This is a genomic window from Arcicella rosea, from assembly GCF_040543805.1.
GTDB classification, from domain to species: domain Bacteria; phylum Bacteroidota; class Bacteroidia; order Cytophagales; family Spirosomataceae; genus Arcicella; species Arcicella rosea.
Map to the genome: position 1 here is coordinate 173,014 of NZ_JBEUMS010000012.1, position 45,432 is coordinate 218,445.

Genomic DNA, 45,432 nt, shown 5'->3' on the forward strand with positions numbered 1-45,432 from the left:
CTTGGGGCATTAGAATTATTTAAAACAGGAGAATTGGAAGAAGAAGATAAACAGATGATGCTTGATAGAATTTTAGAGCAAATGACTGTTACTTCTGCCATGTTAGAAAACCTATTGGCTTGGGCAAATAGTCAGCGAGAAGGTTTGAAAACGCAATCAATAGATTTGTCTTTAACAGGAATTATCAATGAAATACTTGGTGTTTTTGTGATGGTGGCGAGTGAAAAAAACATTCAATTGAGTCATCATTTTGAAGAACCTCTATCAATTAAAGGCGACCCCGATCAAATTCGAATACTCTTCCAAAATTTAGTGGCTAATGCCATTAAATTTACCAAACCCAAAGGCAAAATTGTGATTAGTTATTCTGTGAATGAAAGTACTATTAAGGTTTCTATCAAAGATGATGGTGTTGGGATGACAGAAGATAAATTGAAATTGATTTTTCAAGAATCTGGGAAAAGTATTTCGACTTATGGGACTAAAAAAGAAAAAGGCATTGGCATTGGCTTAATGCTTGTGAAAAAATTTGTAGAACTAAACAATGCCACCATTGCTGTGAAAAGTAAAGAAAAAGAAGGAACAGAATTTGTGGTAGAGTTTAGTAGAATTTAATGCTCATCACACAACTTTATACAATTTCATTATTTCAGTTAAAATCATTTCAATAGTTTCTAAAGGTAAATCTTTGTTTGGGTCAAAAAGCATAATTTTCATTCTTGAACGCTTTTCTATGATTAGGTCCGGATGGTCAATGCTTTTACCTTCTACAATCCCGATGTAAGGTTTTTGGTATTTTTTATGAATCCATAAATAGCAAAACATTTTCCCTTTATAGCAGAAAAATGGCATTCCGTACTTCAAAACATGCGTAATGTCTTTGTCTTGCGAAAGAATAATTTCGCTCAAAGCCATCAAACAACTTCTAGTAGGCTCTTCTTGTTTCAAATAAAAATTATCGACTTCTTTCATGGGTTTGGTTTAGGGGAGGATATGCTTTTTCATTGAAGTGTAAAGTTTACTTCGCCGTAGTTTGTGTCTTCACAAACTACTAATCTTTCGCCATTGTTCGTGTCTCCACGAACAATTTTTTCGCTACTAATCTAGTTAATCTTGCCAATGGCTCAATATTCCAAATTCGTCAATTCCATGTTCATAAAATTTAGCAGAGGAATATCTATAGTTTTCAGGTAAATCGGCTAAATTCCATTTTTCAACGATTGGGTTATTATGGATATAATCAATCTTTTGTTGCCAAACGGCTGGAGAATATAAAGCAATTGGAAGACTATTCCTTTGCCAAAAATGATATTTACGATTGGCTGATTCTACTTCAAAATAAGATAAGACATTCGGATGATTCAATGATAAATCTTCTAAAAACCTGTGTCCAGTATATTTCATAAAACTAGCATTTGGCATCTCTTTTCCATTTTTAGCTAACATTGTCCAAATCAGATGGATATGATTTGGCATAATAACAAATGCAAATACCTTAATTTTTTGTTTGGCTACTAAATATTGTAAGCTACTGATAATTATGTCCTTATACTTGTCAGGCTTTAATAATTTTTGCCAATTTAAAATGGTGGCGGTGTAAAAATATGGAACGCCTATTTGCATACTTGAATATTGCATAGCTGATTGGGTTTTGTAGATTTTCGTTTATTATATATGCTTGCCTGTTTGTCGTTGGGTTGTTCGTGGAGACACGAACAACGGCGATGGGGCAACTATTGTTTTTTATTCTCTAGCCGTAGTTTGTGTCTTCACAAACTACTAATCTTTCAACGAACAATATTTTAATTATTAAAAACAAATCTAAATTCCCCTACAACCTACCACTTTCCCACAAAATCCCCAAGACAAACCCTAATTCATTTTACGAAAATTATTATTCGGTATTTTATCTCATGATAAATTGTAGCAGTAACTCTTGCAGTTACCGTTTTGGAATGTAGTAATAACAAGTAACAAACATTTTCACCCTTGAAAAATTATTTAATAAGGTAGAAAAACATATTTTCATCCTTGAAAAATTATTTAGTAGGGTAGAAAAACATATTTTCACCCTTGAAAAACTATTTAGTAAGGTAGAAAAATATATTTTCACCCTTGAAAAATTATTTAGTAGGGTAGAAATAAATATTTTCACCCTTGAAAAATTATTTAGTAGGGTAGAAAAATATATTTTCACCCTTGAAAAATTTATTTTTAAGGTAGAAACAAACATTTTCACCCTTGAAAAACTATTTAATAAGGTAGAAATAAACATTTTCACCCTTGAAAAATACTTTTGTTTGTTTACAAAGATCCCCTTGAAGCTTAATAAAGTCATATTCATATCCTGAAAACAAAAAAAGCCCCTCTGCTTGTGTGCAAAGAGGCTCTGGATATTAAGTGGTTAGGTATTATTCTTCTTCAATGATTTTAAAATCCCAAGCTCCTAAAGCTATCGTTTGGTTATTTTGAATTTTTGTGCTTGAAATCAACTCTTTTCCACTTTTGTGTGGATAAGTAAGGCTTTTACTATCAGCAGAATAATTGAAATAATAATGGATTTTCTTCCCTGCTGTGTTTGTGCCCTCTTTGGTGATTAAAGGGAAAGCTAAATTTTGATTTACTCCCCAAAGTTTTGCTTTCTTTAAGGCATCTTTCAAGATGTTTTCCGTTGTTTTAGCATTTGTCATACAAGCAATGTAAGTCGCTAAACCTTTGCCATATTCGTTTTCTGTCACCGCAGCGTATTTCCCCCAAGATGGATGTTCGTAATATGCCAATACTTTGGCAGTTGTAGGCGTAACTAACTCCATCCAAGTATTGATTTTGTTATTTTCAGTACCTACTTGAAAAGGGTCGCCTTTCAAAGCAACATTATTCGGAACTGTAAACTGATTATATGAAATTCCACAAGCTTCGTTGATAATTCCGGGCTGAATGGTATTTCTTACCGTTACGTTTTCGTTAGAAAAACCGCTTTTAAAAGTATAAATTACATGACCACCATTTTTCGTAAAAGTATTTAATCGGTTTAATAATTCATCAGAAGCCGCATAAAGGGCAGGTACTACTATAAGCTTGTACTTTTCAAAATTAGTAGAACTTGGGTCGATAAAATCAGTACCAATATTCATGCGATAAAGGGCATCATACATCGGACGAAGAATATCATTATAACGTTCTCTTGCTCCCCAACCAAAACTAAAAGCATTAAAGGCAGTTTGTGCTTCATTACTGAAAAGAATAGCTACCTCATTTTGTTTTTTAAGGTTAATTAACTGTGAACTCAATCTATCAAAATCTTTACCGATAGTCTTTGCTTCGTTATAAGGAGCATTTGGTTGGAAATCATGGCTCAATAAACCTTTCCAATAGGTTTCTGCTGAGTTGTGGATAGAATGCCAATGCCAATATTCCAACATATTTGCCCCAGATGCTATATGACTGAATGCTTGCAAACGCAATTGATTAGGGTAGGGAGTCCATTGTGGAAAACCCTGTGCTTCTGTTTCGATAACCAAGTAGTTTTTACCATTCTTCATCGAGCGACCTAAATCTCCACCTAAAGAAATTTCGATGCCTGTCAGGAAATCTTGTGTTGGGTGATAAATATCAACACCTGCATAGTCCATTGATTTGGCGGCATCAAAATGATTTACATCCGTTTGGATTCCGTAAGAAAAACCACGCCAATCAAAATCGAAGTTTTGAGTAACAAATTGGCTTGGTTTGCTATATTCTTTCACTAAAGCTACTTGCCAAGCTAAATAATCAGTCACTAATTGTCTTTGAAACTTAGAAAATTCAGAACTTAAGCTCGCATTGATAGTGCCAACCATTGATGGAAAATCATCCCAATTATTAATTCTATTACTCCAATAATCTAAACCAAAAGCTTTGTTAATGGCATCTACGGTTTTAAACTTTGCTTTCATATATTGTACAAAAGCCTTCTGTACATTATCGCCTGCGGTATTATAATGTTTTGTTTCGTTATCTACTTGATAGCCAATGATAGCGGGATGGTCTTTTACGTGTTCCATAATTTTACGAATGACTCTCTCAGCATGAAATCTGAAATGTTCATTGGTAATATCCATGTTCTGACGCACGCCATAACGATTTTGACCTTGTGCCGTAACAGCCAAAACATCAGGATATTTTTTCACCAACCAAGTTGGTACTGCATAAGTAGGCGTTCCGATAATAACATGGATTCCTCCTTTGTGCATGGCATTCAACACACGGTCGATATGCGAAAAATCATAGATATTATCTTGTGGTTCAACCGTACTCCATGTAGATTCTGCAATTCTGACCACATTAATGCCTGCCTCTTTCATCATGGCAACGTCTTTCTCTAAACGGTCATAAGGCATATATTCATCGTAATAAGCTACTCCAAAAAGTAATTTATTATCGGCTGTTTGTGCGGAAAGAAACAGTACATTCGCTAAAATCAGGCTTGTCGTCAATAGATATTTCGCCAAGATTTTGGTAAATAATCTGGAATTTTTCATAGTCGGAGCTTAATAGAGATGTTTTAAGGTTGATTGTTTTTGATTGAAATTTAACTTCCATTTCAAAAATAATATAAAAATGTATCAGAATGATACAATAAGGGTAGATTCTTTTTAGGAAGACAAAAAAATACCTCATTGTCATTTTCATAACAATGAGGTATCAGCTATTAACTTTTATAATCCGATTTACTTTTTCAGGAATTTATTCAGTTTACATTTTTTTACTCCTTTCAATCCTTCTACTACCGTGATGGCATTTACTTTTGCACCTTCGTAATTGGTATGTGTATGGTCGATTGGGAAGTAGTTTTTCTTTAAAGTTGCTTCGTCCGATTGCTCATATTTTACCGAAACTAATTCGTTTAAATCAACAAAGAAAGCTCCAGTAGTTTGTGCGGTTTCAGCGGCCCATTTACCATAAGTATCTCTTGGAATTTTTCCTCCTTTCCAAACATTGCGTGGTACTGGCGAGAAAACGATGGCGGTAGCACCTTTTTCTTTGGTTTCGTTGATGTATTTACGCATGTACCAACCATAAGTGTGAACGGTTTCATGTTTTTTTGTCATCATGTTATCAATTTCTTGAGTTTCTTCACCCGTTCCTTTGATACTTCCTCTGGCACGAGTACTGTCGTTCAAAGCACCGCCATCATTATGTCCGAATTGAATCATTACATAATCTCCCTTTTTAAGATTAGCCATGATTTTATCCCAACGACCTTCCGTTAAGAAAGTACGGCTACTTCTTCCACCGATTGCATGGTTTTCGATATGCACTTTGGTCGTGTCAAAATAATCTTGGATTACACTTCCCCAACCCCATTGTCCATCAGAACCTTTACCAGAGCCATTTCTCACGGTTGAATCACCAATGATATACAACGTAGGTTTCTGTTTTTTAAAGAAGGTAAAAGAAAGAAAAATAATACTTGATAAAATTAGAATGTGTTTCATACTTTGTTATCTGTTATCCGTTAATTGTTATCCGTATCCATTTTTAGAATAATAATTGAAACATTAAGTTTTTCAAACTTCAAAATTTTTCCTAAAAATGCTATACTTAGTTTACTTCATTTTCAAAACTTCAGCACCAGCTAATAAGAAACAGCCTAAACCGAAATCTTCAAAATCTGGTTGTTTATCAACGCTCAATGGTTGACCATCTTTTGGTTCTTTGCCTGTTCCTTGCACATAACCCAAGAAACCATTTGGTTGAACACAGTCTTTCAACATCGCATTGGTAGCTTTTGAAATAATGGGTAAGTATTGTTTTTTGTTTAATAAACCATGATTTACTCCCCAAGCCATACCATAAGTAAATAAGGCTGTTCCTGTTAATTCTTTGCCGCCAAACTCTGTTTCATCCATTAAACTTACGTTCCAAAAACCATCCTGACGTTGTAATGGAGGCAAAGCTTTCATCATTTCAAGATATGTTTTTTCATATTCTTCACGATGAGGAGCGTTTTTCGGCATAATTTCTAATACTTTCACCAAAGCAGCGACAACCCAACCATCTCCACGTGACCAGTAACAGTTTTTGCCAGCGGGTGTTTTATAAGGCGGATCAAAATCTTTATCTCTCCACCAAAGTCCTTCTGCTGGATTATACAAACCTTTGTCGCCATGGATGGTTTTTGTGTGCATGTACATCTCATACATTTTTTCGTAATAACGGTCATCTTTGTACATCACCCCCAAACGAGCGAACACAGGCATTGCCATTTGCAAGGCATCTACCCACGACCAATCGTCTTTCTTAGTGCTATTCACCATGCTATCAATTGATGCTTTGATGTCACGAATTCTTTCTGGTTTTGGGTCAATCAAATACAAATCCAAATAAGTTTGTCCACAGCATTGGTCATCGGCATTACGAGTTTTGATGCCATTGCGCAAACCCCATTTATGCGCTTCGCCCCAAGCAACGGCATAATCGTAATAACGTTTTTGTTTATCAACGCTATAAAGAGCCATTAATCCTTCATAATAAACGCCACGTGTCCAAATATTACTTGGACGAGTTTTATCTGGACGAACGATGGGTGCAGAAACATCAGCCCATTTTGTCATGAAATAATCATTTGCAGCTGTTAATCCTTTTAAAAGCTCTTTCTTTTTCGGAAGTCCCTGAGCGTGAATTTGTACAATACTTACCAAAGCGATAAGCCATACCATTGTGATGTTTTTTTTCATTTTTAAATTTAATTGTGAATGAGTGAATTAGTGATTTAGTGATTGTTTTGTGAATTAGTAAAAGCTTAATGAACGATAAAATATCGAATTGTTGCCATTCTCAATCCACAACTTACTAACTACTTCACTATTATATTAGCTTTGGGTGGAGTTTTCATGCCTGTTCCTAAAAAGTAACTTGTATGCGGAGGTTGGTTGTAACCAACATTTTGCCAAGCGATACTTAGTCTGTACTGAGGGTCGTGCATTAATGTTGGCAAACGATGTTCAGTTGGAATTGTTGTTGAAAAAATTCGTAATTCCTTTTTATCATTTGTTTTGAAAATTACTTCTTCACGCCAATCGCCAAATAAATCTGCGCTGAGTGCTGGAGTTGATTTTGTGCCATTATTGGAAGAACAATTCTCAGCGGTGAACAATCTTCCAACTTTATACTTGTCGATATGATTTCCATCTAATAATTCACGACTTAAATCGCCATCCCACCAGATTACAAAATTGGTTGAACTAGGATTATCCCCAATTCTATCACCTTTAGCATTAAACAATCCTCCTGAACCCGACCACCACATTTCTGCTCCTTCATTGCTTGGGTCAATATCTTCTGCTACTCCACGACCAGCATCTTGTCCTTCATTTTTTCTCCAGATAATTTCTCCCGTTTTGGCATCGTACAAAGCAGCTCCTGGCCCTTCGGTTTTTTCTTCAATTTCATGAACACCAAATACTTCTAATCCCGGACGAGAAGGGTCTAAATCAGAAACATGCAAAGCATCACCATGACGCAAACCCGTTGTAAATAATCCTTTTCCATTATCATCAACCACCATCGAACCATACACAATTTCATCTTTGCCATCAGCATCCACATCGGCAACGGTTAAATTATGATAACCTTGTCCAGAAAATGGATTCTCTCCATCTTTTGAATCAAAGACCCAACGAGAAGACAATTTACCTCCACACCAATCCCAAGCGGCTAAAACAGTTCTACCATAATAACCTCTACACATAATTACACTAGGTAATTTTCCATCTAAATAAGCCACACAAGCTAAAAAACGGTCGCTACGATTTCCAGATCTATCATTTCCTCCATTTCCACCTTTTCCGCCCCAGCCACCAAGGTCACCTCTTGCAGGAATATAATCGGTAGTTGCTAAAGCTGCACCCGTCAAGCCATCAAAAATGGTAAAGAATTCTGGACCATCTAAAATTTTTCCATCAGCATTTCTATAATCAGCTTTGGCATCACCAATTACTTTGCCTTTGCCGTCGGTCGTACCATCAGCGGTTTTGCAAGCAAATTCTGCTTTGCCATCGCCATCAAGGTCATAAACCATGAATTGTGTATAATGCGCTCCTTCCCGGATATTTTTGCCCAAATTGATTCTCCACAATAAAGTGCCGTCTAGTTTATAAGCCTCAAAAATTGGTTCATCTGTAATACCTTTTTGAGAATTATCTTTTCCGATACCAGTTTGATGAACAATGATTTCATAAACGCCATCACCATCTAAATCACCTACAGAAACATCATTTGGTGTATATTTTTCTGGTGTTTGTAAAGGAATAGAAAGATAATTTCTTGCGGGTGAATTAGCAGCTAAGGTAAAAGATTCACTTGCCTTGCCTTCTATTTTTCCTGAAACCGTTTTTACGAAATAAGTATTTACTTGTGTCGTATCTACTTTTTCATCCACAAAGTTGGTTCCTTTTGTTAGGGCTTCTTTGTTCAATTTTACAGGATTAGCTTTACCAGTGGTTCTGTATAAATTAAATTTTGTATCGACTGGTTCTGTACCTAATAAACGCCAACTGACAAATACTTTTCCTCCGCCTTGGTTGATAGCGATAATACCTCTGTTGAGGTTTTCCATTAATCTTTGTGCTGAAACCTGAAACGATAACACACACAACATAATGATACTTTTATAAATACTTGATTTCATTTTAGTCTGAGTTAGCATCTTAGTTTCCGTCTGGTTTAACAACATTCACAAGTGGACTGTGTGGAAAATTAAAGCTCGCTTCATCGTCTGGATTGGCTGGATCGAAACTTGGCAAACTATCCAGTAAATCATTAGCGATACCTAATTTTGCTTGTTTAATGCCTTCTACAATACATTTTGCCAATTCATAAGCACCGTAATTACTAAAATGTGTATCGTCGTGAATGGCTTTTGTTTGTTCAGGAAAAGTATTGGCATCATAATGAACAAAAGCTTTCATTGATTTTTGCGGTCCCATTGTTTCAAAAAGTACTTTGCTCATAGCATTCAAATCTATCAAAGCAACGTTTTCTTCTTTGGCTACTTGTCGCATTGCTTCTGGAAATTCTCCTAAAGAATTGTTGATTTTACCTTCAGCATTGAAGTGTCTTCTAAGCATCGACGTCACCAAAACGGGAATTGCACCTTTTTCTTTTGTTTGCTGAATATAAGATTTCAAATATTCTTTGTAAGTCGTGTTGGCTTCAATCCCAGTTCCAGCTTTTTGGTCGTTGTGAGCAAACTCAATAAAGAAATAATCGCCCGCTTTGATGAGACTCATTACTTTATCCAAACGTTTTGCTCCAGCAAAGCTTTTAATGGTTTCGCCTGACTCTGCATAATTGGCAAAAACCACGTTTTTTGCTTTGAAGAATCTAGGAATCATTTGCCCCCAAGCTGCAAAAGGTTCTATGGCTTGATCAACTACGGTAGAATTTCCTGCTAAAAAAACAGTAACCGTTTTATCGCTTGCTTTGGTGATTTCCAATCCGCAAATTTTTGGACTAGCATCATTAAATTCAAAAGTTAGTTGATTATCCCAATGCAAGTAAGCCAATTCTCTAGGTTTTAATTTTACTTTTTCGGTAGCGTTAATATTGGGCGTTCTTACGTTAACGGTAAATTCTTTCGTGACAATTTCTCCATCAGCAGTAATTACTTTTTCTAACATCAATCTGCGGTTTTCAACTTTCACCGTGGTGGTTGAAGTACCTTTTGTATCACCCAAAAGCAATTTTACATCGTAATTTCCTTCAGGAATATCTACCGTAAAAAAGAAAGGTTGAGTACTTGTACAGAAATCTGAGGTTAAAGCATTTTTACCTTTCCTTGTTTCTGAAACGATTTGAGCATTCGGTAAAAAACCAAAGCCTTTTTCTTTGCTGTAAACGGATGTTGGCAAAACTTGTGTATATCCTTTAGCAACTTTTCCCGACCCAAAGTCAAATTTAAAGTCTGTTGTAGCTTGAGAAAAGGATTTGAATGAACACAGTGAGATAACAGTACCAAATAATGATGCTTTGAGATGATTCATTTTGAGAGTTATAAAATTTGAATTATATATAAAATCCAATAAAAAAAGAATTATTTGTATTAAAATAAGTCTATCTTATCTTTTATAATTTATAATACAAATAAAGTGTAAGACCTGCCCGAAACTCTCCTGTGCTCTCACGGAGTAAATTTTCGTAGAATTTAGGAAAATAGCTACAAATTCTAAATCTAAAATCAGGCATTTCTCTTCTTACTTCTTCCAAACAAAAAGAGTAAAATGTTTACTTTTCCATTAATCTGTATAGCACAAGCTACAGGTTTAAAAGATTAATTTCACCTTTGTAAAAAACAATAAACTATGAAACTTAAAACTAAACTTATGTTAATGCTGTCGTTTTCAGCAATGTTTGCTTGTAAAAGCAAAGAAGAAAGCCTTCCGATTATCGGTACTTGGCAATTGGTTTCTGCAGAAACGATTGAAAAGGACACTTCGTTTTCGACTTTTAATTCAAAAGTGAAAATGATTAAGATTATCAATCCAACACATTTTGCTTTTATGAGCCATGATATTAGTGCTCAGAAAGATTCAACAAGTACAGCACCATTTATAGCAGGTGGTGGAGAATACACTTTAGTGGACAGTGTTTATACTGAAAATTTGGAGTACTTTGTTGACAAAAACTGGGAGAATAATAAATTTACTTTTACTGTAAAAATCCAAAATGATACTTTGATTCAAAAAGGAGTAGAGAAAGTAGAGAAACTAGGAGTGGATAGAGTTATTATAGAAAAATACATTAGAATTAAAGAATAACTTTCTTTGTCATCAATTGTTTTTTGGGTTCAATCAATAATTGATGACAAGTACTTTTACTCGGTAGATTTAAAATAAATCTTAAAAGTAGTTCCTATATTTTCTTCGCTTTCTACTTCAACGCTTCCTCCCATTGTTTCTATTTGATATTTGGTGATAAACAAGCCTATACCTTGTGCATCTGGATTTCCGTGAAAAGTTTTATACATTCCAAATAGCTTATCGCCGTGTTTTTTCAAATCAATTCCTCGACCATTATCTTTAATGATTAACATTATTTTGTCTTCTTGACAACAGCAAGATAATTCTATAATAGGTGGTCTCCCTTCAAAACCGTACTTAATAGCGTTCGTCAAAAAGTTCAATAAAATACTTTCGATATAAGCAGGGTTTACAAATAAAGTAACATCTTTTTCTATAATATTGATTATTGTGGAATGACTTGATGCTATCTGCATTCTTAAAGTATCGACTGTTTGTTCGACATAATCATGTAGATTGATTTGTTCGGACTTAATATTGACTTGGTTTTGCGCTTTTACGATTTCATTCAAATGATTTACGGTAGAACCAAAGCCTTTAGCTATACTTTGTAGATAATTAATCAATTCGTTTCTTTCTGACTCTGTTTCTGCCAATGTAAGTAAATCAAGCACAGAAGAAAGATTCCCAGAATATGACTTGAGATTATGCGATATAATGTTGGCAAAATTTAATAATCGCTTGTTTTGCTGATTAATGGTTTCGTTGGTCAACATCAATTCTTTTTCCAATTTCTTGATGGGCGAAACATCAGCTACATGAACAAAAAAACCTTTTACTTCTCCATCATCAGCAATGTCTGGATAATAACTTGCTAATGAATGTCGTATTTTACCCGAAGAATGTGGAATTTCACGCTCAAAAGTTTGTACATTCCCTTTTAATACTTCTGTAATATAGGGAAGGTTCTTTTCAAACAAAGAACCTAATAGCTCTGGTAAAGCCATTTTATTTACCATGTCCTCGTGTTTTTGTCCAAACCATTCTAAGTAAGAAACATTGGCAAAACGGCAAATTAAATTTTTATCCCAGTAGGCTAACATTGCTGAAATATGATCAGCAACGGTATTTGCTAAATGCTTAGAATAATCTTGTGTTAACATAGATTTGTGTTTTTGTAATCTTTGTTTCTTTTAAAGTATCTTATCATATAAAGGCTATTGGTTTAGTATAAAGCATTGTCGTTTTTATGATGTAAATATATGATGATTATTTTGTCTTAAACGAAGAATATAAATTTATCATAGTTAGCTAGAATAGTAAGAAACAACCAAGAGTAAAGTCATATTTTTTTATAACTTTCATCATTTTAATGAAAACTAAAACGCAACTTTTACTATCGATTATGATAGAATCTCGTACAAAATTTACCAATCAACTAGTAAAAAATGACAATCTTTGTTAAATATGGAAACTCATAAATTAAAACCTTTTCTACTAAATGAATTGAACCTTGCGAAAAAATTACTTTATGAACCATGTGGATTCAAATGTTCTGAACCTGTTTCAGAACTTGAAAGTGCTGAATATGGCGCTTGTGATTTTAAGTTAGATGATTTAAATATCAAGTATCGAATCGCTAAAATTACACCCACAAAAACAGGACAATTTGTTACTTTATGGAAAAGAAATAAGCAGGGAATTATTGAACCTTTTAGATTGGATGACGAGATAGATTTTTTTATCATCAGTACCAGAAAAGGCAATCATTTTGGACAATTTATCTTTCCGAAAGCTGTACTTTATGAAAAAGGAGTAATTTCTGATGAAAGAAAAGAAGGGAAAAGAGCCATCAGAGTATATCCACCTTGGGATGATGCCAATAGCAAGCAAGCTCAAAAAACTCAGCAATGGCAATTGATGTATTTTTTAGAGATTCCAGAAGATGGAGCCGTGGATTTACCTCGAGCGAAAGTTTATTTTGGAAAGTAAAATATTCAGAATTAGTTGGCTGTACATAGGAACCAACTAATTCTATTTTCTAATCATCTAAGTTCTTGAATTCTCCAAATTGATTTAGCATCTTTTGCCAAGTCCCGTTGTCTCGCTGAAATTTTCTCCTCACTCCATGATTCATAATTTTCAGACAGAGAGTTTGTAATTCTGCTATTACTCTTGTTGAAGAAATCGGCTTTATCGGAATACCTTAGTACATCAGCACCTTTGTTCAACTTCTTTTCTAATAATGTTAAATTACCAATTCTAAATACAGAACGATTTATAGATTCTTGACTCATTCCCCACGATTCATCAGCACTTTCAGGCAAAATATGTTCTATTGTATATAAATCGCTTTCAGGACTTATTTCATTTTGATATTTATACCCTTCTATTTTAGATAAAATATATTTTACAATTTTATGATTACGACTTGTATTTTTAAACTCTTTAGTGGAGAAATCATTTTCAAAATTTATATCTGAAATGTATATTGATTGGAAATCTTGTACTGAAAATTGCTTATTGACATTTATTTTTAGTGCAATTGAGTTATAAACTTCCTCCTGAGCATTTGGATTTAATCCACCAATAATATTGTACCTGAATGATATAATTGAACAAGTTTTTACTAATTTTTTGAAAGCATTCGTATCAAGATTTTTATAGCCAGCCATCAACAATGAATTTGTTTGTCTAATCTGGAATAACTTCAATTCTCTCAAAGACTCTCTGATTTCAATATTTGTATTCCAAGTTACGTCATCTGGATTCTGAATTGCAATATAAATATCAGCAGTATCACGTAGGTTTCTAACCAAAGCAAATACTTTCTCTTTAGTTGAAATATTTATTTTTATTGATTTGAAAAGATTCTTCTTTCCTACAGTTTTATTTTCACTATTCCAATAGTATCTAAGGTAGTCTTCAAACTTTTGTTCGCCTAATTTCCCTACAATACTATTCCAAATATTTTCTAATTCTTCTATTTCAGAAATATGGGGATTTGTTTCATCTACAACGGAAAAAAGGTAGTTTTTTAATAAATCAGAAGAGGAAAGTTGTACACCTCTGGCATTTAACGTTTCAAATACTTTAAACGCATTTATCTGGTCAGTTACCTCAATAACAGTGAAGAATAACTTATCTACAATGTTGTCTATAAATGCAGCTAACTCTTCGCCTGTTTTAAAATCCTTTTTAATTTTATCATAATACCACATTAAACACTCTCTCATGTGCTTTTCAGAGGAATTTGTATTTCTCAGGGGTAAATCCCTTAAAAGAACTAAATGTTGCTTATAATAATCTTCACTGTTTCTATTTAATTTAAGCTTGTTATTTGATATAAGTGTTACAGGGTCAACGTAACCGATATAACTATTTTGAAGATTTTCTTTACGTCTATGATTTTTCTCTGCATCAACTCCACTTTCAACTAAGTCTTTCAAACATTTTAAAGTTGCTAATATTAAAATACTCAATGTTGTCAATCGCTGTTGCCCATCTATAATGAGAAAGTTTTTATTATTTGAAGTCTGAAGTACCAGATAGCCCATATAGTGTTCACTTTCTTCATTCATTAAAAGTGATTTTATATCTTGCCATAAATCGTCCCATTGTTCCGACTCCCAAGTATAATCTCTCTGAAATTTTGGAATTTCATACCTTAAACCATTGCCCATTAATTGACGATAAGTTTTACTGGAAGTATCTTGAATTCCTTTCATGATTATTAATATTTAATACTTTGCACTCTTTTTGCTTGTAATCTTTAAAGTAGCAATTTATAAAGGTAATTTCGTTAAAATCAATTACTGAGAGAGAAATTGATAAGAAAAGTTTACAGTAAATAGTATTTATTTCCTAAAATCCCAAAGTACAACTTCCCAAAGTTCTGGATGAGTTGTATCGAAATATTCGTGGATGATTTCAAAACCTACTCTTTTATGTGCCGCCAAAGAACGTGTATTTCTTTTAGCAATTTCGGTAATACAAAGGTCAAATTTATCTGATAATTCAGTTTTGTGTTTGGCGTAAAGTCCATCAAAAAGTCCTTGTCCACGATAGCCTTCTGCAACGCAAATTTGTCCCATCGCATAATAGCGATAATCTTTCACTAATTTCCCTTCGTACTCCAATTCATCCAGCATCGTAAACATCGCTGTAAGTACTGGCACATCGTTTCTGAAACTTTCGGGCATTACTAAAGCATAACCAACTACTTTATCTCCATCTTTGGCAATAATTTGTGGATAAGCCGCATTCATGCGAGAAAGTAAATCAAAATTATGAACCACCGTAACGAAGCCTTGATCGTTGGCTACTTCTTCTGAAATATTTCTAGGTAAGTTTTTTTGTTGTAAATCTAATAATTGCCAGATTTCGTCGTCTGTACTAACCGTTGTGAAAATTACGCTCATTGTAAGGAATATTTAATTTAATCGTCTTGTCATTAATGCTTTTATTACTTCATAAAATTGTCGTGGAGCTAATACTCGCCAATTCACAACGTCTAAAGTTCCACCGAAATTGAGGTAATAATCTAACCTAAATTTTGTCCATTCTTGTTGAACGAAATCTCTAAAATTACAGGCTGCTATCCAGCCGTCTTCTACTTCTTCAAACCATTCAGCATAATAATCATCTTCGTGACTTCCGTGGAAATTCAACACATTTTCGCCCACCAAAATAAACTGATTGACTCCTTGGTTGACGAGATGGTCGATAACATTTCGCTTAAACCACATAATATCGTTGTGCAAAGTATCATTCCATTCGCCAAACATTTCAATAATCACAAATCGTTGTTCGTAATCACAAAAAAGTATTTTACAGTACAACGTCTCCGACTCAAATTCATCCCAAAATGGATGAATGAAGTATCCATAAATATCATGTTCGTAATAAGAAGTATTATAGAGACGCTCATAAAAAGGCGAACGTGGGTCTTTTGAAGCCACATACAAATTCTCCCAATTATAAAATGGTTCTATGTCTTGCATAATTGTGAATTAGTGAGCGGTCCGCCGCTGCGGTTGTGATTTAGTGATTGATTTTTAAATTGTGAGTTAGTGAGTTGTGAATTAGTGATTGATTTGAACTGAAATCCGACATCTCAAAGTTGTCATTCATAATTCATAATTCATAATTCATAATTCAAAACTCATAATTAGTTCAATAGCTTTTCGTCATATCATCTGGAATCACAAAAATGAAATCCGCTGAGTTTTTAGCTTTTTCGCTTGGCTTTTCAATATCGCTGGCTTCGATGGTGTTAATCGTTACAATTTTCAACGCTGGATTTTTTCTTTTTAAATGCCAAACGATGCCTTCAAAGTTATTTGAGTGATAGCTTCCATTATAATGTAAAAAACACTGTTCTTGTTGCCAATTCTTCAAAATAAAATTTGCCATCGTAGCATCTTTAATAATTTGGGCTTTGGTAATATTCTCCGCAGAAATACTTGTTCCACCACTTCCGTGCATTCCGCCCATTTTCATCATTTCGGAGTATGCTGGTAAAGTTAGGTCGACTTCAATCGGTAGTGGAGCAATATTCTTTTTTGCATCATCTGATAATTGATTCAGTGCCTCCAAACCTCCTTTCGAAACCATACTTGCATAGCGACGAGGGATATTAGTTGCCACAAAATTCAATTTATTTTTTAAGGCAAAATCCAATAAAGGTTTATAATCTGTTTGATAATTTTGCCATACTTTTGCTTCGGTTTCAAATTGTTTGGCGGTGATGAAACCCTTTAAGTACTCATTCACAACGGTTTGATTATCGGCTTCGAACATTTCTGCACCCAATACCAATTTCTCTTTTTTCTCTTTAAATAAATCCTTAGTAACCTGTAATTCAAGCCAATGATTTAAAGAATTATCATGTAATTCACCAAAGAAAATAATATCAGCTTCTGCCAATTCTTTCAGCATTTTTTGATAAGAAGTTTCTTTTAAATGCTTGTTGTACAACAAATAAGCTGGCTTGTCGGATGACAATGAACAAGTAAAAAGTAGTACAATAAGAGCAAATAAGTAGGTTTTCATAATGGTTTTTGTTGGATGAATTTATTGTTAGTGAATTTTAAATCTGACAGCCGAAACCTGATTATTGAAAGCATAATCGTATCGAAATTACAATAAAACCCTTTTAATTGTTGATTAACTATGAAAAACACAAGAAGAGATTTTCTAAAAACTTTTGCGGCTACTTCGCTTACAGTTCCTATGCTTTCATCTTTACAAACGAATGCGGCTTTTGCTCCCGAGAAAAAACTGGGTATAGCTTTGGTTGGTTTGGGCTATTATGCTACTTATCAGTTAGCGCCAGCTTTAGAGAAAACTGCTAATTGCCACTTGGTGGGAATCGTTACTGGAACACCATCTAAAGCTGAAACTTGGAAGAAAAAGTACAATCTTCCAGACAAAAACATCTATAATTATCAAAATTTTGACCAAATTGCCGATAATCCAGACATTGATGTCGTTTATGTGGTTTTGCCAAACTCAATGCATCACGAGTTTACGATTCGGGCAGCGAAAGCTGGAAAGCACGTCATTTGTGAAAAACCAATGGCAGTTTCGGTAAAAGAAGCCGAAGAAATGATTGCCGCTTGCAAAGCTGCCAATGTTCAATTAGCCATTGGTTATCGTTTACATTATGAACCATTTACCAACGAAGTAATGCGTTTGGCAAAAGATAAAGACTTTGGCAAGGTTACTTTTGTAGAAGCAAGTTTTGGTTTTCCTTTGCGTGATTTAAAAGCTTGGCGATTAAATCCAAAACTTTCGGGCGGTGGACCAATGATGGATGTTGGAATTTATGCCCTCAATGCTGCTCGTTATGCCACTGGCGAAGAGCCGATTTCAGTAACGGCACAAACGGTGAAAACTCGTCCAGATATTTATTTGCCTGGCATTGAAGAAACGCTTTTCTGGCAAATGAAATTTCCGAGTGGAGCGGTTTCAAATCATACTACTACTTATAATAGCGGTTTGCAACGTTTATATGTTGGCTATGAAAATGGGAATTTAGAAATGTCGCCAGCCTATGATTATGGTCCTTTGAAAGGAAAAACATCAAAAGGAGAAATGAAATTGCCAATTGTTTATCACCAAGTACTTGAATTGGACGGCATTTGTGATTGTATTATTAATAACAAACCCAACATCACTCCGGGTGAAGAAGGTTTAAAAGATATGAAATTGATTGAAGCCATTTTTAAAGCGGCTAAAACTGGGAAGGAAGTTAAAGTTAGCTGATAGCTTTAAGCAGTGAGCCACGAGCTTTTTATTTGACAATCTAAATCTCATAGCTCAATACTAAAAACTCATAGCTCAAGGCTCATAGCTCAAAGCTAAAATAACCATGAACACAAACGAAAAATTGATCCATACTTTTTATGAAGCTTTTAAGGTAAAAGACTTCAAAACGATGGGAGAATGCTATCATCCAGAAGCTACTTTTAAAGACGAAGCTTTTGATTTGAAAGGCAAAGAAATTCCTGCTATGTGGCGAATGCTTTGTGGTGTAGGAGCAAGTACCATCGTTGAATATTCAGATGTAGAAGCTGACGAAACCACTGGTAAAGCACACTGGGAAGCTTGGTACACTTTCTCGCAATCGGGTAATAAGGTTCATAATATTATCGACGCTACTTTTACCTTTAAAGATGGAAAAATCCTGACGCATCGAGATAAATTTAGCTTTTACCGCTGGTCATCGCAATCATTAGGAATGATTGGAAAACTCTTGGGTTGGACGCCTTTCTTGAAAAAACAAGTAAGAGAAAGAGCCATGGGGAATCTTAAAAAATTCATTGCCAAATATCCAGAATATCAATAAAATGGAAGAAGTAATTGCACAATTACAAAACAGAATTATTACTGTAGAAAAGTACTTTTCTGAGTGTTCGGAAGCTGATTTAGCATTAAAAGCAAGTCCAGAAAAATGGTCTAAAAAAGAAATTTTAGGGCATTTGATTGACTCTGCACAAAGTAATATTCGTAGAATGGTAGTTGGACAATACGAAGAAAATGCCCATATCGTTTACCGACAAAACGAATGGGTAAAAGCGGCAGATTATCAACATTATGATACTAAAGATTTAGTACAAATGTGGGTATTGTTGAATAAGCATTTTGCAAGAATATTATTGAATTTACCCAAAGAAAATTACCAAACCATCACCAATTGGAGTAATGCCACTACACCGATGTTGGGGCAAGATTTAGTAACGCTTGAATTTGTGGCAAAAGATTATATTCGTCATCTCGACCATCATTTAAAACAAATCCTTTAAGTGTTGAAAGTAATACTGCTGGTATAATTTAAGTAATATCAGCAGTAAATCTTACAAATTGTGTTTCTTCGCTCAGACTATTATTTCGCTTCTCAGATTACTTCCCATCTTTTACAAATAACGATTTTATATAATCTTTTCCTAGGTTAATTTTTTAGAGATTTTACTCAATAAATATTTAATGTTTGCAACGATTTTTTTATTAAATGACCGTTTAATAAAAACTTTTAAGAAATAGAATCAAGTCAGTAAGTTTTATGCTATTTTTTTTAGATATTGTGGCGTTAAGTATTATTTATAGTTGAAAAAACAGGTTGATTGGAGAACTTTGTTGTCCAAAGTTTTGATTCTTGTTGTCAATTAGAAAGAATTATAAATGATTTTTAGCGACCAAAAAGCCTAACACATAAGTGTCATCACTAAAATTCATGAAATATAAACTTAAAAATAAATACGTTGTAGGAGTATTGTTGGCTGTTTTGGTATTGACAGTTAATCAACTATTTATTCAATTTTGGTTAAATAAAAAGCATGAAAGCATAAAAATTATAAAACTGTCAGTTCAACAAATTGTATTAAGCCAGCAGTTAAACTTAGGATTTATAAAATTACTGAATGAAGAATTAGCTCATAAACAACTAGAGAAAACATACAAAGATTGGGAAACAATACATTTTTCATTATTGAATGGAAACAAATCTTTAGGGATTCATGCCATCGAAAATGAACAAGCACGACTTGTACTATTGGGGCTTTCTCAAAAAATTGGCTTGATTAATCAACTTCTGAAAACTAAATTAAAAATTGATTTAAAAAGTCTTCGAGCAATCAGCCAGAACCAAGAAGATTTTCTGAATCAAATGAATCAAGTCGTGAAAACACTTGAAAATGAATTGGAGAAAGAACAACAGTTTGTCATTATCATAGAAATCCTGTTAGCCATTCTTTCCATTTTTATCATTGCTGCCAAAGTAATTTATGTTTATCAGCCCATCGAAAAAGAACTCCTCAAAACGATTGACGAACTGGAAAGTTCTGAAAGTAAATTGCTAGCCATTTTGGATAGTTCCACTGATACCAATATTTTCATCAGCCCTGACCTAAAAATTGTCAATTTTAATAAATCGGCAGAGGAAGATATTGCTGCATTTCATAAAAAGAAATTGAAAGTGGGGGACGATTTCAAACCTTTTATTCTGCCAAGTACTCAGGAATATTTTTACATCTCTTTTAACGATGCACTTAATGGAAAAATCACAATTAAGGAAACAGCACTAGCACTTAATGACCAAATGGTTTGGTTTAAATTTAGATTTTTCCCCGTGTATGATACACATTCAAAAATCATTGGTGTTACCTTCAATGCTACCAACATTGATGAAATGAAAAAAGCTGAAATTAAAAGTGAAGAACAAGTATCCATTCTTAAAAAAATTGCTTGGGAACAATCTCATTTAGTAAGAAGTCCACTCGCTAATATTTTAGGCTTTAGCAAAATCTTATTGGATAAAGATTATCAAATTACAGAAGAAGAGCGTAATGCTTTTATCGAACAATTAGGTGCAGAAGCCAATCGTCTTGATGTTATTATCAAAGACATTGTACGAGAAGCCTATTACGTTTACAAAAAATAAATCATCAATTTTGATTGACTAACAAGAGAAAAAAACATCTTCCTTTCCAACCTTTCCCCAAAGATTATCGTCTATAGTTGAAATCATCTTGTTCTTGACTGAACAGGAGAGGAATATTTTTTAACCAATGGATTGCTTTTAAATGTTTATCCTCTTAATCTTTCAAAATCTATCATGAAGAAGTTTTCATTTCTGTTAATGGCAATGTTCTCATTTGCCCTGATTTTTAGTTCCTGTCAAAAAAATGAGCTAGATGCTCTTTCAAAACCCGAAGACAGTTCCAATCCGAATACAAATGTTCCATCCGACAGTGTTTTTGCGGTAAGTATTAATGTGAAAATGGAAGTTGGTAGCATCGTTTACGATAGTGCTTCGACCAACATCACGGTTATTTCTTGGGATAAAAACAATGTTGCTCACGAAAAAGAAATAAGTATTAGCGCAAACAACAACAAAGTGTATTTGGTGAAAACTCATCAGAAATTCCAGTTTAAATTTCAAAAATGGGGAATTACTGAACAATTGACGTTTACAAAAGAGCAAATCAAAGAAGGAGATGTGATTAGTTTCGGAGGAAAAAGTAATCAAAAACAATTGAGCGCTGAAGAAAGCTTTATGGAAGCTGGCGGAGTAACAAGACCTTATTCTAAAGTAAATTATTTATATAACGAAAACGGTTTGGTGAAACAAATAGACTATTTTCAAGCAGAGAACTCGACGAATGACTTGAAATTTTCTTTCAAAATGGTTTATAGTTATGAAGCTGGTTTGTTGAATAAAGTAGCATATTTTGATGCTGAAAATAAATCTTTTGGTACTTCAGTACTTACTTATACTGCTAATGGAAAAATAGCAACTATCAAAGAAACAAAATATGGACAAACTGTTAACGCTACTTTTAAGTATGTAATAACAAATGATGTAGAAAACATTCTAGCCGAATATTCTTTCGATAATGGCAATAAAATGAATTATACCATCAAGTATAAAAATGGAAATATTATTGAAGACATCGCAACGGGTACTTCTGGCGAAGAAAGTGGGAAGTATGAATACGACTCAAATATCAATCCTTATGCACAAATGAATTTATACAGTTTGTTTTTGACGAACCTCTCAAAAAACAATAATATTAAGCAAGACAAAGTGTTTTCTGGAAGTATTCCATCCAACATTGCGTATAAATTTGAATACAAGTACGATACCAATGGCTATCCGACAGAGTTTGAAAAAAGCTTTAAAACTTATACCAGCAATACACACTTGTTCAAGATTAAAACGCTTTACAAATATTAATTAAAATTCATGATGTTAGAAGCCTTCGCCCCAAGCGGAGGCTTTTTTTATGAACTTAATTTATCAGGTTTGCACCCAAAAAGTAATCTTCTCAGCGAAAACTCTTTCTAGGAATAGATTTTTGTCGAGCATAATTTGTAACTTCAAACTTCATCAAACACTAAAATTAAATTTTCATCAATATGAAAAAGGCTACTTTTATTTTATTCACGCTAATGGGTTTTCAAGTCTCTGCACAGAAAATTATTCAGCGTGATCCCATCATCGAACAATTGGTTTCAGAAGTAAATGCTGATAGTTTAAAATCGCATATCAATAAATTAGTAAGTTTTGGTACACGTCATACGCTAAGTACAACAACCGAACCCAAAAGAGGAATTGGTGCGGCTAGAAATTGGGTTTTGAGCCGTTTTCAAGAATTTGCCAAACAATCTGAAGGTAGAATGACTGCTAAAATAGATTCTTGGGTTTTGAAACCAGATGGTAAACGAGTTGACAAAGACCAAGATATGGGTAATGTCATGGGAATTTTGAAAGGTACTGACCCAAATGATGATAGAATATTTTTAGTTTCTGGACATATTGATAGCCGAGTTTCCAATGTGATGAATCGAGAATCAGATGCGCCCGGTGCAAACGACGACGGTTCGGGAACTGCGACAGTTATTGAGCTGGCAAGAGTAATGTCTAAAGCTAAATTTTCTGCAACCATTATTTTCTTGGTCGTAAGTGGTGAAGAACAAGGACTTTTAGGTGCCGATTATTTAGCACAAAAAGCATTAGATGAAAAGTGGAATATCGAAGCCATTATGAATAATGATATTGTAGGTTCAAATAATAGTCATGATACTCGTATTATAGATAATACTCGTGTCAGAATTTTTAGTGAAGGGTTACCCGCTTTTGAATTGGATAAAAAGGCAGGAAGTATCCGCAATTTAGGACAAGAAAATGATGGAAAAGCTCGACAATTAGCTCGTTATGCGAAAGAAGTAGGCGAACGTTATGTTGATAACTTAGAAGTAGTAATGGTTTATCGTAATGATAGATTTTTGCGTGGAGGCGACCATACTCCATTTGTAAATCGTGGTTTTGCGGCGGTAAGAGTAACTGAAATGAATGAAAATTTTGAACATCAGCATCAAGATTTACGTACAGAAAAAGGAATTCAATACGGAGATTTTCCAGAATTTATGGATTTTGAATACTTGAGAAAAAATACTGCGATGAATCTAGCAACACTTTCCAATTTAGCAAAAGCACCAGCAACGGTTCAGAATTTGACGATTGATACTAAAAACTTGACGAATTCAACAACGCTTTTCTGGCAAACGCCAAAATCTGGCAAAGTAAAAGGTTATTATGTATTGATTCGTGAAACGTATCAGCCGTTCTGGCAGAAAAAAATCTTTACGACTAAAAATGGCATCAATTTACCTTATTCAAAAGATCATTACTTTTTTGCTGTTCAGGCAGTAGGCGAAGATGGTAATGAGAGTTTGCCAGTATTACCAAAGGTTGGGATGTAATTTTTTGCATAGAGAATAACAATGAATCTCCTTTTTCAAGATTTTAAACAATTTTGGAAAAGGAGATTTTTTTGTTGATTTTATAAATATTCCATGAATAAATATTTATTTTAGCTATTATTATTAAACCTTTCAAAGATTCAATGTAATTTCAAGGGATAATTTTGAAATTTATGCCAATCATTAAACACGCTGATTATCAAGCTCCTTTTTGGCTACCAAATGGTCATTCTCAGACTATTTTTCCTTCAGTTTTTCGTAAAATTAAAACTGTAAACTATCTGCGTGAAAGAATTATTACTCCCGACAACGATTTCTTGGATTTGGATTGGGCAAAAGCTAATCCTGAAATTGATAAGGACAACAAAAAACTTGTCATTTTATCACATGGTTTAGAAGGCGATTCTTCAAGACAATACATGATGGGAATGGTCCAAATCTTTACCAAAAATGGTTTTGATTGCTTGGCCTGGAATTTCAGAAGTTGTTCAGGAGAATTAAATAGAACTACTAGATTTTACCATAGTGGCGCTACAGACGACCTTGATTTGGTTGTAAAACATGCTATTTCAAAAGATTATCAACAAATATATTTAGTTGGTTTTAGTTTAGGAGGAAATCTTACCTTGAAATATTTGGGCGAACAATCAGAAAATCTGTCTTCAAAAATCAAGAAAGCAGTTACATTTTCTGTACCTTTGCACCTCTCAAGCAGTAGTCAGACAATCGGATGGCTTTACACCAAACGATTTAATGATTCCTTGAAAAAGAAAATTCTGGCGAAAGCAAAGCTTTTTCCAGAGCAAATACAAACTTCTAACATCTCGAAAATCAAGACTTTAAAAGATTTCGATGATTGTTACACTTCACAACTACATGGTTTCCAAGACGCAGAAGACTATTACGAGCGTAATAGTTCCTTATACTTCTTGGACAAAATCCAGATTCCAACATTAATTATTAATGCTCAGAATGACCCTTTTTTATCAAAGGCATGTTTCCCTTTTGAAAAAGTAAATTCTTTAGAACAAGTATTTTTCCAAGCTCCTGAAAATGGCGGACATTGTGGATTTTACCAAGATAATTACCAAGGAATTTTATGGTCTGAAAAAAGAGCTTTAGCGTGGATAAGTAATAATTAGATTTAAAACAATCAAGATAAACTGCCCAAAATCGGTAGTTAAGGACAATATGATTACCAAAACAGTCGAACAAAAAATAAATTACGTCATTGATTTTGACAGTACCTTCACAAAAGTGGAAGGATTAGATGAATTAGCTGCAATTGCTTTGACTGGTCATAAAGACCAAGATAAAATTGTAGGAGAAATCAAAGCCATTACCGATAAAGGCATGGCTGGAGAAATTGGTTTTGCAGAGTCCTTGAAAGCAAGAGTAGAACTTTTGCCTGCTAACAGCGACCACGTAGCTACTTTGATAGAATTTTTAAAAGGGAAAATCTCTAATTCATTCCTTAGAAACGAAACTTTCATTCGTGAAAACGCTGCTAATATTTATATTGTTTCTTCAGGCTTTAAAGATTTTATCGTTCCTGTAGCTTCTCAAATCGGTATTTTAGCTGAAAATGTATATGCCAATACTTTCACTTATGATGCTGATGGAAATATTACGGGTTATGATACCAACAATCTTTTATCGCAAGATAAAGGCAAAGTGAAATTGCTTGAAGCATTAAAATTTGAAGGTGAAATCTATGCCATTGGTGATGGCTACACAGATTATGAAATGCGTGAAGCTGGTTTAGCATCTAAATTTTTCGCTTTTACTGAAAACGTAGAACGTCAAAAAGTAACAGATAAAGCGGATGAAGTAGTAGCTTCTTTTGATGAGTTTTTATACATCAATGGTTTGACTCGTTCTCAATCTTACCCAAAATCTAAAATCAAAGTACTTTTATTAGAAAACGTTCACCCGAAAGCTGTTGAAGCTTTTAAAATTGAAGGTTTTCAAGTAGAATTATTGAAAGGTGCTTTAGATGAAGATGAATTAATTGAGAAAATCAAAGGTGTTTCAATTTTAGGTTTACGTTCTAAAACAAACTTAACCAAAAGAGTATTAGAACATCCAAATGCTAGTCGTTTGATGACGGTTGGCGCTTTCTGTATTGGAACAAACCAAATTAATTTGGATGAATGCGAGCGTCGTGGTATCGCCGTTTTCAATGCTCCATATTCAAATACTCGTTCAGTTGTTGAAATGGCAATTGGCGAAATGATTATCCTTACTCGTGATTTGTTGACGAAATCAAACAAAATGCACGAAGGAGTTTGGGACAAATCTGCTAAAAATTCTTACGAAATCAGAGGTAAAAAACTTGGTTTGGTAGGTTATGGAAGTATTGGTACGCAACTTTCTGTAATTGCAGAAGCAATGGGTATGCAAGTGTATTTCTATGATGCGGTTGATAAATTAGCTTTGGGAAATGCTAAAAAATGTAAGACTTTAGAAGAACTTTTGAATATTTCAGATTTTATTTCAATGCACGTGGATGGTCGTAAAACAAATGCGAATATCATCGGAGAGAAAGAATTTGAAATGATGAAAGACAACGTAATTTTCATTAACCTTTCTCGTGGACATGTAGTTGAAATTCCAGCGTTGGTGAATGCCTTGAAATCTGGAAAAGTTTGGGGAGCAGCAGTTGACGTTTTCCCTTATGAACCTAAAACGAACGACGAAGCATTTATTAATGAATTACGTGGTTTACCAAGAGTAATTTTGACACCACACGTGGGAGGTTCTACAGAAGAAGCTCAGGCAAATATCGGTGAATTTGTACCAAGTAAATTATTACAATTCATGAACAACGGAAGTACTTACGGTTCTGTAAACTTCCCAGAATTGCAATTGCCAGCTTTAGAAAATGCACACCGTTTATTGCATATTCACCAAAACGTGCCGGGAATTTTAGCGAAAATCAATAATATTTTTGCCAAATACAACGTCAATATTCAAGGACAATATTTGAAAACTACTACCGAAATCGGTTATGTAATTACAGATATTTCAAAAGAATATGCCGACGAAATCATCGAAGAATTAAAAGGAATTGATAATACGATTAAGTTTAGAATGTTGTATTAAGATTCTGAAAACAGCTTATATTTGTGCCACGTAAAGTGGCACAAATTATTTATACCCATCAATAAAGCATGATTAAGAAAATAACGATTCAAAATTTCTTTAGCTTTGGCACTGAACAAACCATCGAATTGAATGCTGATACCAATGTTCTTGTAGGAGTCAACGGAACAGGAAAATCAAATTTCATTAAGGTGCTACGTTTGTTGAAGGCTTATTTGACTGCAGGTGAATTTGAAAAGTTATTTCTGCAAAAATGGGGAGGCTTTTCTGGGGCTTGTAATTTTATAAATCCTGATGCTTCTCAAATTCACATACGTTATGAATTTGATATAAATGTTGTCAAGAACTTAATTAACGATTTCGTTGAAAATGATTTCCATATTGATTTTATGATAAAAAAAATTGGAAGCTCTTACGACGTAATTATAAGTGATAACGCTATCGAATTTACTGAGGAAATATTGCAAAAAATAGAAATCTATGACTACTTCGATACGTCTTTTGAAAGCTCAATAAGGCAACTTTCACCTTATTACTCTGAGGAAAATCTTTTAAGTGACGGCAAAAACCTGACAGCTTTATTGAGTTATTTGAATGGGAATTCAGTAAAAGCTTTTGATAAACTTGTAGAAGAGTTTAAAAAGATAAATTCAAATTTCAGGGAACTTGTTTTTACTACTCCTATTGCTGGTAAAAGTTTACTTTCATTAAAAGAAAAAAATTTAGATAGAGCCATTACTATTGAACATATTTCTGATGGAACGTTACGGTATCTGTTATTACTTTCTATTTTTTATAATCCTAAAAGAGGAACTGTCATTTGTCTTGATGAACCAGAAATGGGTTTACACCCTGATATGATTAATGGTATTGCCAGAGGCATTAAGTATGCCGCAGAAAACGGCACACAAATGATTATTGCTACACATTCGCCATTATTATTAAATGCTTTTGAATTAGAAGATTTGATGATTTTTGAGAAAAATGAAGCGAATGAAACGATTGTAAAAAAGGTTTCAGAAGAAGATTTTCCAGATTGGGAAGGAGAGTTTTTAGCTGGACAAATGTGGTTAAGAGGTCAAATTGGTGGTAAAAGATGGTAGAAATCAGTCTTTTGGTTGAAGGTGGGCTTCATCCTAACAGTAATGACAGTGCCGATACTTTTGATAATAGTGAAAAACTTCGTGAGAGTTTTCATCAATTATTATCTACTGGTTTAGACAATGCTGATAATATAAGTATTGAAATTGATATAAAGGGTTCTTATACCAGTGTTTTAAAAGCAATCAAATCTGAAAAAAGAGTAAGCTCAAATACTTTAGTTCTTTTGGATTTGGAAGGAGATGAAAGTCAAAGAGATACAAGAATCAAACAATATGAACTGGAAGAGTATAGGGATTCTGTATTTTTTATGATTCAAGCGATGGAAGGATGGATTCTTTCTCAACCAGAAGCTATTGAGCGTACTTGTCAGCAATATGAAAGAATTATTAAAAGTCCAATGTCTGAGTTTTCTCTGATTCATGGCATAAAGCCTGAAAGTATTGAAAAGCCAGATAAAGTACTAAATTCACTCTTACAAGAATATTTTCAATATGAAAAAGGAGGGAAGATAAAGAAAGTCAAATACGGGAAATTAAAGAATTCATATCTTTTAATAGAGCAACTTGATATTAATGAGTTAAGAAAGCAATTTACTGATGTTAATAATTTACTGAACAAGATTAACGATTTAACCATACATGCGTAAAACATACTTCACCCCCGGCCCGGCCGAATTATTTCCTACTGTAGAACAACATTATAGAGATGCTTTTGAGCTTCAATTAGGCTCAATCTCACATCGTTCAGCTCAGTTTCGTAGTATTTATCAGCATACTGTTGAGCAATTGCGTATTTTGATGAACATTCCTGAATCAAACGGAATTTTCTTTACAGGTTCTGCTACTGAAATTTGGGAACGTATTATCCAAAATACGGTTGAACACGAAAGCTTCCATTTGGTTAATGGTTCGTTTTCAAAGAAGTTTTTCGATTTCTCGAAAGAATTAAATAAGTACGCTCATAAGTACGAAAAACCTTTCGGTGAAGGCTTTGATTATGCAGAAATCACCGTTCCTGAATATGCAGAATTAATTTGTACTACTGCTAACGAAACTTCTTCGGGTGTGCAAATGCGTCCCGCTGAGATTCATAAATTAAAACGTGCCAATAAAGATAAGTTTTTGGCGGTAGATATGGTTTCTTCAGCGCCATATCCAGATTTAGATTTCAATACCATTGATACTGCTTTCTTTTCTGTACAAAAATCATTCGGAATGCCAGCAGGTTTAGGCTGTTGGATTGCCAATCCAGCAATGTTGGAAAAAGCTAACCGTATGAAAACGCACGAAAATCAAATCGGTACTTATCATAATTTACCTTCTTTATTCAAAAATTTCGAGAAATTCGAAACACCAGAGACACCAAACGTTATGGCGATTTATGTGTTAGGTAAAGTAGCCGAAGACATGAATAAAATCGGTATCGAAACCATTAGAAAAGAGACTGAAAAGAAAGCTAAATTACTCTATAGCTTTGCTGAAAAATCTGATTACTTAGAGATTTTCGTTAAAAATCCAGACCATCGTTCTCAAACAGTTGTAGTGGTAGATGTAAAAGGAAAATCAGCAGCTGATATTATCAAACAAGTACAAGCTGAAGCGAACTTTATATTAGGTTCAGGTTATGGCGACTTTAAAGCTTCACAATTACGCATTGCCAACTTTGCAGCAGTGAATGTTGAACAAGTTGAAGCCTTGATTGAAGTCATGAAAAAATAAATAGTTATTGCCTTAAAGTCTTTGAAATTTAATCATTCAAAGACTTTATTTTTTGTTATCCAGTACGATATTAGTACAAAATTTATCTCTCAACACTAAAATTACCTTTCCAATCAAAATCATAATCAATCAAACCTTTTAATACTATTATTCAATGGATTCAGTTGCTCAGACTTATACTTTTCGTTGGGGAATTATCGGTTGCGGAAAAATAGCCGAGAAATTTGCGGATGATTTAGTCACTTATGTTCCTAATGCTACTTTGCACGCTGTCGCTTCTCGTGATTTAGACAAAGCCAAAGCTTTTGGTGCAAAATACAATACTCCTCATGCTTTTGGTAGTTATGAAGAAATGCTAAAAAGTGGTTTAATTGATGTGGTTTACATCGCTACGCCTCATGCACAACATCATGAAAATACTTTGATGTGTTTGGAAGCTGGAATACCTGTTTTGTGTGAAAAAGCTTTTGCCATTAACACACAAATGGTTCAGGAAATGATTGCAAAATCTCAAGAAAAAAACCTTTTCTTGATGGAAGCTATCTGGTCAAGATTTCATCCTGCCATCAATCAAGTTGAAGAAATTATCAAAGCGGGTACAATTGGTGAAATCAAGCATATTGTGGCAGATTTTGGTTTCTTGGCACATTATGATGAAAATGCTCGTCTGTTTAATCCAGCACTTACAGGTGGTTCTTTATACGATATTGGTATTTATCCTTTATTCATCAGTAAATTATTGTTGGGCAAACCTTCTGAAGTAAAGGCCGTGGCTACTTTTGCACCAACAGGTGTTGATATGAATTGTTCGGTGGCTTTGGCTTTCCCGAATGGTGCTACAGCTTCTTTATTTTCAACTTTAGCCGCTGAAACAGATACTACTTGTACGATTTATGGTACTAAGGGAAAGATTTTTATTTCGGGCCGTTTCCATGAAACCTTTAGTTTTACCTTAAAATTAGCTGGCGAAGCACCACAAGTATTTCAAACAGAAAGAAATGGTTATGGATACAGCTATGAAGCTATAGATGTACAACGTTGTTTAACAGAAGGAAAAACTGAAAACGATAGACTTCCTTTACAATTTAGTTTAGAATTGATGGAATTGATGTGCGAAATCAGAAGTCAGATTGGACTAAAATATCCTCAAGAAGCTTAATTATTCGGTTTATGATATTTATATATCAGGTGATATTTCAAATTTTAATGTCACAGAAAAGCGGTCGGAAAACTAATTTCGACCGTTTTTTTATGATTGATGTACAATGAATTCCTACTGTTTGAGCGGAGCGAGTTTAGGAATTCTTGATTTTCTTTTGTTACTTTTCTTTTATCAAGAAAAGAAAAGTAAGAACAAGACGATAATCACTATAAAACCTTTGAAATGGTCTAATAGCTTACTACTTTAAGTGAAAATTTGGAATAATTCATGTTTCATTTCCACCAAATACAACATAAAATGGGATTATTAAGAAATATTTTCGGACCAAGTAAGGAAGAAATCTGGATACAATTGGAACAAGAAATCAATGCACAATTTATCATGAAAAAGAGTTTTCTGATAGATGATTCTAAAGTAGTGCTTGAACATAAAAATTGGACAATCGTACTGGATGTCTTTCATCGTTCTACAGGCAAAAGCACGATACCTTATACCAGAATGCGTTGTGCTTATGTCAACAAAGATGATTTTAGGTTTGAGATTTTCAAAGAAGGTTTTTTTGCAACAATAGGCAAGTACTTTGGCATGGAAGACATTGAAATAGAAGACAAAATCTTTGATGATACTTTTGTATTAAAAAGTAAGAATCCTGATAAAATAAAAGCTTTGTTCAAGGATGAAGACATCAAAAATAATTTTCTGGCATTGTCTAGTTTAGCACAATTTCAAGTAAAAGTTAAAGACGATGAAGGTTATTTTGGACAACATTTCCCTGAAGGAGTTGATGAATTATATTTAGAAGTGGTGGGTATCATTAAAGACATAGCACAATTAAAAATACTGTTTAAACTCTTTGCCGAAATTATGGATAGACTTTGCGAAATTGGTTCAGCTTATGAAACTCGCCCTGAAATTGATTTGAAGTAGCAATTTTCCTTCATTAAAACTCTGTAAGCTTAAATGAATATTGCCTACCTGTTTTCTACTATTTTTCACCCCCGAAAAATTATTTTGTAAGGTAGAAAAATATATTTTCACCCTTGAAAAATTATTTTGTAAGGTAGAAAAAAACATTTTCACCCTTGAAAAACTATTTTGTAAGGTAGAAAAAAACATTTTCACCCTTGAAAAACTATTTTGTAGGGTAGAAAAAAACATTTTCACCCCTGAAAAACTATTTTGTAAGGTAGAAAAAAACATTTTCACCCTTGAAAAACTATTTTGTAAGGTAGAAAAATATGTTTTCACCCCTGAAAATATTGTATTAAAGGTCTTTGTGTAATAAAAAAAGCGAAGCCTAAATTCATGAAGGAGTAAGGCATTTTACCCACAGGAGATATTGATTAAACCTTAATCTTCTCTGAAATTTTGTAGATGTCAAAGGCTACTTTTTGAAGGTCGATGAATTGTTCGGCGATAAGAAGGGTATCGTCATCTTCTTTAAAAACATGTTTAAGAGGAAGTATTTTTAAATCATTTCCAGCAATACTCTCATCTTTAATCAAGGTCATCATAGCTTCATTCAAAAGCTTTTCGCTGTTGGACGCAATTTCTTTCAAACCTTCAATCGCAGGAATTTCTTCTCTGTGTTCCATAACATACAATGCCAATGTTGCTACATAAGAAGACATCAAATGATTTAATACCGAAAACTTGTGGATTTCTTTGATACTCAGCTGTTTACTTTTAGGTTCAGAGAACATTCTTTGAAATGCCGAAGCTAAATTGGCACTGCGAACATATACTTCTTTACGAATAATTTTATAGGGAATCTTATCATATTGTTGTCCGAAATAATAAGTAGAAACTTGGTGATAGTATGCCAAGTTTACTTCTATCATTTCAACCAAAACTGTTTTGAGTTTTTGATGTTCCCAACTTGGTAAAAAAACGTGACTGGCAATAAAAGCAATGCTTCCACCGATAATGGTATCATATACTCTTTCAATAAAAATGGCTCTGCTTCCCATTCCTAAAAAATCATAGAGTATCAAAATAAAGGGCGTCATAAATAGTACGCTGACTACATAATTTTTCCGTTGGAAACTGTAAGCACCCAACATACAAATCAATAAAATAGCAAAAAGTACTGAACCGTCATCAACCCAAGAGAGAATACTCATGCCGACGATTGCCCCGATAATGGTTCCAATCAAACGATGATAATTTCTTTCTTTAGTCAAACTGAAAGCCGGCTTCATAATGACCATGATGGTCAGCAAAATCCAATTACTGTGTAAGAAATTATAAGATTGTGCAATGATAAAGCCAATTAACATCACAACCGATACTCTGATGGCATGACGAAAAATCTCTGACTTTAAAGCAAGGTTTTCTCTGAATAAACTGAATTCATATTCTTCATGTGAGATAAAATAAGCAGATTGCGTCTGACTTTTGGTCAATTTTCTGGCTTTTCTGTCTTTAAAATGTCCGTTAATCTTCTTGATTCTATGAAAGATATTTTCAACATTTACTTCAATATTCTTCAACGCTTGTACGCCACTTTCTTTGAATTCATTACCATATTCTCCTCTCTCTAAAGCTTCAATCTCAAGCTTTAAATCTCTAATCTCACGAGGTAATCTTAACGAAAGCTGAGGTTTGGTATCTGCCTTCAAAGCATAGCCAACTTCTTCAAGTTGGTCGGATAGATGTAATAAAACTGTTTCAAATTGTTTTAAAATACCTATTTCATCAAATTGTTTATGTAAAGTCTGATAACTATAAAAAGTTGACATGATTTGTTCAAACAAATCCATCACATCTACAAAAACGATGACTAAGAAACGTCCTTGTTGTGTTGATTCTCGAACGATTTCCCTACTTTTAAAGAGTAAATCACGAACAGCATTTTGTTTTTCATTGACTAATACTTGGCATTCCAGTAGTTTTTTATAGTTTTCATCGTAATCCATTCCTTCTTTATAAAAACCCGCTTTGATTCTCATGAAATGAGCAACTTCAATTACACAATCGCCCAAAGACTGCTGTGCTAAACGATAAGGCATGATTTTATACAAAGAAATACTGAGCGCAGAATACCATAAACCACCTGCAATGATATAAAGTGTATAGAGTAAAATTTCAGAAAAAGAGCGAATATCGCCAATTCCCAAAGTCATTACCAGTAAAGCTGCCGTACCGATTGAAGCAATACGGTTGCCATACACGTAAAGCATAGAAAACAGAAAACTGAAGGCAAGGATTAAAATACCAAGAAGATAAACAGAAGCATTAGCAAAGCCAGTTAACAAAGAAACGATAGACACCACTAAGGTTGTAACCAACATCGCATTTCGGCGATGCGTAATTGGGCCGGGTGTATCGGCAATACTTGCACATAAAGCACCCAAAGAAACCGTAATGCCTGTTTGTAATAAACCAAACTGAGATAAAATTAAACTAGGTACCAAAGCACCAAAAGTAATCCTGAGCCCATCACCGAAGTAAGAACTCAAGACAAAATTCTTGATTTCGTTGGTCGTTTGTTGTGTTTTTGAGGTCATGTTTTTTACTTAATTAGTGATTTAGCAAGTTGTAAATGTTTAAAAGAATTGTAATTATGAAGCTGTTTAAACTTTTTCATTTTCCTTTTAGTAGGTGAATTAATTTGCCTGTTAAAAGGAAAAAAAGGATTTAAAAAGCGATACAGATTAAGTCTTCCATTTTATTTTTCATACAACGTTTCTAAAGTCTCAAATCAGTTTTTGTAAAAATAGATAAAATATTCAAGAAACTATGACGAAGATTGCCACTTCAATTTTCATTATGAACAACATTTAATATATTGCTCCAAAAATGATAACCTCTCTTCTAAAAACAATATGTTCAAGAAATTACTGATACTCTGTTGCTTTATCATATTTAAGTTTGTTTTACAGTCAACCCTCATAGATGCTGGCTATGATTTACACAGAGATGAATATTTACATCTCGACCAAGCTCGTCATTTAGCTTGGGGATATTTGTCTGTTCCGCCCGTTACTTCTTGGTTTTCTTATATTGTACTCTTGTTAGGAAATGATATATTTTGGGTGAAGTTTTTCCCAACTCTTTTTGGTGTATTAACCATGATTATCGTTTGGAAAGCCATCGAAGAGCTCAAAGGAGGAATTTTTGCCTTGATTTTAGGCGCAACTGCCATTACGCTTTCAGTGATTTTACGGATTAATACCCTTTTTCAACCCAATTCTTTAGATATACTTTGTTGGACGTTTTTGTATTTCAGCATCTTAAAATACTTCAAAACACAACAAAATAAATGGTTGTGGATAGCAGGAATTACTTTCGCTTTTGGCTTTTTGAATAAATATAATATCGTCTTTTTATTGGTAGGATTATTCCCTGCTTTACTGATAAGTCCACAGCGAAAAGTATTCAAAAATCCACATTTATACTTGACTATTTTAGGAGCGTTTTTATTGATACTTCCGAATCTAATTTGGCAATACGAAAACAATTTTCCTGTTGTTCATCACATGGCATTACTCAAAAAGTATCAATTAGTGAATGTAAAAAGAACAGACTTTCTGAAAGAACAAATACTCTTTTTCTTATCATCTTTCTTTGTATTAATTGCTTCATTCATTTCATTTTTTAAGCACAAAGCTTTTAAGGAGTATCGTTTTTTCTTTTGGGCTTTTGTATTTTCTCTTTCCATTTTCGTGTATTTACAAGCAAAAGCCTATTATGCCATTGGTTTATATCCGATTTTATTAGCTTTCGGTTCGGTTTATCTGGAAAGTATCTTGAAAGAAGGATGGACAATTTACCTTCGTCCCGTAGCGATTTTATTGATAATCATTCTTTTTTTACCGATGATGAGAATAGCTTTCCCGAATTATAATCCAAAAGAAATACAACAAAGAACAGAGCTATACAAAAAGTTTGATTTGTTAAGATGGGAAGATGGAAAAGACCATACAATTCCGCAAGACTTTGCCGATATGTTAGGTTGGAAAGAGTTAGCCCAAAAAGTAGATAGCGTTTATGCTGGTATAGAAGACAAAGAACACACTTTAGTACTCTGTGATAATTATGGACAAGCGGGTGCCATCAATTATTATTCAGCTTTTAAACATATTAATGCTGTTACGGTGAATGCTGATTATATCAATTGGTTTCCGCCGCTTGATAAAACAGCAATCAAGAATATTATATTGATACAGTCTTCTGACGATGATGATAAAAATCGTGAAAAAGAAAGACCTCTTTTTAAATTGGTCGCTTTAACAAGGAAAGTTGAAAATCCTTTTGCCAGAGAATACGGTACAAGTATTTATTTACTAAAAGATGCAAAAGTACCAATCAATCATTTTCTGCTAGAAGATATTGAGGAGGAAATGAAAGATTGGAAAGATTAACGAAGAACTGATAAAGTAACATGAATAATGTCTTGATAAACAGCTTTATCAGCACCCGACTTTGCGGCAACTCTGATTCCTGAAATTGTATTGAACAAAAAACGAGCTAAGGCTCTTGCATCATTTTGGTTAGTAATTTCACCTAAGTCTTGTCCTTTTTTTACAAGATTATAGAATGCCTCTTCTATGTCTTGCATATTGTCTTTGACTATTTTATGAATCTCTGGGTCGTGGGGGGCTAATTCAATGGTACTATTTGTCATAAAACAACCTTTGTTGCAAACGGTATTGAGACTATCATTTGAAAGCATTTCCAAGAGTTGTTGAATGGTTTGTATAGGACTTGTAGATTGTTTTACCATATCAATTAAGCCTCCTGCGGCTTGTTTTCTGTATTGTTCTAAGGCAGAAATATACAATTGATGTTTATCTCCAAAAGTATCATAAATACTAGAACGGCTCAATCCTAAGGAATCTACAACATCCTGCATCGAAGCACCGTTATAGCCTTTAAACCAAAACAAATCTATTGCTTTATCTAAGATTTCTATTTCATTAAATTCCTTTGTCCTTGCCATGATATATCTTGTTTTAATATAAGTAAGAATAGCTTTGCCTGAAAATATTCGGCAAAGCTATTTAAGTGGAATGATTATTCCAAATTTAGACAAAAAATTAAATCACTACTGGGTTTACCAATAAGCCACCATCCACAACAAGTTCGGTACCTGTAATAAATGAAGAATCAGAAGAAGCTAAGAATACAACAGCCTTACCAATTTCACTAGCTTGCCCGAATCTATTTAATAAGATTTTCTTCCCAAGTATTTCACCAAAACCTGCTACTTCTTCATGTCCTAAACCTAATTTACCATAAAGAGGAGTTTCTACAGGACCAGGAGAAATAGCATTTACACTGATTTTTCTTGGGGCTAATTCTGTAGCAAATACTCTATTGAATGCTAATATAGCGGCTTTACTACCAGCATACACGCTAGAGTTCGGCATACCAACATGGGCATTAATTGATGTGTTGAAAACAATTGAAGCACCGTCGTTTAAAATAGGTAAGAATTTTTGTAAGGTAAAGAAAACGCCTTTTACATTAACATCCATAATGCTATCATAGTGTTCTTCAGAGGCAAACTCAAGTGGGGCAAAAGAAGCAATACCAGCATTTAAGAAAATAATATCAATTTTACCATAAGTGTTTTTTACTTCTTCAACCAATTTATCAATTGATTTCAAATCTGCTTGGTCTGCTGCAATTGCCTTGGCATTAAGTTCTGTAGCAGCGGTTTCAAGCGAAGCTTTGTTTCTACCTGTTATAATTACTGTAGCACCTTCGGCACTTAATTCTTGAGCTGCTGCATATCCGATTCCGCTATTACCACCTGTAACGATTGCGATTTTATTCGATAATTTGTTCATTTTTTTGTTTGTTTAAATTCCAAGTTTCTTATTTGGAATGTTTGTTCCGTAAAGGTAATAAATTTGGAATGAACATTCCAAATTAAATTAAAAAAAAGATGAAAAATATTTTTCCACCTCTTTTTTATATTGAAAAATGCTTATTCTTGAACAGTAACCGCCATCAAACCAATAATTACATCATTACAAAGTGAAATTACTTCAATAGATTTGATTGGTTTTGAAAGAATAGGGAATTGATAGACATTAGCTGCACCGCCATCAATTGCCATATTGCTAAAGCCTTTGATACTTGTATGTTTGGCTAGTTCATTCACAAATTCTCCTGATTTTAATAACAATCGTGTTGGGCGTGCTGACTGAGAGTATTGAAATGCTTTTCCATCATAAAAGTAATCTTGCTCGATTGGCCACCAATTGTTTGGATTGTGTAATTCAAAAGTAGTTTGTTCACCACTTTCGTATTGAACAATAATTTTTCCATTCACCATTTGACTTTGCATTGGGTTTGTTGTTCCAACCATTAACAAATGAATATTTTTACCTTGTACTTTTTCTTTGGGAAGAATCAGTAAAGTATCAGGAAAATTATCCCATTTACTCGCAAAAGCAATATTTACTTGGTTGCTATCGGTAGGAGTAGTAAATGGAATTTGCTGATAATGAATTAAACCATTTTGTTGCTTTGCTTTTTGACGAAGTCCAGAATCATCAATATTGGCTACTACCAAAGGATAACACCAATTACCAATTCCTTGAATCGGTAATTGTAAAGTAGCACTTTGTGGTCGTGGAGATAAATACTTGTTTTTAAAAATACGAGTAACTTTATCGTTGAAAGAACTGCTTAAATCAATGGTTTTATATACTTGATTTTCAGTAAGATTTTGTTGTTTTTGATGAACAATTTCGACTTTTCCTTTTACTAGATTATTTGTTTTAGTATTGATTTTATTGCCTTCAAATAATACCTTCACCAGAAAGCTTCTACCTTTTTGCGTGCTAATTTCAAGGATTGGTTCATCATTCCCGTTAGTTTTCCAAGTAAATTTTGTTGGTTTACCATTTACTAAAACCGATTTTACTTTTGTGTATTCTGCTGGAATACTGAGGATGATTTCAGTATTTTTCGTCCAAAAGGTTTTTATTTCGTACTCATAGAACTTAGCAGTTTTCTTGAAATTAAACTGAATGTCGCTCGTTTTAAGATTTGCATAAACCCATTCATTTGGGAAACCCGGTTGGATAAGTATTTTGCTTTCTAATAATTGTGGTCTGATTCCAAATAAACCTTCTACCAAACTTCTGCCAGCCATGCCTATACCATCAGCAAAATCTCTATACAATTCTCCTCTGATGGCATCTAAACTTGATAATTGTTCAAAACCACCTGGCGAAGCAGAAGTATAAAGACTTTCGATGAGGGTATTTCGCCAAATTTCATAAGCTAAATTTTTATTGCCTGCTTGCCAACAAGCTAAAGAAGTATGCAAGTTTTCGCCCAAAGCTACATTATTGATACTCCAAGTATAAGGTTGCCAATTAGTGGTGCTGAGTTGATAGAAATTTTGTTTGAGTGCTGGAATGCTGTAAGGAATATGAGGAATGTTATTTTCAACATATTTTGTCATAAGGTATTGTTGCTTTGGCGAAGCCGCTTGTGCATCGATAGCATGATAGATTGTCCAAAGTCCAGCCGAAGGATGCGTTAATTGCAAACCTAAAGCATCTTTGTATTCAGCAAAACAACCTGTTTCATCTAGCCATAATTTTTCTTGCAAAGCTTTATAAATCTTGTTGGCTTCTTCTTCATAAGGTTTGGCATTTTTGCCTAATAATTTAGCCAAGAAAGCCGCCGAACGAAATGCCCGATAATTATAAGCCGTAGAATGGGTAACTCCACCGCCACTATATTGCAAAGCATCACTTGCCCAAATACAGCAATAAGCATCGTAAAGTCCATCGTTATCAGCATCAAAATTATGTTTTTCCCAAGCCAAATGTTTTTCAATCGTCGGCCACATTTCACGGAGATAAGTAGTGTCGCCAGTCCAATTGAAGTGATTTAAGAGTTGGTCGATATAAACCAAATTCATGTCATAATGATGCGCACGAATATCTCCATTCGGATTTCTACAGATATATCCTTCTGTAAAAATACCTTTCCCAATTTTCTCAATTTGACGAGCCAAGTGCATCGCAGAATCTGGAGAAGAATGTGTTAAAGGAAATTCATCACTAACCTGAGATTTTGCATAAGCAGTGAAATGCGTTTTTGCTCTATCATGTTGCCCAAGCACATCAGCAATATAAGGACCACGCCAAGCAGGCAAACGCATACGCCAAGCAACAGCTCCGTGCATATAAGTTGGACTATCCCAAATGGCATCGGCAGCCAAACTTAATGCTTGTCCCATCGGATTCAATAAAGTATCAGGCGTTTTAATTTGAATCGTATTGACAATTTTCTGACGCAATACTTCATTTTGCTTTTTAAAAGAAGGAATTTCTGTATAAGTAATATCAGTACTATTTCCTTTTTGAATCAAGATAAATTGCTCCGTCTTTTGTAAATCGCCAATACTCATCAAGCATGGATTAGTGATTTTATCAGCAAAGTTTTTGACAGACAAAGGCGATTGTTGTGAAGTAGCATCTGTAATTGCTAAAGTATAATTGCTAGGAAAAAGTCCTGAAACAACTTGTGTAGAATCTTTAGGCTGATATTGAATTTGAAAAGTATTTTTCGAGAGCTTGATTTTATTTTTGCTACAATTTTCAGCTTTTAAATAGAAACTACTTTCTGGGTCTGCACCAATATCGCCATCTCTTGAAAACTTCTTTGCCGTAATGCCACCAAACAAAGTTAATATTTGGGTTTGTTTGGGTTCATTTCCTTCATAATGATATTCAATCAACATGGCTTCATGCGTGTAAGTGGCTGTTACTTTCAATATCAACATAGCATCACCTAGTAATTCATCTTGAATTTTATAGTGCATTGCTCCATCTTGATATACTGTTTGAATTTTCTGTGCTTCCGAAAGCCATTTACTTTTTGTGCCATTCAATAAACCGATTTTACAGTTTCCACCCATGCCGGGCAAATACAAAGCAAACTCTGGGAAATCACCAGCTTCTACTCTGAAAGCAGAATTGCCACCATACAAAGCTCGATTGAATTTTTGTTTTGGATTAACACAAACAAATCCATTTCCCTGAAAAGGTTGATAATGTAAGTTTTTGACAACAGGTTTTATTTGGGCAGTAACCTGAATAGAAAATAGGAGGGAGCAAGCTAAGAATAGATAATATTTCATAAATCATTTCATTTGAGAGTATTGTAAACATAAGGCTAAAAATGCCTTTTTTTACCCTATTCCTGAAAATTAAATGATTTGTAGAACGACTTTACATTCATTTGATTGTATTATCAGCAGTTCATTGTCCGTGTCTCTAGCCGTTGTACGTATGCCTAGCCGTTGTCCGTGTCTTCACGGACAACTATTTGTTGATTGTTTATCAAAAAAGAAGTTCGTGGAGATAAGATAAACTTTGAATAAATATTAAGGACTCTTCTTTTCTTCCATTCTTAACAATAACTTTTCTAAGTTGTCAGCGTCTTCACTCCATCTTTGGGGATTTGTGATGATGTATTGTTGGCACTTATGTAATTCATTTTCAAAACGAATAATATGTTCCCAATAATTTCTTTGCCAAACTTTTGCAGACTGTTGTTGTATTAAATGATTGTCTTTTAAATATTTATAAAAGTTGTAGAAGACTAAAGATTTAAAGCTCCCAATGATATTTCCCAAAAGAGTATGTTTAGGGAATTTTAGAATAGCTTCATCTTCATTAATCTTATTTCTTTCTATATGAATAATTGCATGAAGATGATTTGGCATAATTTGAAAAGTATCTATCGCAACGTAAGAAAAACGATTTGGAATATTTAACCATTCCTTTTCAATAATTGAGCCTAAGTATGATAGATTCATTTGTTGGTTTACAATTTTGCCAAAAATATTTTCACGATTGATTGAACAAACAGTAATAAAATATGAACCACCAGCAGAATAGTCATGGTTTTTGTAGCGAATAGAATGTCTTGATTTTTTGTTTGGCATAGGATTAAGTGTAAAATTTTTTTGCTAATTCGTTTTCGGCAACCGTAAAGGATTGCCGCTACATTTTTTTGAAATAAATACAGAGATAAACCGATTACAAACCTTGTAGCGGTAACCCTTGCGGTTACCGTTTATTTATATCCGAAAACAATTTATAAAGACACAACCTTCACCAAAGAAACCTATTTTAAATCTCTTGATTTTATTTCCGTTTCAATCTGCTTTAAGATATAAGAACAGATAAAAAGAGCAAAAGAAAAGCTTCCACAAAGTATAAGCAAATTATACTTGTTACTTTTTATAGCAAAGTATATTAGCCCAAAAGTTGTAATGAGCGTTATAATACTGAGAATGCCCACAAAGGCTTTAAACTTTTTTTGTTTTGCTTTTAGCTCTTCTAAGGTTAATTCTTCGAACTTTCTGTTTTCTTTCATAAGGATTATCTTTATTTAGGTATTAGGAAGCATTTAATTAAACATTCAGCCCTTGTCCGTGTCTTCACGGACGACTATTTGTTGATTTTGGTGGCGTTTTAATTATTTATCAAAAAAGAAGTTCGTGGAGATACGAACTTCGGCAAAGCCCATTTTACAAGCTTGTTTTCTTCTTAATAGTCCCAAGTTTATAGTCAATTTTATTGTTTTGGTTTCCAGTTATAGTATCAAAATAAAAGTGTTCTCTTTTTACTAAAAATTGTTTGTCATTTATCCACTTTATGTCAACAGGTCCCCACGTAGTTTCTTTAGAAAACTCTTCTCTCAAAGTATCATTTATCAGAGAATAAAGTTCAATGCCATTGAAACTGTATCCAGCTTCTAAGTCAGAATTAATAGTCAAAAATTTATCTTTGTTGATATAGGGAAGCCCACTGATGTATTTTTTAAAACCATTACGTCTGTTGACCATTAACCAACAGTTTCCTTCACTCCATTGTACTCGAAGCAAATAATAATCAATCTCTTTGAAGTAATGCTCGAAATTGAACCCCTGGTCATTTTTCTCATCCCAAACAGGAAACTTAAGATTTTTACCGTTTGCAAGTCTTAAAATCAATGTCGAATCTTTTGTTGTAAAGTATTCTGAGAATCTAGTTTGTAAGTAATTCTGAATTTGTTTTGCACTTTCATGCGAATTTTCAATAGTGTCAGTTAATGATATTCGATTGTTGAGGTCGCCGAATATGTCAGTAGCTTTGAAAGATTTTGCATCTTCAAATGTGATAAAATAGCGATTAGTAACAATACGCTCTAAATCAGAAACTTTTTCTTTTTCAGAGAGTAGTTCTTTGCTATTTTGAGGAAATGTTTGTCCACCCAAATGTTTCTTATCACTTTTTTGTCTGCATGAAGCGAAAATTAAAATTACTAATAGTATTATTTCTTTTTTCATCTTTATTGGGTGTTAAACATGGCGTATTTGCTTGTTGACTCAGCCATTGTCCGTGTCTTCACGGACGATTATTTATTGATTGTGATTATTTATCAAAAAAGAAGTTCGTGGAGACACGAACTTCGGCAAAAGAACAGCGAGGATATAATGATTATTTGAAAACGTTATTTGTAAATATTTCTGACCTTATAACTCTAGCTTGACGACTATTTGTTCCAGTGTACATATAAGAGTAATACGTTGAATATTCATTTTCATCTTTAGGTTTATATTTGTTTTCAAGAATTCTACTTTCTAATTCTAGTAATTTTGTTTTTATATCAGCATAGTTAACATTAGTTTCTTTGCAAAGCTCAATTACTAATGTGAAAAAATTGGATTTTCTATACCAAATAGAATCTTCTTTTAAATTCAAAGCTTTAATATTTTGTAAAACTTCGATTATAGTTTTTGAAATAATTTCTTTTTTTTGAAATTCATCATTATTTGATGAAATCATTTTTTCAATTTCAGTATCTCTATTGAAATAGCCACCAATTTCTAAGGTTGTCATAACTGATAAAATAAAATGTAAGTCTGACATTCTTGACATTTCAGATTCACTAAAAATTGGAATATGCTCTTTTTCAACAGACTCTAATATTTCTTTTGCAGTATTTATAAATTCGCCATCGTAAACTGCGTTTTGAATTTCAACCTGTTCTAAACTAAATTTTGTTTGGTTTATACGTTTAAAAATTTCTCGTATTATTTCAGGAGATACATCTTCTAGATCTCTAATAACAACTTTATAGTTTAGAAAATCTTCTTGAGAGTCTTTTGGTAAATGTCTAAATTTTTGAACTAATTTTCCAAATATTTTGGAATCTTCCGGTTCATCAATATATTGGATTAATGTACTTAATCTTTGTTGCCCATCAACCACGACTTCTTGTGTTTCTATTTTTTCAATATCAATACCAGATTGAGCAGTATATATTTCTGGAAATGGTAAACCCATTAATATTGTTTGAATAAAAGCCTCTTTATGCTTTGTTGACCAAACAAACTTTCTTTGAAAATCGGGTTGTAAGATTAATGATTTCTCTTTAATTCTTTTGTAAAGTTCACTAATTTTCTTATTACTTGGACTTGATGGTATTTGCTTTGCCATGTTAATTTTTTGTTATTGAATAGTAATAATCTTCAACGCTTTTGGTATAATACTTTTCTAAATAGTCGTAGTTTTTAAATAAACCTGCTGAAACTTTATAATTTCCAACCTCGGAACGATTATATGATAATGATTCAAAAAAATTAAACCATTCAGATTTAAGTAAATCTACTTGAAATGAAGTAGGTAATTTGTCAGGTCTCATCCAACCTTTGACTAAATATTTTAAAAATTTATTATATATGTTGAGTTCTCTTAAAGCGACAGTTCTCTGCTGTCTATCTAATTGATATTGATAGTCAGATATTTTTAAATAAAAAGTTTCAAACAATTTTTCATTTACAATAACAACATCAATATCTGAATCATAATTAAATTGAGTCCCTTTAAAATAACTGAACCCTAATTTTGCAGAGCCGACTATAAAAACTTCATGAAATCCAACATTAAATTTATTTGCAATTCTATTCCGAAATTCAAAGTAATCATCCTCCCTATTTCTAAATACTTCAGGAATACCATGAAATAAATATTTTTGAGTAAATATTAGTCTTTTTTCAAAAGTATCTGCCCTTTTAATGATTTCTTTAATTTCTTCTTCTGTCATTTTAGTATTTAAGATTATCTTCTGTCGTATTTTATATTTTTAAGGATAACTTTAGTTGCCCGAAGAAACACTGGTAATTGTAAGCGTAAATAAATCAGCCCCCAACTTACCCAAACCCAACAAACTTCCCAAATTATCATACGATAAATTCCCAAAAACTTATTAAACGGTAAAACATCCTCAAAACATAGCCTTGTTACTCAACAATAAAATGCCTCAATCCTACATAACTTTCAAGCAAGATTTCAAGGAAATGGATTCACTTTAATCGCTTATGATGATGACTGTATTAGCTATTTTGTAAGCTTACAATAAAGTTTTGTTGACTTACAATGCTTCATTGTAAGTCAACAAAATTATTTTGCATGGTTACAAAACTTTTTTGTAAGCTTACAATAACATTTTGTAGGCTTAAAAATTTCATTGTAAGTCAACAAAACTTTTTTGCATGGTTGCAAAATTTCATTGTAAGTCAACAAAACTTTTTTGCATGGTTACAAAATTTCATTGTAAGTCAAAAAAACTTTTTTGCATGGTTACAAAATTTCATTGTAAGTCAACAAAACTTTTTTGCATGGTTACAAAATTTCATTGTAAGTCAACAAAACTTTTTTGTATGGTTGCAAAATTTCATTGTAAGTCAACAAAACTTTTTTGCATGGTTACAAAATTTCATTGTAAGTCAACAAAACTTTTTTGTATGGTTGCAAAATTTCAT

Annotated in this window: 39 protein-coding genes (1 of these 39 only partly in view); 18 read left to right on the forward strand and 21 right to left on the reverse strand. The window is 33.4% G+C overall.

Annotated features, from left to right (window positions below):
• A protein-coding gene (locus ABID42_RS16140; RefSeq protein WP_367284538.1) for a tetratricopeptide repeat-containing sensor histidine kinase crosses the window boundary here: on the forward strand, positions 1-615 show its 3' end. It extends 1,314 nt beyond the left edge of the window; 615 of the gene's 1,929 nt are visible here — the last part of the coding sequence; its start codon lies beyond the left edge, outside the window; the stop codon is at positions 613-615.
• Between the two features lie 6 nt (positions 616-621).
• Here the strand turns inward: ABID42_RS16140 and ABID42_RS16145 are convergent, their stop codons facing one another.
• The 7 genes from ABID42_RS16145 to ABID42_RS16175 form a co-directional block, all read right to left on the reverse strand.
• A complete protein-coding gene (locus ABID42_RS16145) occupies positions 622-972 on the reverse strand; it encodes a DUF1801 domain-containing protein (protein ID WP_367284539.1) in 351 nt (116 codons plus the stop codon).
• 135 nt (positions 973-1,107) lie between these two features.
• Positions 1,108-1,638 carry a transposase gene (locus ABID42_RS16150; RefSeq protein ID WP_367284540.1) on the reverse strand — a complete coding sequence of 177 codons (531 nt, stop codon included), beginning with the start codon at positions 1,636-1,638 and terminating at the stop codon, positions 1,108-1,110.
• Between the two features lie 773 nt (positions 1,639-2,411).
• Positions 2,412-4,520 carry a beta-galactosidase gene (locus tag ABID42_RS16155; RefSeq protein ID WP_367284541.1) on the reverse strand — a complete coding sequence of 703 codons (2,109 nt, stop codon included), beginning with the start codon at positions 4,518-4,520 and terminating at the stop codon, positions 2,412-2,414.
• Between the two features lie 189 nt (positions 4,521-4,709).
• On the reverse strand, positions 4,710-5,477 hold the full coding sequence (locus ABID42_RS16160) for a rhamnogalacturonan acetylesterase (RefSeq protein ID WP_367284542.1): 768 nt from the start codon (positions 5,475-5,477) through the stop codon (positions 4,710-4,712).
• A 111-nt stretch (positions 5,478-5,588) separates the two neighbouring features.
• Positions 5,589-6,719, reverse strand: coding sequence for a glycoside hydrolase family 88/105 protein (locus tag ABID42_RS16165; protein ID WP_367284543.1), 1,131 nt, complete (start codon positions 6,717-6,719; stop codon positions 5,589-5,591).
• A gap of 119 nt (positions 6,720-6,838) precedes the next feature.
• Positions 6,839-8,671 carry a rhamnogalacturonan lyase gene (locus ABID42_RS16170; protein ID WP_367284544.1) on the reverse strand — a complete coding sequence of 611 codons (1,833 nt, stop codon included), beginning with the start codon at positions 8,669-8,671 and terminating at the stop codon, positions 6,839-6,841.
• 19 nt (positions 8,672-8,690) lie between these two features.
• A complete protein-coding gene (locus ABID42_RS16175; RefSeq protein ID WP_367284545.1) occupies positions 8,691-10,025 on the reverse strand; it encodes a rhamnogalacturonan acetylesterase in 1,335 nt (444 codons plus the stop codon).
• 318 nt (positions 10,026-10,343) lie between these two features.
• On the opposite strand from ABID42_RS16175, the gene ABID42_RS16180 reads away from it, so the two are divergent.
• The gene (locus ABID42_RS16180) at positions 10,344-10,799 is read left to right on the forward strand and encodes a hypothetical protein (protein WP_367284546.1); all 456 of its coding nucleotides are present in this window, start codon (positions 10,344-10,346) and stop codon (positions 10,797-10,799) included.
• Positions 10,800-10,855: 56 nt separating this feature from the next.
• Here the strand turns inward: ABID42_RS16180 and ABID42_RS16185 are convergent, their stop codons facing one another.
• The gene (locus tag ABID42_RS16185) at positions 10,856-11,944 is read right to left on the reverse strand and encodes a sensor histidine kinase (protein WP_367284547.1); all 1,089 of its coding nucleotides are present in this window, start codon (positions 11,942-11,944) and stop codon (positions 10,856-10,858) included.
• 304 nt (positions 11,945-12,248) lie between these two features.
• On the opposite strand from ABID42_RS16185, the gene ABID42_RS16190 reads away from it, so the two are divergent.
• Positions 12,249-12,773, forward strand: coding sequence for a MepB family protein (locus ABID42_RS16190; RefSeq protein ID WP_367284548.1), 525 nt, complete (start codon positions 12,249-12,251; stop codon positions 12,771-12,773).
• 53 nt (positions 12,774-12,826) lie between these two features.
• On the opposite strand, the gene ABID42_RS16195 is transcribed toward ABID42_RS16190, so the two are convergent.
• The 4 genes from ABID42_RS16195 to ABID42_RS16210 all read right to left on the reverse strand — a co-directional run bounded on the left by ABID42_RS16195 (position 12,827) and on the right by ABID42_RS16210 (position 16,835).
• Positions 12,827-14,509 (reverse strand): DUF262 domain-containing protein, encoded by a 1,683-nt coding sequence (locus ABID42_RS16195; RefSeq protein WP_367284549.1) that lies wholly within the window; start codon positions 14,507-14,509, stop codon positions 12,827-12,829.
• A 129-nt stretch (positions 14,510-14,638) separates the two neighbouring features.
• A complete protein-coding gene (locus ABID42_RS16200; RefSeq protein WP_367284550.1) occupies positions 14,639-15,202 on the reverse strand; it encodes a GNAT family N-acetyltransferase in 564 nt (187 codons plus the stop codon).
• Positions 15,203-15,214: 12 nt separating this feature from the next.
• Positions 15,215-15,784: a hypothetical protein gene (locus ABID42_RS16205; protein WP_367284551.1), complete on the reverse strand. Its 570-nt coding sequence runs from the start codon at positions 15,782-15,784 to the stop codon at positions 15,215-15,217.
• A 172-nt stretch (positions 15,785-15,956) separates the two neighbouring features.
• Positions 15,957-16,835 (reverse strand): ChaN family lipoprotein, encoded by an 879-nt coding sequence (locus ABID42_RS16210; protein ID WP_367284552.1) that lies wholly within the window; start codon positions 16,833-16,835, stop codon positions 15,957-15,959.
• Between the two features lie 120 nt (positions 16,836-16,955).
• Here ABID42_RS16210 and ABID42_RS16215 point away from each other — a divergent pair, with 120 nt between their 5' ends.
• From ABID42_RS16215 to ABID42_RS16275, 13 genes are all read left to right on the forward strand, one after another.
• The gene (locus tag ABID42_RS16215; protein WP_367284553.1) at positions 16,956-18,050 is read left to right on the forward strand and encodes a Gfo/Idh/MocA family protein; all 1,095 of its coding nucleotides are present in this window, start codon (positions 16,956-16,958) and stop codon (positions 18,048-18,050) included.
• Positions 18,051-18,156: 106 nt separating this feature from the next.
• Positions 18,157-18,633: a nuclear transport factor 2 family protein gene (locus tag ABID42_RS16220; protein WP_367284554.1), complete on the forward strand. Its 477-nt coding sequence runs from the start codon at positions 18,157-18,159 to the stop codon at positions 18,631-18,633.
• A gap of 1 nt (position 18,634) precedes the next feature.
• A complete protein-coding gene (locus ABID42_RS16225; protein ID WP_367284555.1) occupies positions 18,635-19,090 on the forward strand; it encodes a DinB family protein in 456 nt (151 codons plus the stop codon).
• Positions 19,091-19,518: 428 nt separating this feature from the next.
• Positions 19,519-20,724, forward strand: a complete 1,206-nt coding sequence (locus ABID42_RS16230) for a nitrogen regulation protein NR(II) (protein ID WP_367284556.1) — start codon at positions 19,519-19,521, stop codon at positions 20,722-20,724.
• Positions 20,725-20,898: 174 nt separating this feature from the next.
• Entirely contained in the window at positions 20,899-22,020 is a 1,122-nt protein-coding gene (locus ABID42_RS16235) for a hypothetical protein (RefSeq protein WP_367284557.1), read from the forward strand.
• A 182-nt stretch (positions 22,021-22,202) separates the two neighbouring features.
• The gene (locus ABID42_RS16240; RefSeq protein WP_367284558.1) at positions 22,203-23,549 is read left to right on the forward strand and encodes a M20/M25/M40 family metallo-hydrolase; all 1,347 of its coding nucleotides are present in this window, start codon (positions 22,203-22,205) and stop codon (positions 23,547-23,549) included.
• Between the two features lie 173 nt (positions 23,550-23,722).
• Positions 23,723-24,691 carry a YheT family hydrolase gene (locus ABID42_RS16245; RefSeq protein ID WP_367284559.1) on the forward strand — a complete coding sequence of 323 codons (969 nt, stop codon included), beginning with the start codon at positions 23,723-23,725 and terminating at the stop codon, positions 24,689-24,691.
• Between the two features lie 49 nt (positions 24,692-24,740).
• On the forward strand, positions 24,741-26,654 hold the full coding sequence (serA, locus tag ABID42_RS16250) for a phosphoglycerate dehydrogenase (RefSeq protein ID WP_367284560.1): 1,914 nt from the start codon (positions 24,741-24,743) through the stop codon (positions 26,652-26,654).
• Positions 26,655-26,722: 68 nt separating this feature from the next.
• Positions 26,723-27,757, forward strand: coding sequence for an AAA family ATPase (locus tag ABID42_RS16255; RefSeq protein WP_367284561.1), 1,035 nt, complete (start codon positions 26,723-26,725; stop codon positions 27,755-27,757).
• A complete protein-coding gene (locus tag ABID42_RS16260; protein WP_367284562.1) occupies positions 27,751-28,404 on the forward strand; it encodes a DUF4276 family protein in 654 nt (217 codons plus the stop codon). Before ABID42_RS16255 ends, ABID42_RS16260 begins: the two co-directional genes overlap by 7 nt.
• Entirely contained in the window at positions 28,397-29,476 is a 1,080-nt protein-coding gene (locus ABID42_RS16265) for an aminotransferase class V-fold PLP-dependent enzyme (protein ID WP_367284563.1), read from the forward strand. The genes ABID42_RS16260 and ABID42_RS16265 overlap by 8 nt, the downstream gene beginning before the upstream one ends.
• Positions 29,477-29,630: 154 nt before the next feature.
• Positions 29,631-30,635, forward strand: a complete 1,005-nt coding sequence (locus ABID42_RS16270; RefSeq protein WP_367284564.1) for a Gfo/Idh/MocA family protein — start codon at positions 29,631-29,633, stop codon at positions 30,633-30,635.
• A 300-nt stretch (positions 30,636-30,935) separates the two neighbouring features.
• On the forward strand, positions 30,936-31,565 hold the full coding sequence (locus tag ABID42_RS16275; RefSeq protein WP_367284565.1) for a DUF3137 domain-containing protein: 630 nt from the start codon (positions 30,936-30,938) through the stop codon (positions 31,563-31,565).
• 416 nt (positions 31,566-31,981) lie between these two features.
• On the opposite strand, the gene ABID42_RS16280 is transcribed toward ABID42_RS16275, so the two are convergent.
• On the reverse strand, positions 31,982-34,147 hold the full coding sequence (locus ABID42_RS16280) for an FUSC family protein (protein ID WP_367284566.1): 2,166 nt from the start codon (positions 34,145-34,147) through the stop codon (positions 31,982-31,984).
• Positions 34,148-34,465: 318 nt separating this feature from the next.
• Between ABID42_RS16280 and ABID42_RS16285 the strand changes: the two genes are divergently transcribed.
• A complete protein-coding gene (locus ABID42_RS16285) occupies positions 34,466-36,004 on the forward strand; it encodes a glycosyltransferase family 39 protein (RefSeq protein ID WP_367284567.1) in 1,539 nt (512 codons plus the stop codon).
• Here the strand turns inward: ABID42_RS16285 and ABID42_RS16290 are convergent.
• The 8 genes from ABID42_RS16290 to ABID42_RS16325 all read right to left on the reverse strand — a co-directional run bounded on the left by ABID42_RS16290 (position 36,001) and on the right by ABID42_RS16325 (position 44,714).
• A complete protein-coding gene (locus ABID42_RS16290) occupies positions 36,001-36,582 on the reverse strand; it encodes a TetR/AcrR family transcriptional regulator (protein ID WP_367284568.1) in 582 nt (193 codons plus the stop codon). The two genes, ABID42_RS16285 and ABID42_RS16290, sit on opposite strands and share 4 nt — an antisense overlap.
• A 97-nt stretch (positions 36,583-36,679) precedes the next feature.
• Complete coding sequence (locus ABID42_RS16295) at positions 36,680-37,435, reverse strand: SDR family oxidoreductase (RefSeq protein WP_367284569.1); 756 nt, start codon at positions 37,433-37,435, stop codon at positions 36,680-36,682.
• A gap of 140 nt (positions 37,436-37,575) precedes the next feature.
• On the reverse strand, positions 37,576-40,755 hold the full coding sequence (locus tag ABID42_RS16300) for a DUF4450 domain-containing protein (RefSeq protein ID WP_367284570.1): 3,180 nt from the start codon (positions 40,753-40,755) through the stop codon (positions 37,576-37,578).
• Between the two features lie 246 nt (positions 40,756-41,001).
• Entirely contained in the window at positions 41,002-41,565 is a 564-nt protein-coding gene (locus tag ABID42_RS16305) for a hypothetical protein (RefSeq protein ID WP_367284571.1), read from the reverse strand.
• A 182-nt stretch (positions 41,566-41,747) separates the two neighbouring features.
• Positions 41,748-41,999 carry a hypothetical protein gene (locus ABID42_RS16310; RefSeq protein WP_323256006.1) on the reverse strand — a complete coding sequence of 84 codons (252 nt, stop codon included), beginning with the start codon at positions 41,997-41,999 and terminating at the stop codon, positions 41,748-41,750.
• A 154-nt stretch (positions 42,000-42,153) separates the two neighbouring features.
• Positions 42,154-42,954: a hypothetical protein gene (locus tag ABID42_RS16315; protein WP_367284572.1), complete on the reverse strand. Its 801-nt coding sequence runs from the start codon at positions 42,952-42,954 to the stop codon at positions 42,154-42,156.
• A 151-nt stretch (positions 42,955-43,105) separates the two neighbouring features.
• Positions 43,106-44,107, reverse strand: coding sequence for a DUF262 domain-containing protein (locus tag ABID42_RS16320; protein WP_367284573.1), 1,002 nt, complete (start codon positions 44,105-44,107; stop codon positions 43,106-43,108).
• 1 nt (position 44,108) lies between these two features.
• Positions 44,109-44,714, reverse strand: coding sequence for a hypothetical protein (locus ABID42_RS16325; protein WP_367284574.1), 606 nt, complete (start codon positions 44,712-44,714; stop codon positions 44,109-44,111).
• Positions 44,715-45,079: 365 nt separating this feature from the next.
• Here ABID42_RS16325 and ABID42_RS16330 point away from each other — a divergent pair.
• Positions 45,080-45,432 (forward strand): hypothetical protein (locus ABID42_RS16330; protein ID WP_367284575.1); only part of this gene is annotated, 353 nt, incomplete at its 3' end.

Coding starts and splice junctions, on each gene's coding strand:
- ABID42_RS16145 (WP_367284539.1), bottom strand. CDS start 972: ATGAAAGAAGTCGATAATTTTTATTTGAAACAAGAAGAGCCTACTAGA.
- ABID42_RS16150 (WP_367284540.1), bottom strand. CDS start 1,638: ATGCAATATTCAAGTATGCAAATAGGCGTTCCATATTTTTACACCGCC.
- ABID42_RS16155 (WP_367284541.1), bottom strand. CDS start 4,520: ATGAAAAATTCCAGATTATTTACCAAAATCTTGGCGAAATATCTATTG.
- ABID42_RS16160 (WP_367284542.1), bottom strand. CDS start 5,477: ATGAAACACATTCTAATTTTATCAAGTATTATTTTTCTTTCTTTTACC.
- ABID42_RS16165 (WP_367284543.1), bottom strand. CDS start 6,719: ATGAAAAAAAACATCACAATGGTATGGCTTATCGCTTTGGTAAGTATT.
- ABID42_RS16170 (WP_367284544.1), bottom strand. CDS start 8,671: ATGAAATCAAGTATTTATAAAAGTATCATTATGTTGTGTGTGTTATCG.
- ABID42_RS16175 (WP_367284545.1), bottom strand. CDS start 10,025: ATGAATCATCTCAAAGCATCATTATTTGGTACTGTTATCTCACTGTGT.
- ABID42_RS16180 (WP_367284546.1), top strand. CDS start 10,344: ATGAAACTTAAAACTAAACTTATGTTAATGCTGTCGTTTTCAGCAATG.
- ABID42_RS16185 (WP_367284547.1), bottom strand. CDS start 11,944: ATGTTAACACAAGATTATTCTAAGCATTTAGCAAATACCGTTGCTGAT.
- ABID42_RS16190 (WP_367284548.1), top strand. CDS start 12,249: ATGGAAACTCATAAATTAAAACCTTTTCTACTAAATGAATTGAACCTT.
- ABID42_RS16195 (WP_367284549.1), bottom strand. CDS start 14,509: ATGAAAGGAATTCAAGATACTTCCAGTAAAACTTATCGTCAATTAATG.
- ABID42_RS16200 (WP_367284550.1), bottom strand. CDS start 15,202: ATGAGCGTAATTTTCACAACGGTTAGTACAGACGACGAAATCTGGCAA.
- ABID42_RS16205 (WP_367284551.1), bottom strand. CDS start 15,784: ATGCAAGACATAGAACCATTTTATAATTGGGAGAATTTGTATGTGGCT.
- ABID42_RS16210 (WP_367284552.1), bottom strand. CDS start 16,835: ATGAAAACCTACTTATTTGCTCTTATTGTACTACTTTTTACTTGTTCA.
- ABID42_RS16215 (WP_367284553.1), top strand. CDS start 16,956: ATGAAAAACACAAGAAGAGATTTTCTAAAAACTTTTGCGGCTACTTCG.
- ABID42_RS16220 (WP_367284554.1), top strand. CDS start 18,157: ATGAACACAAACGAAAAATTGATCCATACTTTTTATGAAGCTTTTAAG.
- ABID42_RS16225 (WP_367284555.1), top strand. CDS start 18,635: ATGGAAGAAGTAATTGCACAATTACAAAACAGAATTATTACTGTAGAA.
- ABID42_RS16230 (WP_367284556.1), top strand. CDS start 19,519: ATGAAATATAAACTTAAAAATAAATACGTTGTAGGAGTATTGTTGGCT.
- ABID42_RS16235 (WP_367284557.1), top strand. CDS start 20,899: ATGAAGAAGTTTTCATTTCTGTTAATGGCAATGTTCTCATTTGCCCTG.
- ABID42_RS16240 (WP_367284558.1), top strand. CDS start 22,203: ATGAAAAAGGCTACTTTTATTTTATTCACGCTAATGGGTTTTCAAGTC.
- ABID42_RS16245 (WP_367284559.1), top strand. CDS start 23,723: ATGCCAATCATTAAACACGCTGATTATCAAGCTCCTTTTTGGCTACCA.
- serA (WP_367284560.1), top strand. CDS start 24,741: ATGATTACCAAAACAGTCGAACAAAAAATAAATTACGTCATTGATTTT.
- ABID42_RS16255 (WP_367284561.1), top strand. CDS start 26,723: ATGATTAAGAAAATAACGATTCAAAATTTCTTTAGCTTTGGCACTGAA.
- ABID42_RS16260 (WP_367284562.1), top strand. CDS start 27,751: ATGGTAGAAATCAGTCTTTTGGTTGAAGGTGGGCTTCATCCTAACAGT.
- ABID42_RS16265 (WP_367284563.1), top strand. CDS start 28,397: ATGCGTAAAACATACTTCACCCCCGGCCCGGCCGAATTATTTCCTACT.
- ABID42_RS16270 (WP_367284564.1), top strand. CDS start 29,631: ATGGATTCAGTTGCTCAGACTTATACTTTTCGTTGGGGAATTATCGGT.
- ABID42_RS16275 (WP_367284565.1), top strand. CDS start 30,936: ATGGGATTATTAAGAAATATTTTCGGACCAAGTAAGGAAGAAATCTGG.
- ABID42_RS16280 (WP_367284566.1), bottom strand. CDS start 34,147: ATGACCTCAAAAACACAACAAACGACCAACGAAATCAAGAATTTTGTC.
- ABID42_RS16285 (WP_367284567.1), top strand. CDS start 34,466: ATGTTCAAGAAATTACTGATACTCTGTTGCTTTATCATATTTAAGTTT.
- ABID42_RS16290 (WP_367284568.1), bottom strand. CDS start 36,582: ATGGCAAGGACAAAGGAATTTAATGAAATAGAAATCTTAGATAAAGCA.
- ABID42_RS16295 (WP_367284569.1), bottom strand. CDS start 37,435: ATGAACAAATTATCGAATAAAATCGCAATCGTTACAGGTGGTAATAGC.
- ABID42_RS16300 (WP_367284570.1), bottom strand. CDS start 40,755: ATGAAATATTATCTATTCTTAGCTTGCTCCCTCCTATTTTCTATTCAG.
- ABID42_RS16305 (WP_367284571.1), bottom strand. CDS start 41,565: ATGCCAAACAAAAAATCAAGACATTCTATTCGCTACAAAAACCATGAC.
- ABID42_RS16310 (WP_323256006.1), bottom strand. CDS start 41,999: ATGAAAGAAAACAGAAAGTTCGAAGAATTAACCTTAGAAGAGCTAAAA.
- ABID42_RS16315 (WP_367284572.1), bottom strand. CDS start 42,954: ATGAAAAAAGAAATAATACTATTAGTAATTTTAATTTTCGCTTCATGC.
- ABID42_RS16320 (WP_367284573.1), bottom strand. CDS start 44,107: ATGGCAAAGCAAATACCATCAAGTCCAAGTAATAAGAAAATTAGTGAA.
- ABID42_RS16325 (WP_367284574.1), bottom strand. CDS start 44,714: ATGACAGAAGAAGAAATTAAAGAAATCATTAAAAGGGCAGATACTTTT.